Raw genomic sequence first — 56,189 nt, forward strand, 5'->3', positions numbered from 1 at the left:
AATCCGACCCGTTTCGCTGGTGTCAACAGTTGTTCCATACCGTCGGTCAAAGCGATCGGTGATGTGGTCAACGTCAACAGCGTCGCTCCGGCATAGAGCCAGATCAAGCGCAATGTGACCGTCAGACCTTGAATCACCCCTTCCTGGGTGACCTCGAAGGGACCGAGACAGTAAAGAACCTCTCCCGGTGTGCTCAAAAAGTGCATGACGAGGGTAAAAACGATAAAAATCCACAGCGGCTTCAGTCCGCGAAAGATATAATGCCAAGGCAGTTTCGACAACAGGATGATGGCAATGATCGGTACGCCCGCTAAGGAAACGCTCGTCAGGCTCGAGAGTAAAAACAAGGCAATCGTATACAGCAAGGTGATGATCACCTTCGTGCGCGGATCGAGGCGGTGTACCGGCGATTCAAGATGGACGTATTGGCCTAAGGTGATGTCCTTCAGCATGATGCCTGTCCCTCCGGCCCGTTCCTGCTGTTCCGACTCCACTCGTTGTCTTTACCTGCTGGCAGCACACGAAGGATTTCCTCGACAATGGCCTCGTTCTCAAAGATGCCCAAATTCACCGGCCATCCCGCTTCCTGCAGCTGGTGCATCAGTTTCACGGAAAAAGGAATGTCCATACCTAATAGGGTTATTTTCTCCTTCTGGGCAAAGACTTCCTCCGGCCTTCCCTGCAAGGCCACCTTGCCCCGATCGAGGAGAACTAGACGATTCGCCAACCGGGCCACTTCGTCCATGTGATGGCTCACCATGACTACTGTCAGATTCCACTCTCGGTGCAGCCTCCGGATCAACTGGAGCAGTTGTTCCCGTCCTCTCGGATCCAGCCCAGCCGTCGGTTCATCGAGTATCAGTTTTCGAGGGCGCATGGCTAACACACCGGCGAGAGCAACGCGACGCTTCTGGCCGCCGCTCAAATGCAGCGGCGATCGCTGAGCGACCTTCTCCACGTCGAGTCCGACCATATCCATGGCCTGTAGAACCCGTTCCTTCGTCTCGGTTGCCATCAAGCCCAGATTGCGCGGTCCGTAGGCGATATCGTCATAGACCGTTTCTTCAAACAATTGATGTTCCGGGTATTGAAAGACAATGCCGACACGCTCTCTCAGTATTTGAAACTTGGAACGTACTTCCCGGTTCACTTTACCTGCCATAGTGCCTTGGACGACGATCTCATCGACGATTATCGTCCCCGAGGTGGGGGCCAACAGCCCGTTGAGATGCTGTATCAGAGTGGACTTTCCTGACCCGGTCCGTCCGATGATGCCAACCAATTCTCCATCGGCGATCTGCAGATCGATATCGAAGAGGGCCTGGCTCGCCAAAGGGGTATCCGGTTTGTATACGTAATTCAGTTTAGCGATTTCAATCGGCATAGGACTTTCACCAGCTTATCCAAAGTCAGTACATTCGGCTCAATGGGGAGGCCCTTATCCTGCAGGCGTCTAGCGATATTCAAAGCCGGCGGTACGTCTAACCCTGCCTGTGTAAGCAGTTGATTTTTTTTAAATACCTCTACCGGCGAGCCCTCCAAGAGCACACTTCCTTGATCCATGACGATGATCCGGTGAGCCAAGGCCGCTTCATCCATGTCGTGGGTGATGGTAACGACCGTCATGCCCTGATTTTCATGCAGGTGTCGCACCGTCTCGAGCACCTCCCTGCGACTGACAGGATCGAGCATCGATGTGGCTTCATCCAAGACAAGGTATTCGGGACCTAATGCCAATACGCCAGCGATAGCCACCCGTTGCTTCTGTCCACCGGAGAGGTCATGAGGGGGACGAGTGCGCATCCCTTCGAGACCGACATCTTGCAAAGCTCTTTCGACACGTTCCACGATCTCCGCTGGGGCTAATCCTAAATTCTCCGGGCCAAAGGCGATATCTTCCTCAACGGTCGTAGCGACGAGCTGGTTATCGGGATTCTGAAAGACCATGCCTACTGTACGGCGGATATCAAACCAGTTCTCTTTGTCCGACGTGTCAAGTCCGTTGACAGATACACGTCCCTCCTTAGGGACTAAGAGCGCGTTCAAGTGCTTCGCCAAGGTGGACTTCCCTGAGCCATTGGCCCCCAAGATCGCCACCCACTCACCAGGACAAATCGTTAAAGAGACACTCTTTAATGCCGGAATCGGCTGCCCAGAGGGATCCGGATAGCTATAGCTGACATTTTCGACGGTAATCAGAGCCATCCCCCGTTTCTCTAAAACCGTTCTCTCTACAGATAGCCGTAATTAGAAGCCCATAACGAAAGCAACTAGTGCACTCGGCCCGAAAGCACTTATTCCGCTTGTAAAGCCTAGGGGTGCATTGGCGCAGTGAGCGTTTTGGGCGAAACGGCGTCGTGAGCGCAGGTTGTGAAGCGGTTAAGCGCGCTATGGTTCACATGCAGAATAGCCCAGAGGTTTGGCGCGCCCGCGAAACAACCAAGCGAACAGCCGTGGAGCCCTTAGCGAATGGAGCCAGTGCACCCCGGCCCCCAAGCACATAGTCCGCCTTAATACATTAACATTGAGGAACGCTTGTCAACAGTCTAGGGGTGCATTGGCGCAGTGAGCGTTTTGGGCGAAACGGCGTCGTGAGCGCAGGTTGTGAAGCGGTTAAGCGCGCTATGGTTCACATGCAGAACAGCCCAGAGGTTTGGCGCGCCCGCGGAACAACCAAGCGAACAGCCGTGGAGCCCTTAGCGAATGGAGCCAGTGCACCCCGGCCCTCAGCAAGCAGGTTATCGACTTGAAGATTGCGGCGCATAAAAGGAAAGCCAGGAACCCTTGATCCATCGGATCATTGGCCCTGACCTGCTTTCATGCCACAGCGTCGACAGCAACCACAAAGGGGAACTGCACAACCCATATGGCTTATTCCTGACCCTAAAAGGGCCTCAAAAAATCTAGGCTTTAAAAACCGGGAATGCCCCGGTCACGCCTTAAACCAGTTCGACGATGCACATGGGGGCGGCATCGCCACGACGGAAACCGGCTTTCATGACCCGGGTGTATCCGCCTTGCCGGTTGGCATATTTAGGGGCAATCTCACTAAACAGTTGAGTGACGACTCCCTCTTCCTGCAGGTAGGCCAGCGCTTGACGGCGGGCATGCAGGTCACCTTGTTTGCCAAGGGTGATCATTTTGTCCGCGATCCGGCGAAGTTCCTTTGCCTTAGGCTCGGTCGTCGTAATTTTTCCATGCTTGAGCAAGGATGTAGTGATATTACGGAGCAGCGCCCGGCGGTGACCGGTGGGACGGCTGAATTTACGGTAAGGCACGTGTTTCCCTCCTTTGCGGTAGGGTAGTATCAGTCTTCAGACTTACGGAGCGACAAGCCAAGAGCATTGAGTTTGGCGTCCACTTCTTCGAGGGACTTGCGACCCAGATTGCGAACCTTGATCATGTCTTCTTCGGTCTTCAAAGTTAGATCCCGGACCGAGTTGATCCCCGCCCGTTTCAGGCAGTTGTAGGAACGCACCGAAAGATCCAGCTCTTCAATCGTCATATCTAAGACTTTATCTTGCGGACGTTCTTCTTTTTCGACCATGATTTCCACGTTTTCCGTGCTTTCGGTCAAACCGACAAACAGTTTTAGGTGGTCATTCATGATCTTTGCCGATAAACTGATGGCTTCCTCAGGGGTCAAACTCCCATTGGACCACACCTCAAGAATCAGCCGATCGTAGTTGGTAATTTGCCCAACACGGGTGTCTTCGACCCGGTAGTTTACCTTACGGACCGGCGAGAAGTTGGCGTCTACCGGGATGACCCCGATGACATGTTCCGACTTCTTATGTTTGGTCGCTGTCATGTAACCGCGGTCTTTCTCCACAGTCAACTCCATAAACAGGCGACCGCCTTTATCTAAGGTGGCAATGGGCTGATCCGGGTTGAGGATTTCCACATCGGCATCACAGATGATATCTTTCCCTGTGACGACCCCTTCTCCTTCGGCTTCCACACGGATGATCCGAGGTTCGTCGGTATACATCTTGATGGATAAGAGCTTCAGGTTCAGGATGATATCCGTTGTGTCCTCTACCACTCCAGGGATGGTGGAGAACTCGTGAAGAACACCTTCGATCTTCACCGAAGTAACGGCCGCCCCGGGCAGGGAGGACAGAAGGATGCGACGTAGGGAGTTGCCCAGGGTCACCCCGTAACCGCGCTCCAGAGGTTCGACCACAAACTTCCCGTATGTGGCATCTTCACTCCGGTCGACACATTCAATCTTCGGTTTTTCGATTTCCAGCATGAACTGCTGAACCCTCCCTTGGCGAGAATCGGAGAACCCTAATTACTACCGGGAGTACAATTCGACGATGAGGTGTTCTTGGACCGTGGTGTCAATGTCTTCCCGATTGGGTAGAGCGACAACCCGACCGGAAAGGTTGTTGACATCGAGTTCAAGCCAAGCCGGAGGAGTTTTCTGCCCGAGGCTCGCAACAATTTCTTTAAAGAGCGGGGTATCTTTGCTCTTTTCTTTCAGTTGGATCACATCGCCGACCCGCAGTTGGATGGAAGCGATGTTTACTTTGTGTCCGTTCAGGGTAAAGTGGTTGTGCAGAACGAATTGACGAGCTTCGTTCCGGGAGCGGGCAAAGCCGAGTCGGAATACGACGTTGTCGAGACGGCGCTCGAGCAAGCGAAGTAAGTTATGACCGGTAATCCCTTGCTGGCGATCGGCTTTGGAGAAGTACGTCCGGAATTGACCTTCCAGAATACCATAGATGCGGCGAGCTTTTTGTTTTTCTCGCAGCTGCAGACCGTATTCGGAGATCTTTTTCCGTCCTTGACCGTGCTGTCCGGGCGCGTAGGTCCGGCGGTCGACGGCGCACTTTCCGGTGTAGCAGCGATCACCTTTGAGGTATAATTTAGCCCCTTCCCGACGGCACAGGCGGCATACAGGGCCGGTGTATCGAGCCATTCTGCGAATGCACCTCCTAAGTGAGTATTATACGCGGCGGCGTTTGGGCGGCCGGCAACCGTTATGCGGAATGGGAGTGACGTCTTTGATCATGCTGACTTCCAGGCCGGCAGCTTGCAGAGAGCGGATAGCCGCTTCCCGTCCGGAGCCAGGGCCCTTCACTAAGCATTCGACTTCCCGCAGGCCGTGTTCCATGGCTTCTTTGGCAGCCGATTCGGCAGCCATTTGGGCCGCAAATGGGGTGGATTTTCTCGAACCTTTGAATCCGAGAACACCCGCAGATGCCCAGGACAGGGTGTTGCCTGTGGTGTCGGTGATCGTAACGATGGTATTGTTGAAGGTGGACTTGATATGGGCGATGCCCCGGTCCACATGTTTGCGTTCTTTCCGTTTGGTACGGGTTACGCGACGTGCAGCCATTACCTAGCTTCGCCCCCTTACTTCTTCTTCTTACCAGCAACGGTCCGAGCAGGACCTTTACGGGTACGAGCGTTGGTTTTGGTGCGCTGACCACGGACAGGCAGGCCACGACGGTGGCGCAGACCGCGGTAGCAGCCGATTTCCATGAGCCGTTTGATGTTCAGGGAAGTTTCGCGGCGCAGATCCCCTTCGACGGTGATGTTTTTATCGATGTATTCCCGCAGACGGGCTACTTCGTCATCCGTCAAGTCCCGGGTCCGGGTGTCAGGGTTGACACCGGCTGAGGCCAGGATCTGTTGGGCAGTTGGGCGACCAATCCCAAAAATGTAGGTCAGCGCGATTTCAATCCGCTTATCCCGGGGAAGGTCGATGCCGGCGATACGTGCCATATGGGTGAATGCACCTCCCGGTTGTTAACCTTGTTTTTGTTTGTGTTTCGGGTTTTCGCAAATGACCATGACTTTGCCTTTGCGTTTAATGATCTTACATTTGTCGCAGATCGTTTTCACGGAAGGCCGTACTTTCATGTCAATTCCCTCCTCTGGGGGGGCTGTTACTTAAAGCGGTATGTGATTCGTCCCCGCGATAGGTCGTACGGTGAAAGTTCCACCGTCACCCGGTCGCCGGGGAGGATTCGAATAAAGTTCATCCGGATCTTGCCTGATACATGGGCAAGAACTTGGTGCCCGTTTTCCAGCTCTACAGTGAACATGGCATTTGGCAGAGGCTCGACGACTCGGCCCTCAACTTCGATAACGTCCGTCTTGGACATAAGGATTTCCAGCCTCCTTGATTTTACAGACCAACCTCCACCGTCTCCAGCAGTTGGCGAATGGCGCTGTCGACTTGGGTATTGGTAGGAGTTTTACCCTGTTGAAGCATTTCGCCGATTTCCGCGACCACCAACTCGGTCAACTGGAGGTGTTTCACCTTCTTCTTCTTCGGGGTGTCTACTTTACGATAGCGCCCATCTGCAATCAGAAGGTAATCGGGGTCGAGAATCTTCAACACCAGAAAATACCGGTTCTGATCCCTTCCGTTCCGGGAGAGAACCAGTTGGCCCGGAGTGATTTGCCGCGAGGCCATGGATTAAGCTCCACGGGTGCGGGTGAGAATTTCCGGTCCATCATCGGTAATGGCGATGGTATGCTCAAAATGGGCGGACGGTTTCATGTCTTTCGTGACCACCGTCCACTGGTCCTCCTTGGTCTCGACCTCCCAGGTACCGGCATTGACCATCGGTTCGATGGCGAGGGTCATGCCTGCCTGAAGTCTCGGTCCCCGGCCCGCCGGACCGTAATTGGGCACTTGGGGTTCTTCATGCATCTTTTTACCGATGCCGTGCCCGACGAATTGGCGAACAACGGAGAACCGATTATCTTCCACGTATTCTTGAATGGCATGGGAAATATCAAAAAGCCGATTACCGATGCGGGCTTGCTCGATGCCAACGTACAACGACTGGCGCGTTACGTCCAGCAGCCGCTGCAGTTCTGCATCGATTTCACCGACGGGGACGGTAATTGCTGCATCTCCGTGGTAATCATTTACAGACGCACCGACGTCAATACTGATAATATCCCCATTTTCAAGTTTACGTAAACCTGGAATGCCATGGACAACTTGTTCGTTGATGGAAGAGCAAATCGTCGCCGGAAAGCCTTGATATCCTTTAAAGGAAGGCTTTGCCCCTTGTTGACGGATGTAGTCTTCCGCTTTCGCATCTAACTCCGCCGTCGTGACACCCGGCTGCGCTGCTTTTTCCATCTCTTGTAGAGTTTCGGCCACAATCCGCCCGGCGTCCCGCATATAGGCGAGTTCCCGGGCGGTTTTCAAGACGATCATCTAAGCGTCTCTCCCCAGGGCCGCACAGATATCTTGGAATACTGCCGGCATCTCCTGTTCACCATTGATCCGCTTGTACAGGCCTTTGGCCTGATAGTAGTCAATCAGGGGTTGGGTCTGTTTGTTGTACACATCGAGGCGGTTTTCCGCAGTTTCCCGGGAATCATCGCTGCGCTGGTACAACTCTCCGCCGCATTTGTCGCACTTGCTTTCGGCAGCAGGCGGGTTGAAGACCACGTGATAGGTCGCTCCGCACTGGCGGCAGATTCGCCGTCCCGTCAACCGTTCAATCAGTTTTTCATGGCTAACCTGAATGTCGATGATGGCATCCAGATTCATGGTCAGTTGATTGAGGGTTTCATCCAGGGCGTCTGCTTGGGGCACAGTCCGGGGAAATCCGTCCAGAAGGAACCCTTGTTGACAATCATCTTGGGCCAGTCGCTCCCGAACAATTCCAATGGTCACTTCGTCAGGAACCAGTTGACCGGCATCCATGTATGCTTTGGCTTTCTGACCGAGTTCGGTACCGTTTTTAATGGCGGCCCGAAACATGTCACCGGTGGAAATGTGGGGTATGGCAAAATGCTTAACCAACAATTCCGCCTGCGTTCCTTTACCGGCACCTGGCGGTCCCATCAGCAGTACTTTCACGGCTATATCCCTCCATGATACTCCCCAGCCAAGCGGCTAGGGCCAATTTGTACGGGCACGTCCGGAAAGTCTTTTGCGAGGGTACGAAAGATGACGCTCCGGCTTGGGACATGCCCACATTTTATCTTCTATTTCATAAATCCTTGGTAGTTCCGCATCAACATGTTGGATTCCATTTGTTTCATCGTATCCAAGGCAACACCGACAACGATCAGCAACGCTGTACCGCCGAAGTAGATGTTCGATATGCCTGTGAACTTGATGATAAATGTTGGCAGCAGCGAGATGACCGCCAAGAAAAGACCACCAACGAGTGTAATGCGTCCCATGACTTTACCGAAATAATCGGCTGTCGGTTTCCCAGGCCGAATACCCGGTATGAATCCGCCGTACTTCTTCAAGTTGTCGGCCACTTCAACAGGGTTGAAGGTGATCGCCGTGTAGAAGTAGGCGAAGAAGAGAATCAATACTGCATAGAAGACACTATGCAAGAAGGAGCCAAAGGCAAAATAGCTTTGGAACCATTGCCCAATCGGTGATCCGGGGAAGAAAGCAGCAATCGTCGTGGGGAAGGCCAAGATGGAGGAGGCAAAGATGACCGGGATGACCCCTGCCATATTTACACGCATGGGTATGTGCGTGTTCTGCCCACCATAGACTCGACGTCCCACTTGACGCTTCGCATAGTTGACCGGGATCCGCCGCTGACCTTCGTTGATGTAAATGATGCCGGCAATGGTTGCGGCGGCGATGAGCACAAACAACGCAGCGTTCAAGATGTTTGTGGTGCCGACACGAACATATTCGACCATGGTCATGATCCCAGAAGGCAGACGAGATACGATCCCGGCAAAGATGATGAGGGAGATACCGTTGCCAATGCCGTTTTCTGTGATCCGCTCACCGATCCACATGAGGAAGGCCGTGCCTGCCGTCAAGGTGAGGGCGATAAGCAGGTAACTCCAGATACTTGGGTTGGAGACGGCGCCTGTCAGACCGTAGGACAAGCCAATGGCCTGAATAAAGGCGAGGACGATGGTAAAGTAACGGGTGTATTCGGTGATTTTTCTCCGACCGTCTTCCCCTTCTTTGGCCAGTTGTTCCAAACGAGGAATAACGACGGTTAGAAGCTGCATGATAATCGATGCGTTGATGTAAGGTGTGATGCTCATCGCGAAGACGGAGAATTTCCGGAAAGAGCCACCGGAGATTACATCGAAAAACCCGAAGAGCGATCCCGTGTTCATCAACTGCTCAATCGCTGCACGGTTAATGCCTGGCACCGGAATATGGGCGCCGATACGGAAGATGAGGAACATCACCAGCGTATAGGCGATTTTGGTCCGCAGATCCGAGATCTTCCAGGCATTTTGGAGGGTGCCCACGAGTGTGGACATGATTTACATCACCTCAACTTGGCCGCCCGCAGCTTTAATCTTTTCAGCGGCAGCCTCACTCACCCCGTGGAGTTTGACCGTCAGAGCTTTGTCGATCTCTCCGTTGGCCAAGAGCTTTACGCCGTCTTTGATTTTTTTGATGATTTTACATTCAAGCAGCAGTTCCGGTGTGACGACGGTACCAGCATCAAAGACCGCTAGGTCCTGAATGTTGACAACAGCGTATTCTTTTTTGAACGGATAGTTGGAGAATCCGCGCTTAGGAATCCGACGTTGCAACGGTTGCTGGCCGCCTTCAAAACCAGGACGGACACCGCCGCCGGAACGGGCGTTTTGACCTTTATGGCCTTTACCGGCCGTTTTGCCATTGCCCGAACCGATGCCTTGGCCTTTCCGCCAGGGCTTTTGGCGAGAACCCGCTGCAGGTTTCAGTTCATGGAGTTGCAAAGGGTACACCTCCTTGCCTTAGGCTTCCATTTCTTCCACGGTCACCAGGTGCGAAACCGTTTTAATCATGCCGCGGATGGCAGGGGTATCGTCATGGATGACAGTGTTATTGAGCTTTTTCAGTCCCAGGGTGGCCACGGTGAGTTTCTGGTTTTTGGGGTAACCGATGGCACTTTTCACCCAGGTGATTTTCAGTTTGTTCGCCACGGATGCCCCTCCTTAACCAGTAATCTCTTCGACCGTTTTACCACGCAGCTTGGCGACATCTTCAGCTCGTTTCAGACTGCGCAATCCTTCAAAGGTCGCACGGACCATGTTATTGGCGTTGTTTGAACCGAGGGATTTGGTCAGGATGTCATGAATCCCGGCCAATTCCAGCACGGCACGGACAGGGCCGCCGGCGATAACACCGGTACCTTTGGAAGCCGGCTTGAGCAATACCTGTCCGGCACCAAAACGTCCATTGATGGGATGTGGAATCGTCGTTCCAACGATAGGAACTAAGATAAGGTTTTTCTTCGCGTCTTCCACGCCCTTGCGGATCGCTTCAGGCACTTCACCAGCTTTTCCTAATCCGAACCCGACGTGGCCTTTGCCGTCACCGACGACCACCAGGGCACTAAAGGAGAAGCGGCGACCGCCTTTGACCACTTTGGCGACGCGGTTGATATAGACGACTTTTTCGGTAAGTTCCAGTCCAGTCGCGTCTATTCTTGCCATTCTTTTCCCTCCTTTATGCGAAGCTTAGAATTGCAGCCCCGCTTCCCGGGCAGCCTCGGCTAAGGCAGCAACCCGGCCGTGGTAGATGTATCCACCCCGGTCAAAGACCACCTTGTCAATGCCTTTCTCCAGGGCTTTTTTGGCGACGAGTTCGCCGACCTTTTGGGCCCCTTCGATGTTGCCGCCGGAGAGGTTGGCCTCCTTGAACTCGTTATCAAGGCTGGAGGCGGCCACCAGAGTTTGACCGGTGGTATCGTTGATGACTTGCGCGTAGATATGATTCAGACTGCGAAACACGGACAGGCGAGGACGTTCTTGGTTGCCTACAACCCGTCTGCGGATCCGCATATGCTTTTTCTGACGAGCGGCATCGCGGTCAATTCTTTTGATCACTTCGGGCTCACTCCCTTCGACCTGGGGTTAGGGCTATTTTTTGCCTTTTTTACCGCCGGTCTTACCAACTTTGCGACGGATTACTTCGGTATCGTACTTGATACCTTTGCCTTTATAGGGCTCAGGCTCACGTACGGAGCGAATGTTGGCGGCGAGAGCGCCAACCTTTTCTTTATCAATGCCCTTGACGATGATTTTCGTCGGGGCAGGAACTTCAACTTCCAGTCCTTCACCGGGATCGATTTCAACGGGATGGCTGTAACCGACGGTGAGAACCAGTTTTTTGCCTTGTTTGGCGGCCCGGTAACCGACACCGACGAGGTCGAGGTTTTTGCTAAAACCTTGGGTTACCCCTTCGACCATATTGGCGACGAGGGTACGAGAGAGGCCGTGCAGGGCGCGGTGGTTCTTTTCGTCGCTCGGACGAGTCACCTTAATGGTGCTCTCTTCCACCGTAACGGTCATATCTTTATGCAGTTCCCGGCTGAGCTGGCCTTTGGGGCCTTTTACAGCTACGACGTTTCCGTCGATCGTGACGGTAACACCGGCCGGAATCGGCACGGGCTTCCTGCCAATCCGTGACATGGTCACACCTCCTGCTGTGTGTGCTTCGTTAATCCTTGGTTGATTACCAGATGTAGCAGAGAACTTCTCCGCCAAGTCCGGCTTTGCGGGCGTCCTTATCCGTCATGATGCCATGCGAGGTGGAGATGACGGCAGTTCCCAGTCCGCCAAGGACTTTCGGGATTTCTTCTTTCCGGCAGTAGACACGCAGACCCGGTTTGGAGATGCGCTTTACGCCGGTGATGACTTTCTCACGGTTGGGGCCGTATTTGAGGTAAAGGCGCAGCAGGCCTTGTTTATTATCTTCGATGTATTCTACATCTTTGATGAAGCCCTCGTTTTTGAAGATCTCAGCGACGGCGCGTTTGACCTTGGACGAAGGAACTTCTATTTTGTCATGGTAAACCATGTTGGCATTGCGGATGCGAGTCAGAAAATCCGCGATCGGATCAGTCATGACCATTGGGCTGGAACCCCCTTCCGTGTATCTTTACCAACTGGCCTTGGTCACGCCGGGGAGTTCCCCTTTGTAGGCCAGGTTTCGGAAGCAAATCCGGCACATCCCAAATTTCCGCATGTAGCCATGAGGGCGTCCGCAAATCTTGCAACGATTGTGCGCACGAACTGAAAATTTGGGGTCACGGCTTTGTTTCACTTTCATGGATGTCTTTGCCACGAGTTTCCCTCCTGTACTTGCCTTATTCGGCGCGGAATGGCATTCCGATCAGCCGAAGGAATTCACGGGCCTCTTCGTCGGTCTTGGCGGTTGTGACGAAGGTGACGTCCATCCCGCGCAGACGATCGATTTTATCGTACTCAATTTCAGGGAAAATCAGTTGTTCTTTGAGACCCAGGGTGTAGTTCCCACGGCCGTCAAAGGATTTCGGGCTTACGCCGCGGAAATCGCGGACCCGGGGAAGGGATACGCTGACCAGTTTGTCAACGAAGTCAAACATGCGATCCCCACGGAGGGTCACTTTGCAACCGATTTTCATACCTTCCCGAAGCTTGAAGCCGGCGATGGATTTTTTGGCCGTAGTTACAACCGGTTTTTGACCAGTGATCTTGGTCAGGTCGCCGACAGCGGCATCGAGGGCTTTCGGGTTCGCAATCGATTCACCGAGACCCATGTTGATGACCACTTTTTCCAGCTTGGGAATTTGCATGACGTTTTTATATCCAAACTTCTGCATCAAGGCAGCGTTAACGTCGTTTTGGATTTTATCTCTCAGTCGGGCCAAACTGCTGACCTCCTCTCTGACGAGGCTTACTTATCTGTATCAAGTACTTCTCCGCAGATGCGGCAGATGCGTACTTTTTCGCCGTTTTCGAGAAACTTCTTAGCAATCCGAACGGGCCGATCGCATTTGGAGCAGAAGATCATCACGTTGGAGGCATCCAGGGGAGCCTCTTTTTCGATGATGCCGCCTTGCGGGTTGGCTTGAGTCGGTTTGGTATGCCGCTTGACGATGTTGATTTTTTCAACAACGACGCGATGTTTATCAGGAATCACTTGGAGGACTTTGCCCTTTTTCCCAGCGTCTTTACCGCTGATGACTTGGACGAGGTCTCCTTTTTTGACGTGCACTTTCACCTTCGGGTTGGCCACGGTGCATTTCACCTCCGCCCTACAGTACTTCCGGGGCCAGGGAGATAATCTTCATAAAGTCGCGGTCCCGGAGTTCACGGGCTACAGGCCCGAAAATACGGGTGCCCCGTGGGTTCTTTTGATCATTGATGATAACTGCGGCGTTTTCGCTGAAGCGAATGTAGGAGCCGTCAGGCCGTTTGATCGGTTTGCGGGTCCGCACAACCACGGCTTTGACGACATCCCCTTTTTTAACCACGCCGCCGGGCGTTGCTTCTTTAACGGAAGCGATAATGATATCGCCCACGGAAGCATATCTCCGGAAGGAGCCGCCCATTACACGGATGCATAACAACTCTTTCGCGCCAGTGTTGTCACCCACGCGGAGTCGAGTTTCCTGCTGGATCACGAGGATCTCCTCCTATGCCGTGGTCTTACACGATAACTGCTTTCTCTACGATTCGGACGACCCGCCAGCACTTCTCTTTGGACAGGGGACGGGTTTCCATGATCTCTACGATATCGCCCATTTTGCACTCGTTGTTCTCATCATGGGCTTTGAATTTCTTGGTTTGCTTCACGGTTTTGCCGTAGAGCGGGTGTTGGATGCGGCTCTCAACAGCAACGACAACGGTTTTTTCCATTTTGTCGCTGGTGACTTTACCGATACGAGTCTTGCGTTCTGCGCGTTCGGACACTGCATTTACCTCCTTACCAACCACGGCTAGGCCTTAATGGCTTGAAGTTCACGTTGACGGAGGACAGTTTGAGTCCGGGCGATGTTCTTGCGAACTTCGCGAATGCGCATCGGATTCTCCAACTGTTGGGTAGCAAGTTGAAAGCGGAGGCGGAAGAGTTCATCTTTGAAGTCAACAAGCTTCTTGTTGAGTTCTTCCGTGCTCAAATCTTGAAGTTCTTTAGCTTTCATTAGCTTCACCACCCACTTCCTCGCGTTTTACGAACTTGCATTTGATGGGCAGCTTGTGCATTGCCAAGCGAAGGGCTTCCCGAGCGATGTCTTCCGGTACGCCAGCCAGTTCGAACATAATGCGACCAGGCTTGACAACGGCGACCCAGTATTCAGGAGAGCCTTTACCGGAGCCCATCCGTGTTTCCGCCGGTTTCGCCGTAATCGGCTTGTCGGGGAAAATCTTGATCCATACTTTGCCGCCCCGTTTGATGTAACGGGTCATTGCGATACGAGCGGCCTCAATCTGACGGCTGGTGATCCATGCGGGTTCCAGGGCCTGCAGACCGTATTCACCGAAAGCTACGGCATTGCCGCCCTTGGATTTGCCTTTCAGGCGTCCCCGATGGACACGGCGCCATTTCACACGTTTCGGCAGTAGCATGGTCTATTTCCCTCCTTCCGCAGCGGCGTTGGCAGGAGCCCGACGGTCGCCGCGATTCCGGCGGTCACGACGGTCGTGACGTTCGGGACGTTCGGCAGTTTCTGGGGCTTCCGCGGCTTTATTTTTGGCACCAGGCAGAATTTCGCCTTTGTAGATCCACACTTTGACACCGATGATGCCATAGGTGGTTTTTGCTTCGGCAAAACCGTAGTCGATGTCGGCGCGCAGGGTGTGCAAGGGCACTTTCCCTTCGTTATACCATTCGGTACGAGCGATTTCCGCACCGCCCAGACGACCAGAGACCATGATTTTGATCCCTTCGGCGCCGAGGCGCATGGTCCGTCCGACAGACTGCTTCATGGCACGACGGAAAGATACGCGCTTTTCCAATTGGGCAGCCACGTTTTCCGAAACCAGTTGAGCGTCCATTTCGGGTTTTTTGATTTCTGCGATGTTAATATTGACTGCACGACCAGTCATTTTTTCCAACTCTTTGCGCAGGACTTCCACTTCTGCGCCGCCCCGACCGATGACGATACCGGGTTTGGCAGTGTGGATGGTCACTTTTACACGGTTGGCGGCCCGTTCGATTTCGATCCGGGCGATACCGGCAGCGTACAGTTTTTTCTTGACGTACTTCCGGATTTTCAGGTCTTCATGGAGCAGTTCGACGTAGTTCTTTTGAGAGAACCACCGGGCATCCCAGTCTTTAATGACGCCGATCCGAAAACCTTTGGGATTGACCTTTTGACCCACTGGTTATCCCTCCTTTGTGCCGGCGTTAGCTTTCTTAGCGGCAACAGGCTTGGCGGGCTTTTCAGCCACAACGATGGTGATGTGGCTCATCCGTTTTTTGATGACGTCCGCCCGACCTTGCGCGCGGGGGCTGATACGTTTCATGCTGGGACCTTGATCGACGTAGCAGGTTTGTACGTAGAGGTCCGCAACATTCATTTCAAAGTTGTGTTCGGCGTTGGCGACGGCAGATTTCAGCACTTTGCTGACGTCTGCGGCGCTTTTTACCGGTGTGAATTTCAAGATGGCAAATGCGTCAGCGACAGCCTTGCCCCGAATGAGGTCAACCACTTTGCGGACCTTCCGGGGAGAGGTGCGGACGTACTTGGCCACTGCTTGGGCGGTTTTGCTTTCCATTGGCCTTCCTCCTCTTCTCCGTTGGCCTAGCGCAGACGGCTGGATTTCTCCGAACCGGCATGGCCTTTGAAGGTCCGGGTCGGGGCGAATTCACCGAGCTTGTGTCCGACCATGTCTTCGGTCACATAGACGGGGATGTGTTTCCGTCCGTCATGAACTGCGAAGGTATGACCGACAAATTGCGGAAATATGGTCGACCGTCTGGACCAGGTCTTGATGACCTTTTTCTCGCCTTTTTGAGTTAATTCTTCAACCTTTTTCAACAGGTAGCTGTCAGCAAAAGGTCCTTTTTTCAGAGAACGGCTCATGCGCGATCCTCCCTTCTGGTCTCAGGTGTAGTTGTGAAGCCATGAATTGTCTTCACGAACACACCTTACTTACGGCGTTTAACGATGAGTTTATCGGAAGCTTTTTTCTTCTTGCGAGTCTTGCCGCCGATAGCCACTTTACCCCAGGGGGTAACAGGTGCTTTGCGTCCAATCGGTGAACGGCCTTCGCCACCACCATGGGGGTGATCGACGGGGTTCATGACGACACCGCGAACGGTCGGGCGAATGCCCATCCAGCGTTTCCGGCCGGCTTTACCGATGGTGATGTTTTCATGTTCCAGGTGACCCATCTGACCGACGGTAGCACGGCATTCGACGAGCACTTTGCGCATTTCGCCGGAAGGCAAGCGCAATGTGGCGTAGTCGCCTTCTTTGGCCATCAGCTGAGCAGCAGCACCGGCGGAACGGCAGATTTGACCGCCTTTGCCAGGGCGCATTTCGATGTTATGGACCAAAGTACCGACGGGGATGTTTTTCAAAGGCAGGCAGTTGCCTGTTTTGATATCTGCATCAGGACCAGAGACGATGGTGTCGCCCACTTTCAATCCGTTGGGAGCGATAATGTAGCGCTTTTCACCATCGGCATAATGGAGCAGTGCGATACGGCCGGAGCGGTTCGGATCGTATTCGATAGCGGCCACTTTGGCAGGGATGCTGTCTTTGGTCCGCTTGAAATCGATGATCCGGTACATGCGTTTGTGGCCGCCGCCTTGGTGACGAACCGTCAGTTTGCCTTGGTTGTTACGACCGGCATTCTTCTTAAGGGGTTCGACCAAGGACTTCTCCGGTTGGGTCTTGGTGATCTCGTTAAAGTTCGCAACCGTCATCTGGCGGACACCAGGCGAGGTCGGCTTGAACTTTTTAACAGCCATTGGATTTCCCTCCTTCAGTCCGGCCGAGCTTAGACGCCTTCGAAGATTTCGATCTTATCGCCATCGGCCAGCGTGACGATGGCTTTTTTCTTGTCGGAAGTCCGCCCGGCGTATTTGCCCATGCGCTTCGGTTTACCTTTGACGTTCATGGTGCGGACATCGAGGACTTTGACGTTGAAGAGCTTTTCCACCGCATATTTGATCTCGATTTTATTCGAGTTAGGGTCAACGACGAAGGTGTACTTGTTCTCGCCAGCCAAGTCCATGGAACGTTCGGTGATCACCGGTTTTTTCACCACATCATATGGGCTGCGCATTAAGCGAACACCTCCTCCACTTTGGCTACGGCATCCTTGGTGATGACTAATTTGTCATGGTTGAGAATGTCATAGACGTTGATTCCCACTGCTTCGACAGGAGAGACGCCAGGTATGTTGCGGGCAGACTTGAAGATGGTTTCATCGATGTCTGCAGTCACCAACAGGGCCTTGCGTTCCACGTTCAGCTTGTCGAGGATACCTGCCATGGCTTTCGTTTTCGGAGCTTCCATGGCCAGTGTGTCCACAACGATCAGGTTGCCGCTTTTGACCTTGTCCGACAGGGCCGATTTCAGGGCCAGGCGGCGGGCTTTCTTCGGCATGGAAATGGTATAGTCGCGAGGCTGGGGTCCAAAGATGATGGCACCGCCACGCCACAGGGGGGAACGGCTGGTACCGGCACGAGCACGGCCAGTTCCTTTTTGTCTCCAGGGCTTTTTACCGCCCCCGGAGACTTCGCCACGGGACTTGACTTTGTGGGTACCCCGCCGCCAGGCGGCCAGTTGGGTCACCACAGCCTGATGCATCACATGTTCGTTCGGTTCAATACCAAAAATCTCGTCATTCAAGTCGAGTTCGCCGACTTGATTGCCTTCGACGTTATAAACGGCTACTTTCGGCATTTCAGGTCCTCCTTTCTCCGGGGGATGGTTACTTGGCTTTTACGGAACTCTTGATCATGACAAGTCCCCGTTTCGGACCGGGAATCGCACCTTTGATCAAGAGCAAGTTGCGTTCTGCGTCAACGCGAACGACTTGCAGTTTTTGAACGGTAACCCGTTCATGTCCCATACGGCCAGGCATTTTGCGTCCTTTAAAGATCCGAGCCGGTCCTTTTGCACCGGCAGAACCAGGACGACGGTGGTATTTGGAACCGTGGGCCATAGGTCCGCGGTTGAAGTTGTGCCGTTTGATGCCGCCAGCGAAACCTTTACCCTTGGAGGTTCCGACGACGTCAACCAGTTCGCCAGCGGCGAAGAGGTCGGCTTTCAGTTCTTGTCCAACCGTGTATTGATCAATGCTGTCGACCTTGAATTCGCGCAGAGTCCGCACGAGGCGTACGCCTGCTTTTTTCAGGTGACCTTTTTTCGGTTTGTTCAGGAGTTTCTCACGAACGTCACCGAATCCGAGTTGGATGGCTTCGTAGCCGTCCTTCTCCATGGTCTTTTTCGTTACGACGACGCAGGGGCCAGCTTCGATAACAGTTACAGGAACCGCCACCCCATTGTCGGCAAAAACATGCGTCATGCCAATTTTCCGGCCGAGAAGTCCTTTTTTAGGCAACGATGACACCTCCCATCTCTAGACAAGCCATTAGAGTTTAATTTCAATATCCACGCCTGCCGGCAAGTCCAGGCGCATGAGCGCATCGACAGTTTTCGAGTTCGGCTCGAGGATGTCGATGAGGCGCTTGTGGGTGCGCATTTCGAACTGCTCACGCGAGTCCTTGTTGACGTGGGGAGAGCGCAAGATGGTGTAGATGCTCTTCTCCGTCGGCAGCGGAATCGGACCGGACACGGCTGCGCCTGTCCGCTTGGCAGTTTCAACGATCTTTTCGGAAGACTGGTCTAAAATCCGATGATCGAATGCCTTGAGGCGAATCCGAATTTTTTGTTTACCCATTTAGGTAAGTCCCTCCTTTAGTCGCCCGATTAATACGGACCTTCTCCACGAAAATTACCCCAACAACGCCCTCGGGTGTGTCCTATTCAAATGACACAAAGGTAGTAGAGCCCATCTATCCTAGGGTTAGTTGGGCAACCTTTCGCTTCATCGCAAAGCCAACCCACAATATGAAAGTCTATCATCGATCGTTCTAAAATGCAAGGGTTTATAAAATATTTTTAGAGAAAATCGAATTTTAGACGTAAATAAACGACCGGGGCCTGGTGACAGGGTACCCGGTCGTTTTGAGAAGCCTATCGATTACTCGATGATACCGGTGACAACGCCAGCGCCAACGGTCCGGCCGCCTTCGCGGATAGCGAAACGGAGACCTTCTTCGATAGCGATGGTTTTTTGCAGTTCAATAATCATTTTGATGTTGTCGCCAGGCATGCACATTTCAACGCCTTCAGGCAGTTGAACAAAACCGGTGACGTCGGTCGTCCGGAAGTAGAACTGGGGCCGATAGCCGTTGAAGAACGGAGTGTGGCGGCCGCCTTCTTCTTTGGAGAGGACGTACACTTCGGAGGTGAACTTGGTGTGAGGTTTGATGGAACCGGGCTTAGCCAGAACTTGGCCGCGCTCGATGTCCTTACGGTCTACACCGCGGAGCAGGGCGCCGATGTTGTCGCCAGCTTGAGCAAAGTCGAGGAGCTTGCGGAACATTTCAACACCGGTGACAACAGTTTTACGGGTGGCTTCAGCAAGACCGACCAGTTCAACTTCTTCACCGACTTTGATTTGACCCCGTTCAACCCGACCGGTAGCAACGGTACCACGACCGGTGATGGTGAAGACGTCTTCAACAGGCATCAAGAAGGGCTTGTCGGTAGCACGTTCCGGAGTGGGGATGTACTTGTCGACTTCGTCCATCAGAGACCAGACTTTGCCGCACCATTCGCAGGAGCGTTGACCGCAACCGCATTCGAGGGCTTTCAGGCCGGAACCAGCAACAATGGGGATATCGTCGCCAGGGAATTCGTAGGAGGAGAGGAGTTCGCGAACTTCCATCTCGACCAGTTCCATCAGTTCAGCGTCGTCCACCATGTCAGCTTTGTTCAGCCAAACAACGATGTAGGGAACGCCAACCTGACGAGCCAGGAGGATGTGTTCACGAGTTTGGGGCATGGGGCCGTCAGCAGCGGAGACAACCAGGATAGCGCCGTCCATCTGTGCAGCACCGGTGATCATGTTTTTAATGTAGTCAGCGTGACCAGGGCAGTCCACGTGAGCATAGTGGCGGGTTTCGGTTTCGTACTCGACGTGAGCGGTGTTGATGGTAATACCGCGCTCACGTTCTTCCGGAGCAGCATCGATTTCGTCATACTTCTTGAAAGAAGCTCCACCGACTTTGGAGAGAACCAGGGTGATGGCAGCGGTGGTGGTGGTTTTGCCATGGTCAACGTGACCGATGGTACCAATGTTTACGTGCGGCTTAGTGCGCTCAAATTTAGCTTTTGCCATTTTGCACTCATCCTTCCTTTTCAGGATTTCAGTGATGTGGGGTGGCTGAGCCACCCTCTATCTGGCGAAAACCACCCGCAGGCGGTTTAGCCTTGCCGTTTTGCGATAATGCCTTCGGCGATGTTCCGGGGTACTTCTTCGTAATGGCTGATCTGCATGATATACTGACCGCGGCCTTGTGTCCGGGAACGGAGGTCGGTCGCGTAGCCAAACATTTCAGACAGCGGTACAAAGCCCTTTACGATTTGAGTATTGCCCCGGGCTTCCATACCTTCGATGCGGCCACGGCGAGAGTTGATGTCGCCGATGACGTCGCCCATGTATTCTTCAGGAACAGTGACATCCACTTTCATGACAGGTTCAAGGATAACCGGTTTTGCCTTTTGGGCAGCTTCTTTGAAAGCCATGGAACCAGCGATCTTAAAGGCCATTTCAGAGGAGTCCACATCGTGGTAGGAGCCGAATACCAGAGTGACACGGAAGTCGATGGTCGGATATCCTGCGAGGACGCCTGTTAAAGCAGCTTCACGGATACCGTTATCGATCGGGGCGATGTATTCACGAGGAATGACGCCACCGACGATTTTATTGACAAATTCGTAACCTTGACCGGCTTCGAGCGGTTCGATCTCGATAACGGCGTGACCGTATTGACCACGACCACCGGACTGGCGGACGAACTTGCCTTCGGCCTTCGTTTTGCCACGGACGGTTTCTTTGTATGCAACTTGAGGGCGGCCGACGTTCGCGTCCACTTTGAACTCCCGTTGCATCCGGTCTACGATGATCTCCAGGTGAAGTTCACCCATACCGGAGATGATCGTTTGGCCGGTTTCATGATCCGTGTGCATTTTGAAGGTCGGATCTTCTTCCGATAGACGTTGCAGGGCGATACCCATTTTATCTTGGTCTGCTTTCGTCTTAGGCTCAATCGCCACAGAGATAACAGGTTCCGGGAAGTCCATCGATTCAAGGATGATGGGAGATTTTTCGTCACAGAGCGTATCGCCGGTGGTCGTATCTTTTAGACCGACCGCTGCGGCGATGTCGCCGGTGTAGACTTCAGCAATCTCTTCCCGGTGGTTGGCGTGCATTTGAAGAATACGGCCAATCCGTTCCTTTTTACCCTTAGTGGAGTTGAATACATAGGAACCAGCAGCTAATTTACCGGAGTATACCCGGAAGAATGCCAGTTTACCTACGTAAGGGTCAGCCATGATTTTGAAAGCCAGGGCCGAGAAGGGCACGTCGTCTGATACATCGCGATGATCTTCTTCCCCAGAGTCAGGGTTGACCCCTTTCACCGCAGGGATATCGATCGGTGCAGGCAGGTATTCGACGACGGCGTCAAGCAGCGGCTGAACGCCTTTGTTTTTGAAGGAAGAACCGCAAAGAACAGGCGTGAACTTAACAGAGAGAGTCCCTTGGCGCAGGCCGTTACGAATCTCTTCTTCCGTCAACTCTTCCCCTTCGAGGTACTTCATCATCAATTCTTCATCGCTCTCGGCAACGGCTTCTACCATCTTTTCACGGTATTCGTTGGCGATGTCGAGAAGATCTGCAGGGATTTCCGAGACGTCACTGGTTTTACCCAGGTCGTCTACGTAAATCATGGCTTTCATGGTGACCAGGTCGATGATGCCTTTGAACTGATCTTCTGAGCCGATGGGCAGTTGAATCGGTACCGCATTCGCTCCGAGGCGATCCTTGATCATGGATACGCCGCGGAAGAAGTCGGCTCCGGTCCGGTCCATCTTGTTGATATAGGCAATACGGGGTACACCGTATTTGTCAGCTTGTCGCCACACGGTTTCCGACTGAGGTTCTACGCCGCCGACTGAACAGAATACGGCGACGGCCCCGTCCAATACCCGCAGGGAACGTTCGACTTCTACAGTAAAGTCCACGTGGCCGGGCGTATCAATGATGTTAATCCGATGCCCGCGCCATTGGCAGGTGGTTGCCGCAGAGGTGATGGTGATGCCGCGTTCTTGCTCTTGCACCATCCAGTCCATGGTAGCAGCGCCATCATGAACTTCACCAATCTTGTGCACCCTGCCGGTATAAAACAGAATCCGTTCGGTAGTGGTTGTCTTACCGGCATCGATGTGAGCCATGATACCGATGTTACGAGTTTTGTCTAAAGGAAACTGCCTTGGCACGTTCGTTCCCCCTTTCTATAGGACTTCAGGTCCTGGCGGGACGTTATCTTTTCTTACCAGCGATAATGGGCAAAAGCTTTGTTGGCTTCAGCCATTTTATGTGTGTCTTCTTTTTTCTTCACGGCACCGCCGGTGCTGTTGGCGGCATCCATGATTTCGGCAGCCATTTTATCGGTCATGGTCTTGCCAGCCCGTTCACGGGCATATTTGACGAGCCAACGGATGGCCAGGGTCTGACGACGGTCAGGACGAACTTCGATCGGAACCTGGTAGTTGGCACCGCCAACCCGACGAGCTTTCACTTCCAGAAGCGGCATGATGTTTTTCATTGCGGCTTCAAGGACTTCCATCGGGTTTTTGTTGGTTTTTTGTTGAATTACGTCGAAAGCGCCATACAGGATTTGCTCCGCAGTGCTTTTCTTCCCATCAAACATAACCTGATTGGCCAGTTTGGTGACCAATTTCGATTTGTAGATAGGATCGGGGAGCACTTCGCGCCTTGCGACAGAACCTCTACGCGGCATTCAGTTTTCCCCCTCTTACTTTTTACCTTTAGCTGCGGTGGCAGCACCTTTTTTGGGACGTTTCGTTCCATATTTCGAACGGGCCTGGTTGCGGTTTTGGGTACCGGCTGTATCCAGAGCGCCACGAACGATGTGATAACGGACACCCGGAAGGTCTTTTACCCGACCACCGCGGACCAGAACAACGGAGTGTTCTTGAAGGTTGTGCCCGATACCGGGAATATAGGCGGTGACTTCCACCCCGTTGGTTAAACGGACCCGGGCTACTTTACGAAGAGCAGAGTTCGGCTTCTTCGGCGTCGTGGTGTAAACACGGGTGCAAACCCCGCGTTTTTGGGGGCACTCTTTTAACGCCGGTGCAGTCGATTTCTCTACGAGAACTTCTCTGCCTTTCCGAACGAGCTGGCTGATTGTCGGCATGAACATGCACCTCCTTCCCGGAATTCTTACAACTCACCCATGCGTATCGTCAGTGAAGAAATTTGTCTTATTCAGCCATGATGGCAGCAGAGGCACAACCGACTTTGATATGACAAGCCTGGCCTAGAGCCTCCATCGTATCTACATTGACGACAGGGATCGCTTTTTCTTCACAAAGCTTCATTAAAGGATTTATCACATAAGGGTCAGCATCGACGGCAACAAACACCTGCTTTGCTTGCCCTTTCTCTACGGCCTTCAGGGTTTGCTTGGTCCCGACGGTTCGCTGCCGTGCCGATTTCAAGCGCTCTAAAGGCATAGTTATCCTCCTTTAACGAATCACACACTAGCATATAGTATCACTTCTGAGTGGGCGTGTCAACAAAAAACCTGTTAACATCGCTTTTGTACAAGCATGGGGGAAGAACTTCTCATTTAGGCAATCATGAGTGTATCGGTTGTTGCTGCTCACCTTAAAAGCAAGCGGCGAACAACCAATACACCCTAATTCTTAATGCTAGAGTCACCTTTTGCGCGCTCACGACACACTCAGAAGCTGCCAATGGAGCTATTAGGCAGGATATTCGTCCGTTTCCACTTCGTCGTTTTCCAACAAGTCTTCCTCACCGGTGACAACTTGAATATTGCGGTAGCGAGACATGCCCGTACCGGCCGGGATCAGTTTGCCGATGATGACGTTTTCCTTGAGACCGAGCAGCGGATCGACTTTGCCTTTGATGGCCGCTTCCGTCAACACCCGCGTGGTCTCTTGGAAGGACGCCGCGGAGAGGAACGAGTCCGTCGCCAAAGAGGCTTTGGTGATCCCCAGCAGGATCGGCCGAGCCGTCGCGGGCTCTTTGCCGACCTCGATAGCTTTGACGTTTTCCGCTTCGAAATCGGCGATGTCGATGAGTCCGCCGGGCAGCAGTTCTGTATCGCCCGATTCCTCCACTTTGACTTTGCGCATCATCTGACGGACCATGACTTCAATGTGTTTATCATTGATGTCGACGCCTTGCAGACGGTACACGCGCTGGACTTCCCGCAGCAAGTACGTTTGCACGCCTTGAATACCGCGCACCCGCAGCATGTCGTGGGGGTTGACAGAGCCCTCGGTCATCTCCGTACCGGCCGGTACCCGTTGCCCGTCTTCCACTTTTAAGCGGGAATTGTACGGAATCCCGTAATGATGGGTTTCTCCGTCATCCGATTGGATATCGATGTCTTTTCGTCCTTTGTTATCGACGATTTTGACGATACCGTCCGTTTCGGCGATGATGGCTAAGCCTTTCGGTTTCCGGGCTTCGAAAAGTTCTTCAACCCGTGGCAAACCTTGCGTGATGTCATCACCGGCAACACCGCCGGTGTGGAAGGTACGCATCGTCAGCTGGGTTCCCGGTTCACCGATAGACTGAGCGGCGATGATACCGACGGCTTCACCGATCTCAACGGTGCGTCCCGTCGCCAAGTTGCGTCCATAACATTTCCGACAGACACCGTAACGGGTTTTACAGGTGAGGACAGAGCGAATATATACAGAATTGTGGGGGAGTTTTTCCTGTTTGATCAGTTGTTCAATCCGGTCAGCCTGATCTTGAGACATTTCTTCGCCGATCTGGGCCAGTTGTTCACCGGTCTCGGGATCGATGATGTCTTCCATCGCATAACGACCGGCTAAGCGGTCTGATAGGCGTTCGATCACTTGCTTGCCGTCGACGATCGCCTCGACAGGAATACCCTCATGGGTGCCACAATCGACTTCCCGGACGATGACGTCTTGAGATACGTCGACGAGACGGCGAGTCAGATATCCCGAGTCAGCCGTCCGCAAGGCCGTATCGGCGAGACCTTTCCGGGCGCCGTGGGTGGAGATGAAGTATTCCAACACGGTGAGTCCTTCCCGGAAGTTCGCTTTAATGGGCAAGTCGATGATTCGACCGGAGGGGTCGGCCATCAAACCGCGCATCCCGGCGAGCTGTCGGATCTGCTGGATGTTACCGCGAGCACCAGAGGTCGCCATCATGTAGACGGGATTGAATTTGCTCAACGTGTTGAGCAGCGCCTGGGTTACATCATCGGTCGTCCGGTTCCAGATGTCGATGACTTTCTGGTACCGTTCTTCTTCGGTGATCAAACCGCGGCGATACTGTCCTTCGACTCTCTCCACGTTGGCTTCGGCCTCTTTGAGGAGCCGTTTCTTTTCTTCAGGCACGTCGACGTCGGTGATGCCGACGGTGACCCCGGCCCGTGTCGAGTACTGATAGCCGAGCTTTTTGATGCCGTCGAGCATCTTGGCCGTCTCGCCGATGCCCAACTTGTCGTAACAACGGGCCACGATGACACCCAGTTGCTTCTTGCCGACGACTTCGTTGACATAGCCGACTCGAGGCGGGATGACGTTATTGAAGATGATCCGGCCCACAGTTGTGGTAAAGCGGTCCCGTTCATCGACAGTCCGCGCTTCCGGCTTTGCGTATTCCAGGGCTTCCCGGATACGATCGTTGAGGCGGATGCGGATTTTCGCTTGCAGATGGACCGATTTAGACTCATACGCAGCGATCGCTTCATCCACGGAAGCAAAGACCATGCCTTCGCCCCGGGCGCCTTCCCGTTCTAACGTCAGGTAGTAGGAACCGATAACCATGTCCTGCGTCGGGGTGACGACAGGGCGGCCGTCTTTCGGGTTCAGGATGTTTTGAGCTGACAGCATCAGGTTTCGCGCTTCTGCCTGGGCTTCCGCCGACAGAGGGACGTGAACGGCCATCTGGTCACCGTCGAAGTCGGCGTTATAGGCCGTACAGACGAGGGGGTGAATCTGCAGCGCTCGACCTTCGACGAGGACCGGCTCGAAGGCTTGAATGCCCAAACGGTGCAAGGTTGGGGCACGGTTCAAGAGAACGGGATGCTCGGCGATGACGTCCTCCAGGACATCCCAGACTTCATTCTTGACGCGCTCCACCATCCGTTTGGCACTCTTGATATTATGGGCATGGCCGTCTTCGACCAGCTTCTTCATGACAAAAGGCTTGAATAATTCCAACGCCATTTCTTTTGGCAAGCCGCACTGGTGGAGATTCAAGTCAGGACCAACGACGATAACGGAACGACCGGAGTAGTCGACCCGTTTCCCCAGCAGGTTCTGACGGAAACGTCCTTGCTTTCCTTTGAGCATGTCGGACAGGGACTTTAATGGGCGGTTCCCCGGTCCGGTGACAGGTCGGCCGCGCCGTCCGTTATCGATGAGCGCATCAACCGCTTCTTGCAGCATCCGCTTTTCGTTGCGGACGATGATATCAGGGGCGCCCAAATCGAGAAGGCGCTTCAAGCGGTTGTTCCGGTTGATCACGCGCCGGTACAGGTCGTTTAAGTCCGATGTGGCAAAACGGCCGCCATCGAGCTGAACCATCGGGCGCAGTTCCGGTGGGATGACAGGCACTACATCCATGATCATCCAATCAGGGCGGTTGCCGGAGTTTTTGAAGGCTTCGACCACTTCCAGGCGGCGTATAGCCCGTACCTTGCGCTGGCCGGTCACTTCTTTCAGTTCCTGGCGTAGCTCTTCACAGAGCTGGTCCAGGTCCATCTCACTGAGCAGATTTTTGATCGCTTCGGCGCCCATACCGGCTTTGAAACGGCTGCCGTATTTTTCCCGGTGTTCCCGGTACTCCGTTTCCGTCAGCAGTTGTTTCTTCATCAGCGGTGTGTCACCGGCATCGATGACGATGTAGGCGACAAAATAGAGCACCTTTTCCAGAGACCGTGGGGACATGTCTAAAAGCAGCCCCATGCGGCTGGGAATACCTTTGAAATACCAAATGTGAGACACCGGTGCAGCCAGATCAATATGACCGAGCCGTTCGCGGCGTACTTTCGAACGGGTTACTTCAACACCGCAGCGATCACAGACGATACCTTTGTAACGGACCCGTTTATACTTGCCGCAATGACATTCCCAGTCCCGGGTCGGCCCGAAAATCCGTTCACAGAACAGGCCGTCCCGTTCCGGTTTGAGAGTCCGGTAGTTGATCGTCTCCGGTTTTTTAACTTCTCCACTCGACCATTGCTTGATCAGCTCCGGTGAGGCCAGACCGATACGCATACGGTCAAAATTATTGACGTCGAGCAACGGTTTCTCTCCCTTCCGGTTCGTCACCCGTGGGCTTACTCTTCCTCCAACTCATCCAAGGCGTCTTGCAGGAAGCCAGCCGCAAAATCCAAGTCTTCCTCGTCGTCCGATTCCTCAGCGACCGGACTAGGTACGTTGTCAGCCTCTGGTCTCTCTTCACCTTGAATGTCGATGCCCAGTTCTTTGGCTGTCTCCGCTACGTCTTCTTCCACTTCTTTGATCTCGATCTCCCGCTCGTCTTCAGACAGGATTTTCACATCCAACCCGAGGCTCTGCAGTTCTTTGATCAAGACCTTGAAGGATTCAGGCACTCCCGGTTCGGGGATGTTTTCACCCTTCACGATGGCTTCGTACGTTTTCACCCGACCGACCACGTCGTCAGACTTGACCGTGAGGATTTCTTGCAGGGTATAGGCGGCACCATAGGCTTCCAAGGCCCAAACTTCCATCTCACCGAAACGCTGTCCGCCGAACTGGGCTTTACCGCCGAGAGGCTGCTGCGTGACCAGCGAGTAGGGACCGGTGGAACGGGCATGGATCTTGTCGTCGACAAGGTGAGCCAGTTTCAACACATACATGTATCCGACCGTAATGGGGTTATCGAAAGGCTCCCCTGTACGACCGTCAAAAAGAATGGTTTTGCCCAGCGGAATGGACGGGAAGATCTCCCGCATGTGTTCGGTCCGCGCATCGGACATGGCCGTTTCAGCCAATTCCGGCAGACGGGCTTGCGTCAGGAATTCGTAAATATCTTCTTCGGTGGCCCCATCGAAAACGGGAGTGGCAACACGGATGCCTCGTTCTCCACTGGGCTCGCCGTCGGCCAGCAAGCCACGATCGATGTTTTTCGAAGCCCAGCCGAGGTGGCACTCCAGGACCTGCCCGATGTTCATCCGGGAAGGAACCCCAAGCGGGTTTAAGACGATCTCGACCGGTGTGCCATCGGGGAGATAGGGCATCTCGGCTTCAGCCATGATGCGGGAGATAACCCCTTTGTTTCCGTGTCGACCGGCCATCTTGTCGCCTTGGGAAATCTTCCGTTTTTGGGCGATGTAGCAGCGCACCAGTTGGTTGACCCCAGGTGCCAGTTCATCACCGTTTTCCCGGGAGAATACTTTCACGTCGACAATCTTACCGGCTTCGCCGTGAGGAACACGTAAGGACGTATCGCGGACTTCGCGAGCTTTTTCACCGAAGATGGCCCGCAAGAGCCTCTCTTCTGCCGTCAGTTCCGTTTCGCCTTTGGGCGTCACTTTACCGACGAGGATATCGCCCGGCCGCACTTCGGCACCGACGCGGATAATCCCGCGATCGTCCAAGTCTTTGAGGACTTCTTCACCGACGTTCGGAATGTCACGGGTGATTTCTTCCGGCCCGAGCTTGGTATCACGAGAATCGCACTCATACTCTTCGATATGAATAGAAGTAAAGTAATCTTCTCTGACGAGCTTTTCGTTGACCAAGATGGCGTCTTCGTAGTTGTACCCTTCCCAGGTCATGAAGGCAACGAGTACGTTACGGCCGAGGGCTAGTTCGCCCTGGTCCGTGGAAGGTCCGTCGGCGATGATGTCGCCGGCTTCCACCCGCTGTCCTTTGTGACAGATGGGCTTCTGGTTGATGCATGTGCCTTGGTTGGAACGTAAAAACTTGAGCAGCTTATGCTGTTCCAGCGTACCGTCGTCGGAGCGGATGATGATTTCGTCACCACTCACCCGTTCAATGACACCGGGTTTTTTGGCAATGGCTACGACGCCAGAATCTTTCGCTGCTTTGTATTCCATACCGGTACCCACATAGGGCGCATCGGTGCGCAGCAAGGGCACGGCCTGACGTTGCATGTTGGCGCCCATGAGGGCCCGGTTCGCGTCGTCGTGTTCCAAGAAGGGAATCAATGCCGTGGCGATCGATACAACCTGTTTTGGCGACACGTCCATATAGTCAACCATTTCCATGGGGACCACGAGGATGTCATGACCATGGCGGGCGTTGACCTTTTTTTGAATGAAGCGTCCTTCTTCATCCAAAGGCGCGTTCGCCTGAGCGACGATGAACTTATCTTCTTCGTCAGCGGTCAGGTAATCGATCTGCTCGGTCACTGCGCCTCGTTCTTTATCGACCTTCCGGTAGGGAGTTTCGATGAAGCCGAATTCATTGATCCGCGCAAAGGTGGACAAGGAGCCGATCAGGCCGATGTTCGGACCTTCCGGCGTCTCAATGGGGCACATCCGTCCGTAGTGGGAGTGGTGAACGTCCCGCACTTCGAAACCGGCCCGTTCCCGAGAAAGACCGCCGGGACCGAGAGCCGAGAGACGGCGTTTGTGAGTCAGTTCAGCAAGGGGGTTCGTCTGATCCATAAACTGCGAGAGCTGTGAAGATCCGAAGAATTCCTTGATCGCCGCCACAACAGGACGAATATTGATGAGCACCTGCGGAGTGATCACTTCTACATCTTGAATGGTCATCCGTTCCCGGACGACCCGTTCCATCCGAGACAGGCCGATGCGGAACTGGTTTTGCAGCAATTCGCCGACAGAACGTAAGCGCCGGTTGCCCAAGTGATCGATATCATCGGCATGGCCTTCGCCCTGCATCAGCTTGAGCATTTCACGGACAGTGGCGATGATATCATCTTTGGTGAGATGGCGAATCTCTTTTTCTATTTGCAAGCCGAGGCGTTTATTGATTTTATAACGGCCCACTTTGGCCAGATCATATCGTTTCGGGTCAAAGAACAGCGTATCCAGCAAGGAACGGGCGCTGTCCACCGTGGGCGGTTCGCCAGGTCGGAGTCGCTTGTAGATCTCGACGAGCGCTTCTTCGGTATTTTCCGTGTTGTCCCGCTCTAAGGTGATGCGGATGCGCTCGTCACCGTCGAAGAGCTCATGAACTTGCACGTTGTTCGAATAGCCCAGCGCCCGGATCAAGACGGTGGCCGGCAGCTTCCGAGTCCGGTCGATACGCACATAGACGTTGTCATTCGCGTCAGACTCAAACTCCAGCCAAGCACCGCGGTTGGGGATCATGGTCGCCCCATAGACCTTCTTGCCGCTCGTCGGGTCCGTCGTTTCGTTAAAATAGACACCAGGCGAACGGACCAATTGGCTGACGATTACCCGCTCGGCACCATTGATGATGAAGGTGCCTTTTTCGGTCATCAGTGGGAAGTCGCCCATGAAAACTTCCTGTTCCTTGACCTCGCCCGTCTCTTTATTGATCAGACGGACTTTGACGCGAAGCGGAGCGGCGAAAGTGACATCCCGCTCTTTACACTCTTCCACGCTATACTTGGGTTCCCCCAGGGAATAGTCGATGAACTCCAGGATCAGGTTTCCGGTGAAGTCCTGAATGGGCGAGATATCGCGAAACATCTCGCGCAAGCCCTCGTCAAGAAACCAGCGATACGAATTTTGTTGGATTTCTATCAGGTTGGGCATGTCCATGACTTCCTGGATGCGGGCGAAGCTCCAACGCTCTCGTGGCCCACATTGCACAGGATATACCATCCGTATTCACCTCTTGATTCGTGATAGCAAAACAAAAGAAACACCAGCGAGAGGGTCTAGTCCCTACCCTCTAGTCGAACTGGGTTTCTTCTTTAACATGCGGCAACAGACTCCCTCCCCGGCGAGTCCCAATCGGCATACCCTTAGGTTCCCCCTCATATCCGGGTATTCTAACCTGTCAACCATTAAAATATTCCAAATTATGTACTTGCTGTTGGGAAAGGTCGCCCAAATCACAAGTACGATCGCAAGATATAATTTTAGCACAAGAGGTACCATTTGTCAACCAAGGGAAAGCTTTGGCGAGGTAAAAAAAGCAGGACGGTTGGGTCCGCCCTGCTTTTCCTGTTTGTCTATGATGCTAAAATTACTTAACTTCGACGGAAGCGCCGGCTTCTTCAAGTTTCTTCTTGATGCTTTCGGCTTCTTCTTTAGCGATTTTTTCTTTAACGGCTTTGGGAGCGCCATCGACGAGGTCTTTGGCTTCTTTCAGTCCGAGGCCGGTGATTTCACGAACGACTTTGATGACGTTAACTTTTTTGTCGCCAGCGGCTTTGAGGATAACGTCGAATTCGGTTTGCTCTTCAGCAGCAGGAGCAGCAGCAGCAGCAACAGGCATAGCAGCCATAGCTACAGGGGCAGCGGCGCTTACGCCAAATTCTTCTTCGAAAGCTTTGACCAGTTCGGCCAGTTCGAGGACGGTCAGGCCTTTGACCGCTTCGATGATTTCAGCGATTTTACTCATGGTAATGAATTCCTCCATTTGATAATATCAAAATTTTTATGAACTATGTTGACGGTAACCCGTCAGGCAGCTAGGCGATTTCTTTTTGCTTGCGCAGGTCTTCCAAGGCGTAACCCAGCTTGCGAATCGGACCTTGGAGCACGTTGACCAGGCCGACCAAGGGACCTTGAATTCCGGCCAGGACTTGAGCCAGCAGAACTTCCCGCGAAGGAAGATCGGCCAGGGCTTTGACTCCATTGGCATCGATGACTTTGCCGTCAACGACACCGCCTTTTACGGCGAAGTTTTTGTTTTTCGTGGTTTTGGCGAACTCAGTCAGGACTTTGGCCGGAGCAACAGCATCGGTCAATCCGAAGGCAATTGCGGTGGGGCCAGCCAGATATACATCCAGTCCTTGAATTCCCAGTTCAGCAGCAGCGATGCTTGTCAGTGTGTTTTTGCAGACTTTGAAGTCAACACCAGCTTCGCGGCATTTGTTACGCAGATCCGTAGCTTCTTTCACTGTCATGCCCCGGAAGTCGACCAGTACACAAGACTGGGCTTGACCGAGTTTTTCTTTGATTTCCACCAAGGACTCTGCTTTCACAGCTTTTGTGGTCATACGGGCTATTTCACCCCCTTTTTCGGGAAAAGCGGAAAAGCCTCCGCTTTCAACAGCAGAGGCTTCGACATGACAAATCAATCCCAACTGAGAAATAGAATATCTCTCACCGGTTTATCTCGGTCAAATCACCTCGGCAGGCGCTTGCGCCTTAAGCCGTAAGATTACGGCACCTGCTGTCTACAGCGAATCTTTTCAATTTCAAATTATCAGCACTATCTATCCTAATCAGTAGTCATCCACTTGTCAAGTTTAAAAACTACTGAGCTTGTACGGCATGGGGTTTGAGCGGGTTGATCCGCACACCAGGGCTCATGGTGGAAGACAAGGTAATGCTCTTGATGTACTGGCCTTTGGCAGCAGCCGGTTTCGCTTTGATCAGGGTGTCGAGCAGCACCTGATAGTTTTCCAGCAATTTCTCCGCATCAAAGGAAGCCTTTCCAATGGGAGCATGGATGATACCCGTCTTGTCAACGCGGTACTCGATCTTACCGGCTTTGATCTCTTGAATGGCGCGAGCCACGTCAAAAGTAACGGTGCCGGTTTTCGGGTTGGGCATAAGGCCTTTGGGACCGAGCACACGACCCAGTTTACCGACCATACCCATGACATCAGGAGTCGCGACGGCTACGTCGAAATCAAACCAGCCGCCTTGAATCTTTTCGACGAGGTCTTCCGCACCGACAAAATCAGCGCCAGCAGCCTCAGCTTCTTTGGCTTTGTCGCCTTTGGCGAAGACAGCCACTTTGCGGGTTTTACCGGTACCGTGGGGAAGGACAACAGCGCCGCGGATCATTTGATCGGCATGGCGGGGGTCAACACCCAGACGGAAAGCGGCTTCGATGGTTTCGTCAAACTTGGCCGTAGCCATTTTCTTGACGACTTCCACTGCTTCCGGAGCTTCTACAACCGTATCCCGGTCCACCATTTTGGCGTTTTCCAGGTACTTCTTACCGTGTTTTGGCATGATTTTTCCTCCTTGTGGTTATGGCGGATCCTAATGGCTCCTCCCACAATCTTTTCGACGGACCGACAGTGCGCTTAGATGATTTCGATACCCATGCTGCGAGCAGTGCCCTCAACCATGCGCATCGCTGCTTCTACGCTAGCTGCGTTCAGGTCTTTCATTTTCAGTTCAGCGATTTCTTTGACTTTGTCTTTCGATACTTTACCCACTTTTTTCTTGTTGGGGGTACCGGAAGCTGTCTCAACACCGGCGGCTTTTTTCAGCAGAACTGCTGCCGGAGGAGTCTTCGTGACAAAAGTGAAAGAACGGTCTTCGTAAACGGTGATCTCAACGGGAATGATCAGGCCTGCTTGGGAGGCCGTAGCTTCGTTGTACTGTTTACAGAAGGCCATAATATTAACCCCGTGCTGACCGAGAGCCGGACCAACTGGGGGAGCAGGGTTAGCTTTACCTGCAGGACATTGCAGTTTTACGACTGCGACAACTTTTTTTGCCATTGTATAATGCCACCTCCTTAACTTGATCTGTAGTAGTTTTATTGATTATGATAATTTTTCAACCTGTGCAAAATCAAGTTCCACAGGGGTTTCCCTGCCGAACATGGAAACAAGCACTTTTAGCTTGCCTTTTTCCGGTTGAATATCTTCGATAATCCCAATAAAATCTTGAAAGGGACCGGAGATGACGCGTACATTCTGCTTGACTTCAAAGTCGTGGCGTGTTTTCGCGTCTTCGAGACCCATCGATTTTAAGATGTAGGCCATCTCACCGGGTTGCAAGGGGATCGGCTTCGTTCCGGGGCCGACAAACCCTGTTACCCCTGGTGTATTCCGCACTACATACCAGGAATCATCGGTCATAATCATCTCAACGAGGACATAACCTGGAAATACTTTGCGCTTGGTGACTTTGCGCTTGCCGTTTTTGATCTCGACTTCATCTTCCATGGGAACAAGGATGCGAAAGATCTTGTCCTCCATGTTCATCGATTCTACCCGGCGTTCCAGGTTGGCTTTCACTTTGTTCTCGTAGCCGGAGTAGGTGTGTATTACATACCACTGTTTGTCCATGCTACTTGATCAACTGCCCTAAGGCGAGTCCCAATGCTTCATCCACCAAGAAAATCACGACACCGACGATGACGACAGATGCGATAACTACCCCGGTGTATGAGATTACCTGCTGGCGGGTAGGCCAATGAACTTTTTTCAGTTCATTTGCAACACCCTTGGCAAAGTCCTGGGATCGAGCCGACGAACTTTGAGCCGCTGCCGGCTTCTTGGCAGGTTCCTTGGTCGAGGCTCCTTTTGTCACCTTTTCGCTTTTCTCGACCTTTTCAGGCTTCTCCAGTTTCTTTGTTTCGCCCACAGGAACTCCCTTCCTTTTGACCGATTACCATCAAGGGCACCGCGGTCAACATATCGTCATCCACGGTCTGACTCTTGAGGGACAAAAACACCGTCAGAAGGTCTGTACTGCTTCAGTTAAGTAAAAACTACTTCGTTTCTTTATGAACCGTTTGGCTTTTGCACCACTTGCAGTATTTCTTCAGTTCAATCCGATCGGGATCGTTCTTTTTGTTTTTGTTGGTCATGTAATTACGGCGCTTGCATTCGGTGCAGGCCAGAGCAACTCCGACACGCATCTGCGACACCTCCCCTGCTTGATTAACAAAACCACCCAGTCGGGTGGTCCGAATTTACCCATTACCCAAATTACTTTAGCATAAGCAAATACGGAAGTCAACAACGTTCCCTGGTGCTTCTGCAACTTCCTGATTATGGGCGGAGAGGTATTCCTACACATTATGTCCCGGTTCCCCCGGAGATATAAGGGCAGCAGAAAAAAAACCACCCTGTACAGGGTGGTTTTACTTCGTCACATCGACGATTTCTTTGCTTAAAAAGCGAACGTCACGGTTCGGACTTTTTTCCTTAGCTCCGTTCGCCGCAGCGGCTCGTTCTTCATCGCGGTTTTCGAGGTACTTTTCCAGTTTGCGTTTGACCCGCTGCAGTGCATTATCGATGGATTTGACATGCCGCTTCAGATCGACAGCGATCTCCTGGTATGACTTGCCCTCCAGGTAAGACATCAAAACTTTCCATTCGAGCGAACTTAAGATTTCACCCATTTTTTCTTCAATATCATCAAACTCTTCCCGGCTGATGATCAATTCTTCGGGGTCAGTGATTTTCGTTCCCGAGATGACATCAAGCAGGGTGCGATCGGAATCTTCGTCGTATATGGGCTTATTCAGCGATACATAGGAGTTCAGGGGTATGTGCTTTTGCCGTGTCGCCGTCTTGATGGCCGTGATGATTTGACGAGTGATGCACAGTTCGGCAAAGGCGCGAAACGAAGAAAGTTTATCACACCGGAAGTCTCGAATCGCTTTGTAGAGTCCGATCATGCCTTCCTGGATGATATCTTCCCGGTCAGCCCCGATTAAAAAGTAGGAACGGGCTTTGGCACGAACGAAGTTCTTATATTTATTGATCAAGTATTCCAGGGCTTCTTCGTCGCCCTCTTTGGCCAGTTCTACGACTTCTTCGTCCACGAGTTGCTCAAAGTCGTCCAACAATTCTCTCTGGGCATTCACACTCACGCCTATCGCCCCCACCTATAGAGTTTCCCCGTAATATCACCGGTTGGTGTGAAGCCCTGTCCCACCTGGAACGGGTTGTCCCTTCGGAACATCCTCATTATACCCGAAGGAGTTTTTGACCGTCAAGGACTCGCCCCGGATCTAGCCACTTTTAGGACAAAAGACCCCGTCGCATCCGTTCCAGCTTCTGCCGAACATCTTCACTGATGCGGCTGTCTAAACTATTGTCCCCTTTGCTGTTCTCCGCCGCCGAGTCGGTCATTCGCCGCCGCTCACGGGTAGCTGTTTCCACTTGATGATATAGTTCTCGAACAGGCAAACGGCAGGCGCCTCTTCCTAAGGCCATGAACTGTTCCACGGCGTCACCCGTCGCCACCCATATGTTGGCTCTTTTGAGTCGCCCCAGCACTCGCTCTATGTACCGATCGGCCGTTTCATCCTCCCGGGTATAGACGACCTGAATCCCGGGCCTTTGTTCGACCCGTTCTACCCCTCCTTTGACGAGGTGGGCGTCAAAAACGATGATCACTTCCATCCCTTTTAACGCCCCATACTCGGCCAATGCATCGATCAAACGGTCGCGGGCGTGTTCAAAATTATGGGTACGCAGGCCGGCCAGGTTCGGCCATGCGTTGAGGGCGTTGTACCCGTCCACGATCAGGATGTCTTTCATAGAGCTATGCCCCTTATTGGGGAGTGCCGGTGCTCACCTGTTTCTGGCGTACCCGTTCGTACATCAGCAATGCCCCAGCCACGGAAGCGTTGAGAGAGCCCACCTGACCGCCCATGGGGATGGAGACCAGGAAGTCGCATGTATCGGCGAGCAGGCGGCTGATGCCTTTTCCCTCACTGCCGACGATCAATCCGATGGGTCCAGAGAAGTCCTGCATATAGAAGGGTTGGGGAGCCGATCCGTCACTGCCGACGATCCACAGACCGGCTTTCTTCAATTGGTCCACCGTCTGCACGAGGTTCGTCACCCGAGCGATAGACACATGTTCAACAGCGCCAGCGGACGCTTTGGCCACGGTGCTCGTAATCGGAACACCGCGCCGCTTCGGAATAATGACGCCGTGTACACCGGCGCTTTCCGCCGTCCTTAGCAGGGCGCCTACATTATGGGGATCTTCCAATCCGTCGAGGATCAAGATGAAAGGCGCTTCGCCGTTGGCTTTGGCCTTTTCCAGCATATCCTCAACGTCCACATATTTGATGGGAGCTACATGGGCGATTACACCCTGGTGATGACGAGCTTCCCGATCCAAAACAAGCCGTTCCACTTCGACGATAGGGATCTTCCGCTCTCGGGCGAGGGCGATGATCTCCCGGATGGAGCCTTCTCGCGTCCCTTTAGCGACGACGAGCTTGTTGATAGCACGGCCCGACTTCAATGCTTCCAATATGGGTTGCCGTCCGGCTAGCAGATCCTCCCGTTCTTCCACAGGAGGGAACTTCTTGTCTCCGTCTCTATTCATTCTACTTCGGTCCCACTTTCTTCATGCCCAGAGATTTTAATTTCCCGCAAGACATGGCCCCTTCCGGGCAAATTCCCTTCACCTCACAGGGAGCTCCAGCGCCGGCGAAGAGCCTCGGTGCCACCCGTCGGACTTCTTCGAGCATTTTTTCGGCCACCTGGCGAATCTCCCACTGGGCCCGCCGGCAGAGCCGGTGCTCGAAAAAATTGTATAAGCTACGCGTGTTGAAGGTGCATACGATGGCGGTCGTGCAGGCATTGGGCAGCACATAGCGGGCATCTTCCGGCGGGACGAGCGCCGTCAGTTCGGCGTAGGCGTCGGCGATCGTCTGCATCAGCCGGTCAAACTTGTCCCGCGCTTCCGGTTGCCGGGCGACGGACGGGGGCATGACGTAGTCAAAGTCATTTTCTCGAACATAGCGCTGTGACCGTTGGCTGTAACTGGCGATGCGGTGCCGGACCAACTGGTGGCTCATGGCACGGGAAATACCGCTGACCGAGAAGGTGAAACTGGCATGCTCTAGCGGCGACAGATGACCCATTGCCACTAGTTTGTCCAGTAAGGCCAACGCTCTTGCTTCGTTCATGCCTTCAAGCAGCGCCTGGGGATCATCGGGCGAGTAGCAGAGCCGGGCCGCCGCGGCAACGGTTCGCTCCGGTTCTGGGGTATGGGCGATGAGGCTGACTTCCATAAATTAATTGCTCCGTCCAAGTTGGTTTTCGTTGGTCGCTAAACCACTATTTATAATGCAAACTATTGTGCCTAACCGTGGGGGTGCATTGACTCCGCTCGCTAAGAGCTACGCGGCTGTTCGCTGAGTTGCTCCGCTAGCGCGCCAAAACCTCTGGGCATTTCTGCATGTGAACCGTGACGCGCTAAACCGCTTCGCAACCTGCGCTCACGACGCCGCTTCGCTCAAAACGCTCGCTCTGTCAACGCACCCCTAGGTTGTTCTATCTAGTTGCGTTTTTAGAGTTTGAGTTAAGCCATAACTATAGAAAATTAAACAAATTACGTCTTAACTAAATATTACCATTGACCAGGCACTTTTGCCACACTTATTGCCGATTATTCCCGAGCCGAGACTCGAAATATGTCTGGAGCAGTTCGAGCTTGTCCGGGCAGGTGAGGGTCCAGTAGCCGATCAAACACTCAAAGCCAGTGGCCAGTCGATAGGTGGCCACGTCGGTCGATTTGGGACAGCGGTTGGAGTTGGCGTTGCGGCCACGACGGACCCATTCCATCTCTTCTTCGGACAGTTGGGGCTCCAGCCAGCGCAGTAGTTCGACTTGGGAAGGAGCCCGGACGAGCTCAACAGCGAGCCGGTGCAGATCTTTGACTTTGACGAGGCCAGCGTCGATGAGAAAGCGGCGCACCCATAGCTCATAGGCGGCATCACCTAAGTAGGCCAGCGCCAAAGGAGAGGGTAGTTCAGCGGGGAGACGGTTTGTCCAGTCTTTATGGATGCCGCTCAACTTCAGCCCTTCTTCCAACGGGCCCCTTGGGGCGTGTCTTCGATGATGATCGCCAGCTCTTTTAAGCCGTCTCGAATCTTGTCGGCTGTGGCCCAGTCTTTTTTCTTGCGAGCTTCAGCACGAAGGCTGATCAACAAGTCCATCAGTCCGTCGACGAGGGAGTCATCGGCTGCTTCTGCCGTCTCTGACAGTTCAATTCCCATCACGCCGGATAGTTGATCAAACGTTTCCGCCACATGGCGGAGCAGTTGAAGATCCTCGGCCCCCAGGCCTTCCCCGCCGTGGAGAAAAGCGTTCGTCTCCCGGGCTAAGTCAAAGAGCAGCGATAGGGCGAGAGCCGTGTTGAAATCGTCGTCCATAGCTTCTCGGAAATCATTTTTCGTCTTTGTCCACTGGTCGGCCAGTTTCTCCCGCTGCGCTGCGGGACGATTATTGCCGCTTTGGCGAGCCGAGTCTTTCAGCGCCTCTTCCAGCAGGCGACGGCCCGTGCGCAAGCGTTGCAGGCCTTTTTGAGCGGCTTCGAGTTTGGTATCGTCAAAATCCAGGGGGCTGCGGTAATGGGTCGAGAGCAGGTAGAAACGAACCACGTCGCCGGAGAATTTTTTTAGGATTTGGCGAAGGGTGAAAAAGTTCCCTAAGGACTTGGACATCTTTTCCTGGTTGACGGTGATGAAGCCGTTGTGCAGCCAGTAGCGGGCCATCGGTGCGGTACTGGTGCAAGCTTCTGATTGAGCGATTTCGTTTTCGTGGTGGGGGAAGATGAGATCCTGCCCGCCGCCATGGATGTCGAAGGTGTCACCCAAATACTTCTGCGACATGGCCGAGCACTCGATATGCCAGCCGGGACGGCCTTTGCCCCAGGGACTGTCCCAGGAAGGTTCGCCAGGCTTCACTTTTTTCCAAAGGGCGAAATCCATGGGATGGCGTTTGCGTTCGTCCACTTCCACGCGGGCACCGGCCTGCATATCTTCTTGGGAACGGCCGGACAGCTTCCCATAGTCTTTGAAACTAGGGATGGAGAAGTAGACATCGCCTTCCATTTCATAGGCATGACCTTTTTCCTCGAGCCTGCGAATCATGGCGATGATATCGCCCATATGGGTGCTCACCTTGGGGTGAACCGTAGCCGGCCGCACGTTCAGTGCTTTGGCGTCTTGAAAATACTCTTCCACGAAGCGGGCTGCCAGTTGTATCGGATCTTCCCCGACCTCATTGGCCCGATTGATGATCTTGTCATCGATATCGGTAAAGTTTTGAATATAGTCGACTTCATACCCTGTATACTCCAGGTAGCGGCGAACCGTATCGAAAACGACTAGGGGCCGGGCATTGCCTAGGTGGATATAATCGTAGGTCGTCGGTCCGCACACATACATGCCGACCTTGCCCGCTTTAAGCGGAACAAACGTTTCTTTCTCCCGCTTCAACGTGTTGTACACTTTGAGAGTCACTCGTATTTCCCTCCAATTGAGCGATGCGTTCCTCCAGATGGGAGATCTTCCGCTGCATACAGAAGAGCATCTCCGCAACTGGGTCAGGCAGATGATTATGGTCTAGATCGATAGGGTTGCGGTCTTTCACGTTGACACCGTCACGGATGACGATTCGTCCCGGCACACCGACGACAGTGCAGTTCGGCGGGACCGGTTTGAGCACGACTGAACCGGCACCGATTTTCACATTGTCACCGATGGTCATGGAGCCCAAAACCTTGGCGCCCGACGATACGACCACGTTGTTGCCGATGGTGGGGTGGCGCTTGCCTTTTTCCTTCCCCGTTCCACCTAAGGTCACGCCTTGATAGATGGTGACATTATCGCCCACTTCCGCCGTCTCCCCAATGACGACACCGGTGCCGTGATCGATGAACAGCCCTTCTCCGATCTTCGCACCGGGGTGAATCTCGATACCCGTGACAAAGCGGCTAACCTGCGAGATGAACCGGGCCAATACAGGCCATTTTTTCTTATAGAGCCAGTGTGCGACGCGGTGGATTAAAATCGCGTGAAATCCCGGATAACAGAGGATGACCTCCCATACGGATTTTACTGCGGGATCTCGCTCAAATACCACCTGAATGTCTCTGCGGATACGACCCAGCATGTGTCAGTCCCCCCTGTCAATCTTGAAAAATATAAAAACCCTCCACCTCTGTCTTAGGACAGAGGCGAAGGGTCTTTCGCGGTTCCACTCTGCTTGACGCACAAGCGCCAACTCGTCCGGCGCGCCCCGTTACAGGCGTTCCGAAGGCGGATAACGGGGCCAATCCGGCCGGATTTACACATGGTCGTCACCATGGTTCAATCGGGCGATTCCCGGGCGCACAGACACCGCTGTTCACCCCGGTCGCTTCCAGCCAACGGCGACCTTCTCTGGTGGGGATCTACGATGGTTCCTCCCGATCTTCATCGGTATCTTTGTTCAGTTATCTCGATTATGGCCTATTATACGTTTTTTCCGAAAGCGGTGTCAATGTGACTTGTCACAGCGACAAGTCCAACTGGGCCGCCGAATGGCGAACCCGGGCGACGACCGATTCCCGGCCGAGCGCGGCAATGATGTAGTTGAGATCAGGACCATGCTGTTGGCCCGTCAAAGCGATACGAATGGGCATAAAGACTTTCTTTCCGCCTTGCTTCGTCTCCTTGGTGACTTCCTTCAGCAGCGCTTTTACCGAATCAGGCTCAATCGCCCGGCCATCGGTGATTTTCTGCAAAAAGGCGTTCAACACCAGAGGTACCTGCTCTTCTGCCAAGACCGCCTTGGCTTCATCGCTCTCGAAGGTCACTTCATCCCCGAAGAAGAGCGGAGCAAAATCGGCGACTTGCGCCATGTAGGATATTTTCTCCTGAACGGCCTGCATCATCCACCGGACTTTTTGCTTCTGCCCATCATCAAGCGCCTCCGCCAGATAACCCGCTTCCCGAAGGTGCGGCAGAGCTAATTCGATCAAGCGGTCGATCTCTGCTTTGCGGATGTAGACGCCATTGATGTAGTTTAGTTTATCCGAATCAAAGACAGCGGGGTTTTTCGCCACCCGGTCGAGGGAAAAGCGGCTGATCAACTCATCCAAGGTGAAGATCTCTTCTTCCCCTTCCGGAGACCACCCTAGCAGCACGAGGAAGTTCACCAGTGCCTCAGGAAGATACCCTTGAGACTGGTAAGCCACGACGGAGGTGGAACCGTGGCGCTTGCTCATCTTGGTGCGGTCTTTGCCGAGGATCAACGATACATGGGCGAATTTCGGACGGGACAATCCCAGCGCATCATAAATTAAAAGCTGCCGAGGTGTATTGGAGAGATGCTCCTCGCCCCGGATAACATGGGTGATATCCATCGATGCATCGTCGAGGACGACGGCGAAGTTATAGGTCGGAATACCGTCCGACTTGACGATGATAAAGTCACCGATACCGGCACAGTCGAAGCTGACTTGACCGCGTACCAGGTCATCGACGGTGACAGCACCTTCATCAGGCACTCGGAAACGAATGACGGGCTTCCGTCCTTCCGCTTGATAGCGGGCTTCATCTTCCGGGCTGAGGCAGCGGCAATTACCAGCGTAGCGAGGCATCTCCCCTTTATCGATAAACGCCTGCCGCTGGGCTTCCAGTTCTTCTTCCGAACAATAGCAGCGATACGCTTGTCCCGATGCCAGCAGCTTCTCGGCCGCCTCTGTGTAGATGGAAAGACGTTCCGTCTGCCGGTATGGGGCATGAGGTCCGCCGACGCGGATGCCTTCATCCCAGGTGATGCCGAGCCACTCTAAAGAGTCAAGAATGTTCTTCTCGCTCTCTAGGCTCGAGCGTTCTAGGTCGGTATCTTCAATCCGGACGATGAACTGTCCGCCAAAGCGGCGAGCCAGCAAAAAGTTAAACAGGGCTGAACGGGCACCGCCGATATGCAGCGGACCTGTGGGGCTGGGGGCGAAACGAACGCGGACGTTTTGCACGAGGTCATGCTCCTTTTCTCTGTTTATGTAAAAACTCGTCCACAGAACAAGCGAAAGTACCTAGTTTTTGACTACGGTAGCCACGGCATAAGTTGCGATCCCTTCACCGGTGCCGGTAAAACCAAGCCCCTCTGTCGTGGTAGCTTTCACATTGATCCGATCCACCGGGATACCTAAAGCCTGACTGATCTTTTGTTGCATGGCCGGAATGAACGGCGCCAGCTTGGGGCGCTGAGCCACGATGGTCGCATCGATGTTGACGACGGTCCAGCCCCGCTCTTTGAGCTTACCATCGACGGCTTCTAAAAGCAGGATGCTGGAAATCCCTTTGTAGGTCGGATCGTTATCGGGGAAATGACGGCCGATATCGCCCATGGAGGCGGCGCCAAGCAGGGCATCCTTGATCGCATGGAGTAGCACATCGGCATCGGAGTGACCGAGCAGCCCTTTTTCATAGGGCACGTCGACACCACCGAGGATGAGTTTCCGTCCTTCTACCAGCTTATGCACATCATATCCCATACCGGTACACACCCGAAGCAGCCATTGCAGCGGATCCGATGAAAGCTCCATCGCCCGTTCCTGGGCTGCCGCAGCTTCGCCAACCGCAGCGTCCGATTGCTTTTGCCTCCGCTTGATGATGGCTTCCGCCAGCACCATGTCTTCGGGCGTGGTCAACTTGACGTTTTCGTACTCCCCTTCGACGAGATAGACGGGATAGCCGGCCATCTCCATGACCATGGCATCATCGGTGGGAATGCCGCGATAGCCCCGGGAACGAGACTCCTTTAGATGGTCATAAGCATGAAGGAGATCTTTTACGGCGAAGACTTGCGGTGTTTGGACAGCGTACATACCGGAACGTTCCGGTGTTTCGATCACTTTGCCGTCGGCTGATACTTTTTTGATCGTATCCTTGACCGGCACAGCGACGACAGCGGATCGGCAAGCCGCTACCTTTTGGATACATCTGGTAAGCAAGGCGGGCGTGAAAAGGGGCCGTGCGCCATCATGCACGGCCACCCATTTACATGCTTTCTCACCCAAAGCTTTAAGCCCTTGCTGTACCGAATCCATTCGCTCTTCGCCGCCCTCGACGACCCGGATGCGTTCCGCCCAGCCGTTCCCTTCCACCAACCCCTGCATGTAGGCTATGTCCTCTCGGCTGGTCACCAAGAGGATCGGCTGAAAGTGAGCCGGATGGTTCACAAAACCCTGCAGCGTCCACCAGATGATCGGTTTGCCTGCCAAGGGTAAGAGAACTTTGTTCTTGTCGGCACCCATGCGCTTGCCGCGCCCGGCGGCGACGATAATGGCTGCACAGCACCCATTAGACAATTGCATTCACCTCATTCAAGGTCGGAGAAGGCGAAGACGTGGTCGCCTTTTTTCCATCACCAGCTTTGGGTTTGGCAAAGATCATACGGCCTGCCGCCGTTTGCAGCACCGACGTCACCAAGACGGTAATCATCTGACCGATAAAGCGTTTGCCACCATCGACGACGATCATCGTGCCGTCATCCAGGTAGGCTACACCTTGGCCTAATTCCTTCCCATCCTTGATCACCTGTACGGTCATCTCTTCGCCCGGCAGAACGACCGGCTTGACGGCGTTGGCCAATTCGTTGATATTGAGAACCTTGACCCCCTGCAGTTCGGCCACTTTGTTTAAGTTATAATCGTTCGTGACGATCTGTCCGCCCACTTCCCGGCAGAGCCGGACCAGTTTGGAGTCGACTTCGGCCAAGTCATCATAGTCGCGCTGGTCAATCTGGACGACGACATCCAATTCCTTGCGGATCTTATTGAGTATATCCAAGCCCCGCCGACCGCGGTTGCGTTTCAGCAAATCTGACGAATCGGCAATATGCTGCAATTCCTCGAGCACAAAGGCCGGAATGACCAACGTACCGTCAATAAAACCGCTTTTGCAGATATCGGCAATCCGTCCGTCGATGATGACGCTCGTATCAAGGACCTTGAGAGAGGGGTTTTTCGGGGGATCCCCTTTCGGTTGGCTTCGTTCCTTCCCACCGAGCCGGGGAATGACACTCAATACTTCCTCACGCTTTTTGACACCGACACGCATACCGACATATCCTAAGATAGCCGCCACAAAAATGGAGATATAACGACCCAAACCAGGAATCTCAGAAATGGGAGACACCAACAGGTTGGCAATGAAAAGGCCAACGATAAGTCCAAAGGCCCCGCCGATCAATTCTTGCGTGGGAGTTCGTTGCAGTCTGTTTTCCAACCAACCGGTCAGAACGACGACTCGCTTCATCAATGGGGGGGCAATAAAAAAGCCAAACAAACCGGGAAGCATCGTAACTATGGCCAAGAAGGAATGCTTCGCTGGGTAAGAGGAAAGGTCAAAAACGCGGTTCGCCCCGGAAATTAACGAATACCCAAAGGAAAAGCCTGCAGCGGCAAAAGCCAGCGCAATGGCGTATCTCATGATATTCCTAAGCATCCAATCACCTCCTTTTCTAATATTTTTGCTAAGTTTCATTAACATTATACGGGAAAAACATATGTCCTGGCAAGAAGATGGGTTTTTTTAGAACTTTTTTCGTTAAATTTCCTTAAACAATGTAAAAAGCCCGCATGACCTGTCTATTTTAGGCCAGTACCCGGGCCAAAAGATCTTCAATCTGCGCCGGTTGAGAGTCGAAGGCCAGGACGAGCTCACTGATCAGGATCTGTTTCGCATTTTCCAGCATTCGCCGTTCACCGGTGGACAAGCCTTTATCTTGGTTGCGGTGAACCAGGTTGCGTACTACCTCAGCGACTGCCAAGATGTCGCCACTCTTCATTTTATCGAGATTGGCCCGGTAGCGGTGATGCCAGTTGTTCGAGGCGGTGCTTCGTTTCTGCTGCAAGACTTCCATCACCTGGGAGATCCCCTCTTCGTCAGCCACCTGCCGCAACCCGATATCGTCGGTATTGCCGATGGGGACCATGATCCGCATATCGCCGATGGAAAGCTTCATCACGTAATACTTCCGTTTCTTGCCTAGGACCTCTTTCTCTTCAATCGCCTCGATGACACCTGCACCGTGCATGGGATAGACCACTTTATCGCCGATGGAAAACACGGGATCCCTCCTTTGCCATCAAACCCAAAATTCGAATTTTATCCGACATTAGGTTGGCTTAAGTGCCATCTTTCCCCATCCCCCTTTGATTGACAATCGCTGGCGGACCCCGCTATAATGGGGGCAAACATCCGGTTGGGAAAGGACGGGAGCATTGGAGCATGAAAGACTTGGCGTGCGAACAGTTTCAGGATACGGTATCCCAATTTTTAATCCGTCATCAAAGTATCTTGGACATACTCTCCAAGTCTCAGGAATCCAATGCCCGGGTAAACCGGGCGGTCGTAAAAGCCGTGACCAATTGCGGCTGTGTGAAGATAAAAGCGGAAAAGCATGATATTCCACCTGAGGCTACCCTTGCAGATCTGAAAACCCTGTTGAGCACTCATTTGGAAGGCGAACTTTGCCCCAACTGCCGCGATATCATCGTCGGTGAGATGGGAAAATCGCTCTTCTATATGACAGCCCTATGCCATAGCTTAGGTTTAAACTTGTCAGATGTACTGCAACAGGAAAACGAGAAGGTATCCACGTTAAGAGTATTCAATTTCACTTGACCTCATGACTTGCACGCGGTCGGCTCATTGCCGGTCGCTTTTTTATTGCCTTTTTAGGGCTTTAGGGAAATCGAATGAAGTGACTGGCACCCGCGCAAACTGAAACCATCATACTGCCCAAGGAAGGGATTTAGCTTGCAAACAGACCAGTCATCATCAGGCAACCAACCGGGCATTCCCATAGGGGCTGCACCCGTCATGATCTATCCCCCCATGACGGATCCGGCCTATTGGGCAAAGCCGTCACCACCGACAGGCTTTCAAAGCTCTGCCCCATCGTCATCCCAACAAAGGCAACCGCAGAATCAAGGGCAGAGTCATCAAGGTCAACAAGGGAGCGGCAACCGGCAGCAGAATTCTGGACCGAATTCAAGGCAAGGCTCAAGTCAAAAGCAGAATGCCAAACAAAAGGACAATCCCCAAGGACAAAGTCAAGGACAAGGGCAACCGGATTCGGAAAACAACTCCGGTGGAAACCAAAATCAACAGAACGCTTCCCAGGACGGGGGACAACAGCAACAGGGGCAATTGGGAGCGACGGCACCTCCCGGCTATTACGGCTATCCCTACATGCGACCAGCTTCGCCCTATCCCTCTTATCCACCACCGATGTACGGCGCACCGCCAGCCATGCTTCCGCAAGTCAACCTGGCCGTTCCGCCGATGACAGACAAGGACTTATTGCTCATCGTTGACCTGATGGCTCATGAAATGAACGTCGCTAAAAAGAGCCGTTCCTTCGCTCAGACCTGTGGCAACAGTCAAGTCAAATCGGCACTGGAGAGAATCAGCCAGATGCACCAGCGCCATTGTAAGATGCTGCTTCAGCACTGCCAATCGGGCGGGATTCCGACAACCATGTGGTCATAAAGGAGGCACTCACAATGGCCGGCGCCATGAAAATGCGCAAAACCGCCCGGCAGCAAGGCGGCCGCGACAACCCATCGCCGTCGAATCAAGATGGTCAACCTTCTGGCGGTAACCAGCAGGATTCGTCAAGTTTTCTGAGTGATCAAGAGATGCTCTGGGACATCATCAATACGGAAAAACATTTGGCCCATATGTACAACGTAGCCGCCTTGGAAGCGGGCCAAGTGACACTCTATCAGGACCTGATGGTCTGTTTGAATGAAACGCAAGCCAGCCAGCGCGAACTCTTTCATATCATGCTGCAACAGGGCTGGTATCACCTGCACCCCGCCGACAGTTGGCAGCTTCAACAGGTTTATCAACAGTTTCACGGCATGATGGAGCAACTTTCATCGCCCTCACCATCGGGCTCCGAGTCGTCCGGCGGCGGTTCAAACAGCGGAGCAAATAATAACGGAGGCGACTCTGCCGGGAGCAACAGCTGAACTATAAATGCCCGTCCAGCAACACCTGCTCCCGCATCCGGCGAAGGCCTTCCCTGATCGCCCGCGCCCGCACCTCACCGATCCCTTCCACTTCATCGAGTTCTTCGATGGTCGCGCGGTTGATGTTCTGCAAGCTGCCAAAGGTGGCTACGAGGTTTTCCACGACCGCATAGGGAAGACGGGGAATTTGGGACAGGATCCGGTAGCCCCGGGGGGAAATAGACATATCGAGTACGCCTAAGCCGCTTCCGTAGCCTAAAATCTTGGCGATGGGGATCAAATCGGGCGTATCATGACAAGAATGGCGAATTTCCTCCCGGATTTGGCTAACGGCACGGTTTTCCGTGGTCCGGTAATCTTCAATGACCATCCGTCCCCGTTCTTCTACATTGTCCACCAGTTCAGCCAACTGCATGCTGACGAGCCGGCCTTCGTTACCCAGTTCGCAGATGTACTGCTGCATCTCCAAGTACATACGGGAGAACATCTCGATCCGCTGTAGGATTTTCGCCACATCGAAAACAGTCACCAACTCTTGAAACTCCAGTGCCGTCAGCGTGACGAGCGCTTTGTCGATGACCACCTTGTATTTTTCTAAAGTCTGCAGACCTTGATTGGCTTTCGTCAAAATCGTGGCGATGTCCCGCAAGCTGTAGCGGATCATCCCCTGATAGATCGTAATGATTCCCCGGCGCTGCGAGATGGAGATGACGATTTCTCCTGTCTGGCGGGCCACCCGCTCGGCTGTCCGGTGGCGAATGCCCGTTTCACTCGAGGGAATCGACGCATCCGGCACGAGTTGCGTGTTGGCGTATAAGATCCGGGTAGCGTCATGATTGAGGACGATGGCCCCGTCCATCTTGGCAAGTTCATAGAGAGCCGCCGATGAGTAAGGGCAGTTGATCAAAAATCCTCCTTCGACGAGATCCAGCACCTGAGGGCTGTCACCGATGACGATGAGCCCCCCTGTCTTCGCCCGCAGGATGTTCTCCATCCCCTCCCGCAGGGGCGTGCCGGGTGCAAGAAACCGCAAGGCTCGAAATAATTTTTCATCGGTTTCTTTAACCATCTTTATCCTCCCAACACGGCAGCAAGGGCTTCATCGACCGTCTCTACCGCGATCACTTCCATACCCGTTTCTTCTCTCAAGTATTTCCTGTTTTGTTTCGGACAAACACACCGGGAAAAGCCTAATTTGACCGATTCATTGATTCGTTTTTCCAGATGAGTGACAGCCCGCACCTCTCCGGTCAAACCGACTTCTCCGATGACGACCACTTCCGGGTCGGCGGGCCGGTTGCGCCAACTGGAGGCGATGGCCGTCACCACCGCCAAGTCAGAGGCCGGCTCAGCCAGCTTCAACCCGCCCGCTACATTCACATAGATATCCTGTTGACCTAAGTGAAGTCCCACTTTTTTATCCAACACGGCCGCCAAGAGCACGGTCCGGTTGTAATCCATCCCTGTGGCCATGCGGCGAGGCTGGCCGAAGGTGGTTGGCGTCACGAGGGCCTGCACCTCGACGAGGACGGGGCGAGTCCCCTCCATACAAGGAACGACGACAGAACCGGACACCCCTTGGGTCCGTTCGGCCAGGAAAAAGGCCGACGGGTTCGGCACTTCTACCATGCCTTGACCGAGCATCTCGAAGATCCCCAGTTCGTTCGTGGAGCCAAAGCGGTTTTTCACCCCCCGCAGCACCCGGTAAAGGTAGTGTCGCTCCCCTTCCAGGTAGAGGACGGCGTCCACCATATGTTCCAACAGGCGGGGACCGGCGATGGCGCCGTCTTTGGTCACATGACCAACCAGAGTCATCGCCACCGGCAAATCCTTGGCCAATCGGAGCAGTTGGCCCGTACACTCCCGAACCTGAGCCACATTCCCGGGAGCTGAACCGATTTCATCCCAGTACATGGTCTGAATCGAATCGATGATCACCCAAACCGGTTTGCACTCCCGGATCGAATCACAAATCGTCTGGATGTTTGTCTCTGCCAGGAGGTAGAGTTCCACCCCTTGCACCCCGAGCCGGGCGGCTCGAAGCTTGATCTGCTGCACCGATTCTTCGCCGGACACGTATAGGACCCTGCCGCCGTTGTCGGCGATTTTCTGGGCCGCCTGCAACAACAGCGTCGATTTTCCGATCCCCGGATCACCGGCCAGCAGTGTTAAGGAACCGGCCACGAGCCCTCCGCCGAGGACCCGATCCAATTCGGAGATGCCCGTCGATAACCGGATGTTCTCTGTGACCTCTGCTTTATCCACATGAACCACAGCACCGTTGGCCGCAGCGCCATATCGCTGGCTCAGCGCACCATCGCCGCTCGACTTCGCTATCCGCTCTTCCACTAAGCTGTTCCAAGCACCACAGCCAGAACAGCGCCCCATCCACTTTAACGACTCTTGACCACATTCGCTGCAAAAGAATCGCGTTTTGGCTTTTGCCATGGACAACGTACCTTTCCTACAAAGATGATGATTCTTCCGCGCAAATACATCGGAGTTAAATCTAATTTCGGGAATTCTCCGTCAATACCTGCTCTCTGATCAAAAAAAGAGGTTACAGTCCTATCGTTCTCAGGACGTAACCTCTTCTTTCATTTGAAAAGTTTATTTGGACTTCAAGGTAATCTTTCCGTCGACAGCATCGACAACGACCCGATCGCCCGCTTTAAAGTCGCCTCGCAGCATGCCTTCGGAGAACTGATCTTCCACGAGCCGCTGAATAGAGCGACGCAAGGGGCGGGCGCCAAAATTCTCGTCGTAGCCTTCTTTGGCGAGGAATTCTTCGGCCCCATCGGTCACTTCCATGGAAATCCCTGTCTCCATGAGGCGCTTGTTCAGTTCCTTCAGCATCAGGCTGACGATCTTGCGAATGTCTTCCGTCGACAAGGTATGGAAGACGATGGTCTCGTCGATCCGGTTGAGGAATTCGGGGCGGAAGCTTTTCTTCAACTCCTCCATCACGCGGGATTTCATGCCCTCATATTGAGCTTCCCGAGCCTTGATCCCTTCCGCATCGCCTGTCTTGAAGCCCATAACGCCGGAGCGCTTGATCGTCGATGCGCCTACGTTCGAGGTCATGATGATCACCGTGTTGCGGAAGTCTACCGTCCGGCCTTTCGTATCAGTGAGACGACCGTCTTCCAGCACTTGCAGCAGAATGTTAAAGACTTCCGGATGGGCTTTTTCGATCTCATCGAGCAGGATCACACAGTAAGGCTTGCGGCGGACGGCCTCGGTCAACTGGCCGCCTTCATCGTGGCCGATGTATCCGGGCGGGGCTCCCACGAGACGGGAGACGGTGTGTTTCTCCATGTACTCAGACATGTCGATGCGAATCATGGCGTCTTCCTGCCCAAAGAGTGCCTCCGCCAAGGCTCTCGCCAGCTCCGTCTTCCCAACACCAGTGGGCCCCAAGAAGATGAAGGAACCGATGGGGCGCTTGGGGTCTTTGAGTCCCGCCCGGGCTCGCCGTACAGCCCGGGACACAGCCGCTACAGCTTCCTGCTGACCGATGACCCGTTGGTGGAGCACTTCCTCGAGCTTTAACAAGCGGGCGCTCTCATCTTCGGCCAGCTTTTTCACGGGGATGCCGGTCCAACTGGCGATGATATGGGCGATATCCTCTTCACTGACGACCGAATTGGCGATGCCTCGCTTTTGGCTCCAGGCGTCCTTCTCTTTTTCCAACTGGTCTTTCATCTGCATCTCTTGATCCCGGAAGGCCGCCGCTTTTTCAAACTCTTGAGACAGAACGGCTGCTTCTTTTTCCTTGCGCACCTCTTCCAGCTTCGCTTCTAATTCCTTCAAATCTGGCGGTGCTGTATAAGCCTGCAGACGGACGCGAGAAGCGGCCTCATCAATGAGGTCGATCGCTTTATCGGGCAGGTGCCGGTCCGAGATGTAACGGTCCGATAACTTGACAGCAGTCGCGATCGCCTCATCGGTGATTTTCACCCGGTGATGAGCTTCGTAGCGATCACGCAGCCCATGAAGGATGGCGATCGCTTCTTCCACTTTCGGTTCGCCGACGGTGATCGGTTGGAAGCGGCGCTCCAGCGCCGGATCGCGCTCAATATGCTTGCGGTACTCATCAAGGGTCGTTGCACCGATGCACTGCAGTTCACCTCGAGCCAAAGCAGGCTTCAGGATGTTGGCGGCGTCAATGGCGCCTTCGGCAGCACCAGCGCCGATGAGGGTATGCAGTTCATCGATGAACAAGACGATATTCCCGGCTTGGCGAATCTCATCCATCACCTTTTTCAGCCGTTCTTCGAACTCACCGCGGTATTTCGAGCCAGCTACCACAGAGGACAAGTCCAGCGTCACGACCCGTTTGCCGACGAGCGTTTCGGGCACTTTTCCTTCCACAATCCGTTGGGCCAAACCCTCGGCGATGGCCGTTTTCCCAACACCCGGTTCGCCGATTAAGACAGGGTTATTTTTGGTCCGGCGAGATAAGATCTGGACGACCCGCTCGATTTCCGGTTCCCTTCCGATGACCGGGTCTAACTTGCCGTCCCGGGCCGAGACGGTCAGGTCACGGCCAAACTCATTCAGCGTCGGCGTGTTCTGCCCCATATCGGCCGTCGAACCACCGCCGGATACACCGGAATGGACTGGTCCGCCTCCGAGCAGAACCATGACCTGCTTGCGCACTTTATCCAGGTTCAAGCCGAGGTCGGTGAGCACTCGCGCGGCCACACCTTCGCCTTCGCGGATGAGGCCGAGTAGGATGTGTTCGGTACCTACATAGTTGACCCCTTGGCGGCGGCCTTCATCATTGGCCAGTTCCAAGGCTCTTTTGGCGCGCGGTGTAAAGCCGATTTCCGCCGGTACACCGTCACCCTCTCCGACCAGTTTGATCACTTGCTGCCGGACCTGTTCTAAGTCAATATTTAAGCTCATCAACGCTTTCGCCGCGATGCCTTCCCCTTCCCGGATGAGACCGAGCAACAAGTGCTCTGTTCCCACAGCGGGATGTTTTAAGGCATGGGCCTCCTCTTTGGCCAAGAGGAGAACTTTTTGCGCTTTTTCGGTAAAACGTCCTAACATGCTTAGTCCTCCTCTACTCTTCCATCCGGAAGCGCTCCCGGATCAGGGAGGCTCGTTGCACATCCCGCTCGAAAGCGCTCAACTCTCGCCCAGCCATCTTCTGCAGGAAGGCAGGCCGTGTCAGGACGAGCATTTCATTCAACACTCGTGGCGATATTCCTTTGATGATCCCCAGATCGATGCCTAACCGTACGTTCGAAAGCAAGGTCATGGCTTCGTTGGTCGTCATGATGCGAGCATGGGCCAGTGTGCCAAAGGCGCGGCAGACGCGATCTTCCAGCTGGTCCTTCGTTTCCTTCAGTAGAACTTGGCGGGCCATCCGTTCATGGTCGATCAACTGCGTTGCGATGACCATGAGGTTGGAGATGATCTCTTCTTCGGAGCGTCCCAGGGTTACCTGGTTGGAGATCTGAAAGAGATTGCCCGTCGCTTCGGTACCTTCTCCATAAAGGCCCCGGACGGTCATCCCCAGTTGAGAGAGGGAAGCGAGCGCCCGAGTCGCTTGGTTGGTCAGCACCAGCGCCGGCAGGTGCATCATCACCGATGCCCGCAGGCCCGTACCGACATTGGTCGGACAGGCGGTGAGATAGCCGAGTTTTTCGTCAAAGGCGAAATCGAGCTTCGATTCGAGCACATCGTCAATGCGACTGGCTAGAGCCCAGGCCTCTTCCAACTGTAGGCCCGGGAAGATGCACTGGACCCGCAGATGGTCTTCTTCGTTGATCAACACCGATACGGCCTCGTCAGGGCTCAACACCAGGCCCTTGCCTCGCGTTTCCTCGGCGTGCTGCGGGCTGATCAGGTGTTTATCGACGAGAACGGCCCGATCTAAGGGATTTAAATCTTGCAGATCGACCGAGACCAACCCAGCGGAAGCCTGTTGAACCTGGGGATCATTGATAGCTTGCTCTACTTCACGGACGACGCCTTGCAACTGTTCTTCTTTGGCCCCATGGGGAAAGGGCACGGCACAGAGGTTGCGGGCGAGGCGTACCCGGGAACTGATGACGATATCTGATTCTTTTCCGGTGCCCTCCATCCATTTGGTCCGGGCTTGATTGACAAAACGCTCTTGCATCAGGCACACCCCCTATTCCGACAACTCTTTTTCCAGGTCCCGAATCCGGTCCCGGACGCGAGCGGCCTGCTCAAATTCTTCCAAGGCCACATGCTGCTGCAGCTTTGCCCGAAGCTGTTGAATTTCTCGCTGCACGCGAATCGTGCCGCCGGTGCGCTGGGGCACTTTGCCCGTGTGACGGTTGGACCCTTGAACACGCCGGAGAAGCGGCTCCATCTTATCCTTAAACTGAATAAAGCAATGGTTGCAACCGAGTCGTCCGGTCTGGCTGATCTGGTTGTAGGTAGCGCCGCAGTTCTCACATTTTTCTGGCGGCGCAAAGCCGAAATTCACCTGTTTGGCCTGCTGTTGATGGGCGTCAAAGCCGAGCAGTCCCGCTAGGAATTTGTTGATCGGAAAGTCATCGTCAAAGGCCATGCTCCACTCTTTATGCTGCGCCCGAGCACATTCTTCGCATAAATTGACTTCTGATTTTTCCCCGTTGATGATCTTCGTCAGATGAACCGTAGCCGGTCGTTTTTTGCATTCATCGCAATACACCGGAAAGCCCCCTTTACCCCAGTATAGGGTCATTCAATTTCACTCAGTCGTCGGCTGACTCTTTTTCCTGATCTTGCCGCATGAGATTATAGAGCATGGCTTTCACCAACCGGGCTCGCAGCGCGTCCCGTTGGGGATAGGCTCCCTGCAACACATCCCGTTGGACGGCGGCCTGCATCAGTAGTCCCTCTCGTGCCGTCAGCATCTGGTCATCGACTAGGCGGGAGATGAACCGTTTCGCCTGATCTTCTGAAATCAAATCGCCTAGTTGTGTCGATAAAAAATCCCATAGATCGTCACCCTCTTCGATCGACAGTTTGACGATGCGAACGAAACCGCCGCCGCCACGGCGGCTCTCGATGACATATCCCTGTTCCGTGGCGAAGCGGGTCGTCAACACATAGTTGATCTGCGACGGAACACAGCCGAAAAGAGCGGCCAACTGCTGCCGTTGAACCTCGATGGCGCTCTCCCGACTCTGCTCCAGCAGTTCTTTAATGTAACGTTCGATCTGGTCGGCTAGATTGGCCATGTTGTCTCACCACCGCTATGGTTTTTTGTGCTACATCACAAGCCGTCCCTCGTGGACATCAAAGCGAATCGTCCCGCCATTCGATACGGTCCCGGCGATGAGCGCCCGGGCAACCGGGGTCTCCACATGACGCTGCAAATACCGCTTCAAGGGCCGGGCACCGTAAACGGGATCGAAGCCTTCCCGGGCGATCTGCTCTTTCGCCGCCTCGGTCAGTTCCAGGCGGATAAATCGCTGTTGCAACCGTTCTTGCAGTTCAGACGTCATTATATCGATAATCGCCGTGATCTCCTTGAGTGTGAGCGGCTTGAAGAGGACCACATCGTCCACACGGTTCAAAAACTCCGGCCGGAAATGGCTCCGCAAACTGCGCATCACCTGGTCGCGAGCGGTCGGACGGATCTCGCCATCGTCGGTCACCCCATCCAGCAAATACTGCGATCCGATATTGGAGGTCATGATGATCACCGTGTTCTTAAAGTCCACCGTCCGTCCCTGAGCGTCCGTCACCCGGCCGTCATCGAGGATCTGCAGCAGCACGTTAAACACGTCGGGGTGTGCTTTTTCAATCTCATCGAAGAGAATGACTGAATAAGGTTTGCGCCGGACCGCTTCGGTCAGTTGTCCGCCTTCCTCATACCCCACATATCCCGGCGGGGCACCGATGAGCCGGGCTACCGTTTGCTTTTCCATGTACTCGGACATATCGATCCGGATCATGTTCTCTTCACTGTCAAAAAGCGCCCGGGCCAGCGTCTTGGCCAGTTCCGTCTTCCCGACACCAGTCGGGCCGAGGAAGATGAAAGAACCGATCGGGCGGCGGGGATCCTTGATGCCTGCTCGAGCCCGGAGAACGGCATCTGTCACTAAGTCGACAGCTTCCTCTTGACCGATGACCCGTTCATGAAGGATGTCGCTCAACCGGAGTAATTTTTCCCGTTCCCCTTCCACTAATCGCGTGACCGGGATCCCGGTCCAACGGGCGACGATATCGGCGATCTCTTCTTCGGTCACTTCTTCCCGCAGCAGCCGGTTTTCACCGGACTTCCGGGCCAGTTCGGCTTCTTCTTGTTGCAGTTGCTGCTCTAGCTGCGGCAGCCGGCCGTATTTGAGTTCGGCCAGCCGGTTGAGGTCATAATGGTATCCCCGCTCTGCCTCGTCGACATCGCGGCGGACTTTATCGATCTCTTCGCGCAAGGACTGCACCTTGCGGATCGCTTCTTTTTCCAAGTCCCAACGGGCACGCATCTGGTCTTCTTTTTCCTTGAGATCGGCCAGTTCTTTGCGCAGCGCCTCCAACCGTTCGAGAC

70 protein-coding genes and 1 other annotated feature (2 of these 71 cut by a window edge) are annotated in these 56,189 nt (G+C 53.8%); of the genes, 3 read left to right on the forward strand and 67 right to left on the reverse strand.

The window, feature by feature from the left end:
* The 60 genes from GJ688_RS10700 to GJ688_RS11000 all read right to left on the reverse strand — a co-directional run.
* A protein-coding gene (locus GJ688_RS10700; protein WP_155476615.1) for an energy-coupling factor transporter transmembrane component T family protein crosses the window boundary here: on the reverse strand, positions 1-452 show its 5' portion. Its footprint begins 340 nt before the window's first position; 452 of the gene's 792 nt are visible here — the first part of the coding sequence; its start codon is at positions 450-452; its stop codon lies beyond the left edge, outside the window.
* A complete protein-coding gene (locus GJ688_RS10705; protein WP_155476551.1) occupies positions 446-1,384 on the reverse strand; it encodes an energy-coupling factor transporter ATPase in 939 nt (312 codons plus the stop codon). The genes GJ688_RS10700 and GJ688_RS10705 overlap by 7 nt, the downstream gene beginning before the upstream one ends.
* On the reverse strand, positions 1,360-2,205 hold the full coding sequence (locus tag GJ688_RS10710) for an energy-coupling factor transporter ATPase (protein WP_155476552.1): 846 nt from the start codon (positions 2,203-2,205) through the stop codon (positions 1,360-1,362). Before GJ688_RS10710 ends, GJ688_RS10705 begins: the two co-directional genes overlap by 25 nt.
* A gap of 734 nt (positions 2,206-2,939) precedes the next feature.
* On the reverse strand, positions 2,940-3,278 hold the full coding sequence (rplQ, locus tag GJ688_RS10715) for a 50S ribosomal protein L17 (protein ID WP_170291873.1): 339 nt from the start codon (positions 3,276-3,278) through the stop codon (positions 2,940-2,942).
* Positions 3,279-3,307: 29 nt separating this feature from the next.
* A complete protein-coding gene (locus GJ688_RS10720) occupies positions 3,308-4,255 on the reverse strand; it encodes a DNA-directed RNA polymerase subunit alpha (protein ID WP_155476554.1) in 948 nt (315 codons plus the stop codon).
* Between the two features lie 45 nt (positions 4,256-4,300).
* Positions 4,301-4,927, reverse strand: a complete 627-nt coding sequence (rpsD, locus tag GJ688_RS10725; RefSeq protein WP_155476555.1) for a 30S ribosomal protein S4 — start codon at positions 4,925-4,927, stop codon at positions 4,301-4,303.
* Between the two features lie 27 nt (positions 4,928-4,954).
* Positions 4,955-5,347 (reverse strand): 30S ribosomal protein S11, encoded by a 393-nt coding sequence (gene rpsK / locus GJ688_RS10730; protein WP_155476556.1) that lies wholly within the window; start codon positions 5,345-5,347, stop codon positions 4,955-4,957.
* 17 nt (positions 5,348-5,364) lie between these two features.
* On the reverse strand, positions 5,365-5,736 hold the full coding sequence (gene rpsM, locus GJ688_RS10735; RefSeq protein ID WP_155476557.1) for a 30S ribosomal protein S13: 372 nt from the start codon (positions 5,734-5,736) through the stop codon (positions 5,365-5,367).
* 24 nt (positions 5,737-5,760) lie between these two features.
* Positions 5,761-5,874, reverse strand: a complete 114-nt coding sequence (rpmJ, locus tag GJ688_RS10740; RefSeq protein WP_012282496.1) for a 50S ribosomal protein L36 — start codon at positions 5,872-5,874, stop codon at positions 5,761-5,763.
* 26 nt (positions 5,875-5,900) lie between these two features.
* Entirely contained in the window at positions 5,901-6,119 is a 219-nt protein-coding gene (gene infA / locus GJ688_RS10745; RefSeq protein ID WP_155476558.1) for a translation initiation factor IF-1, read from the reverse strand.
* 23 nt (positions 6,120-6,142) lie between these two features.
* Positions 6,143-6,433, reverse strand: a complete 291-nt coding sequence (locus tag GJ688_RS10750) for a KOW domain-containing RNA-binding protein (RefSeq protein ID WP_155476559.1) — start codon at positions 6,431-6,433, stop codon at positions 6,143-6,145.
* Between the two features lie 3 nt (positions 6,434-6,436).
* Positions 6,437-7,192, reverse strand: coding sequence for a type I methionyl aminopeptidase (gene map, locus GJ688_RS10755; protein WP_155476560.1), 756 nt, complete (start codon positions 7,190-7,192; stop codon positions 6,437-6,439).
* Complete coding sequence (locus GJ688_RS10760; protein WP_170291874.1) at positions 7,193-7,843, reverse strand: adenylate kinase; 651 nt, start codon at positions 7,841-7,843, stop codon at positions 7,193-7,195.
* Positions 7,844-7,971: 128 nt separating this feature from the next.
* The gene (secY, locus tag GJ688_RS10765) at positions 7,972-9,240 is read right to left on the reverse strand and encodes a preprotein translocase subunit SecY (RefSeq protein WP_155476561.1); all 1,269 of its coding nucleotides are present in this window, start codon (positions 9,238-9,240) and stop codon (positions 7,972-7,974) included.
* A 3-nt stretch (positions 9,241-9,243) separates the two neighbouring features.
* Complete coding sequence (rplO, locus tag GJ688_RS10770; RefSeq protein WP_155476562.1) at positions 9,244-9,687, reverse strand: 50S ribosomal protein L15; 444 nt, start codon at positions 9,685-9,687, stop codon at positions 9,244-9,246.
* A gap of 18 nt (positions 9,688-9,705) precedes the next feature.
* Positions 9,706-9,894: a 50S ribosomal protein L30 gene (gene rpmD, locus GJ688_RS10775; protein ID WP_170291875.1), complete on the reverse strand. Its 189-nt coding sequence runs from the start codon at positions 9,892-9,894 to the stop codon at positions 9,706-9,708.
* Between the two features lie 12 nt (positions 9,895-9,906).
* Positions 9,907-10,407: a 30S ribosomal protein S5 gene (rpsE, locus tag GJ688_RS10780; protein ID WP_155476563.1), complete on the reverse strand. Its 501-nt coding sequence runs from the start codon at positions 10,405-10,407 to the stop codon at positions 9,907-9,909.
* Positions 10,408-10,431: 24 nt separating this feature from the next.
* Complete coding sequence (gene rplR / locus GJ688_RS10785; RefSeq protein WP_170291876.1) at positions 10,432-10,800, reverse strand: 50S ribosomal protein L18; 369 nt, start codon at positions 10,798-10,800, stop codon at positions 10,432-10,434.
* A 33-nt stretch (positions 10,801-10,833) separates the two neighbouring features.
* Entirely contained in the window at positions 10,834-11,385 is a 552-nt protein-coding gene (rplF, locus tag GJ688_RS10790) for a 50S ribosomal protein L6 (RefSeq protein ID WP_155476564.1), read from the reverse strand.
* Positions 11,386-11,428: 43 nt separating this feature from the next.
* Positions 11,429-11,827 (reverse strand): 30S ribosomal protein S8, encoded by a 399-nt coding sequence (gene rpsH / locus GJ688_RS10795; RefSeq protein WP_170291877.1) that lies wholly within the window; start codon positions 11,825-11,827, stop codon positions 11,429-11,431.
* Between the two features lie 27 nt (positions 11,828-11,854).
* Positions 11,855-12,040, reverse strand: coding sequence for a type Z 30S ribosomal protein S14 (locus GJ688_RS10800; RefSeq protein ID WP_170291878.1), 186 nt, complete (start codon positions 12,038-12,040; stop codon positions 11,855-11,857).
* A gap of 22 nt (positions 12,041-12,062) precedes the next feature.
* The gene (gene rplE / locus GJ688_RS10805) at positions 12,063-12,605 is read right to left on the reverse strand and encodes a 50S ribosomal protein L5 (protein WP_155476566.1); all 543 of its coding nucleotides are present in this window, start codon (positions 12,603-12,605) and stop codon (positions 12,063-12,065) included.
* Between the two features lie 26 nt (positions 12,606-12,631).
* Positions 12,632-12,973, reverse strand: coding sequence for a 50S ribosomal protein L24 (gene rplX / locus GJ688_RS10810; RefSeq protein WP_328597354.1), 342 nt, complete (start codon positions 12,971-12,973; stop codon positions 12,632-12,634).
* 19 nt (positions 12,974-12,992) lie between these two features.
* Positions 12,993-13,361 (reverse strand): 50S ribosomal protein L14, encoded by a 369-nt coding sequence (gene rplN / locus GJ688_RS10815; RefSeq protein ID WP_170291879.1) that lies wholly within the window; start codon positions 13,359-13,361, stop codon positions 12,993-12,995.
* A gap of 25 nt (positions 13,362-13,386) precedes the next feature.
* On the reverse strand, positions 13,387-13,650 hold the full coding sequence (gene rpsQ / locus GJ688_RS10820) for a 30S ribosomal protein S17 (RefSeq protein WP_170291880.1): 264 nt from the start codon (positions 13,648-13,650) through the stop codon (positions 13,387-13,389).
* Between the two features lie 26 nt (positions 13,651-13,676).
* Entirely contained in the window at positions 13,677-13,880 is a 204-nt protein-coding gene (rpmC, locus tag GJ688_RS10825) for a 50S ribosomal protein L29 (protein ID WP_155476567.1), read from the reverse strand.
* Complete coding sequence (rplP, locus tag GJ688_RS10830; protein WP_155476568.1) at positions 13,870-14,304, reverse strand: 50S ribosomal protein L16; 435 nt, start codon at positions 14,302-14,304, stop codon at positions 13,870-13,872. The genes rpmC and rplP overlap by 11 nt, the downstream gene beginning before the upstream one ends.
* Positions 14,305-14,307: 3 nt before the next feature.
* Positions 14,308-15,060, reverse strand: a complete 753-nt coding sequence (rpsC, locus tag GJ688_RS10835) for a 30S ribosomal protein S3 (RefSeq protein ID WP_170291881.1) — start codon at positions 15,058-15,060, stop codon at positions 14,308-14,310.
* A gap of 3 nt (positions 15,061-15,063) precedes the next feature.
* Complete coding sequence (gene rplV, locus GJ688_RS10840; protein ID WP_155476569.1) at positions 15,064-15,456, reverse strand: 50S ribosomal protein L22; 393 nt, start codon at positions 15,454-15,456, stop codon at positions 15,064-15,066.
* 26 nt (positions 15,457-15,482) lie between these two features.
* Positions 15,483-15,764, reverse strand: coding sequence for a 30S ribosomal protein S19 (gene rpsS, locus GJ688_RS10845; protein WP_155476570.1), 282 nt, complete (start codon positions 15,762-15,764; stop codon positions 15,483-15,485).
* 65 nt (positions 15,765-15,829) lie between these two features.
* Positions 15,830-16,657, reverse strand: a complete 828-nt coding sequence (gene rplB / locus GJ688_RS10850; RefSeq protein ID WP_155476571.1) for a 50S ribosomal protein L2 — start codon at positions 16,655-16,657, stop codon at positions 15,830-15,832.
* Between the two features lie 29 nt (positions 16,658-16,686).
* Positions 16,687-16,974 carry a 50S ribosomal protein L23 gene (rplW, locus tag GJ688_RS10855; protein ID WP_155476572.1) on the reverse strand — a complete coding sequence of 96 codons (288 nt, stop codon included), beginning with the start codon at positions 16,972-16,974 and terminating at the stop codon, positions 16,687-16,689.
* A complete protein-coding gene (rplD, locus tag GJ688_RS10860) occupies positions 16,974-17,597 on the reverse strand; it encodes a 50S ribosomal protein L4 (RefSeq protein WP_155476573.1) in 624 nt (207 codons plus the stop codon). Before rplD ends, rplW begins: the two co-directional genes overlap by 1 nt.
* A gap of 28 nt (positions 17,598-17,625) precedes the next feature.
* Entirely contained in the window at positions 17,626-18,258 is a 633-nt protein-coding gene (gene rplC / locus GJ688_RS10865; protein WP_155476574.1) for a 50S ribosomal protein L3, read from the reverse strand.
* Between the two features lie 30 nt (positions 18,259-18,288).
* Positions 18,289-18,597 (reverse strand): 30S ribosomal protein S10, encoded by a 309-nt coding sequence (rpsJ, locus tag GJ688_RS10870; RefSeq protein ID WP_155476575.1) that lies wholly within the window; start codon positions 18,595-18,597, stop codon positions 18,289-18,291.
* A gap of 303 nt (positions 18,598-18,900) precedes the next feature.
* Entirely contained in the window at positions 18,901-20,103 is a 1,203-nt protein-coding gene (gene tuf / locus GJ688_RS10875) for an elongation factor Tu (protein WP_155476576.1), read from the reverse strand.
* A gap of 86 nt (positions 20,104-20,189) precedes the next feature.
* On the reverse strand, positions 20,190-22,265 hold the full coding sequence (gene fusA, locus GJ688_RS10880; protein WP_170291882.1) for an elongation factor G: 2,076 nt from the start codon (positions 22,263-22,265) through the stop codon (positions 20,190-20,192).
* Positions 22,266-22,318: 53 nt separating this feature from the next.
* Complete coding sequence (gene rpsG / locus GJ688_RS10885; RefSeq protein ID WP_155476577.1) at positions 22,319-22,789, reverse strand: 30S ribosomal protein S7; 471 nt, start codon at positions 22,787-22,789, stop codon at positions 22,319-22,321.
* Positions 22,790-22,804: 15 nt separating this feature from the next.
* Positions 22,805-23,209: a 30S ribosomal protein S12 gene (gene rpsL / locus GJ688_RS10890; RefSeq protein ID WP_155476578.1), complete on the reverse strand. Its 405-nt coding sequence runs from the start codon at positions 23,207-23,209 to the stop codon at positions 22,805-22,807.
* A 67-nt stretch (positions 23,210-23,276) separates the two neighbouring features.
* On the reverse strand, positions 23,277-23,528 hold the full coding sequence (locus tag GJ688_RS10895; RefSeq protein WP_155476579.1) for a L7Ae/L30e/S12e/Gadd45 family ribosomal protein: 252 nt from the start codon (positions 23,526-23,528) through the stop codon (positions 23,277-23,279).
* 252 nt (positions 23,529-23,780) lie between these two features.
* Positions 23,781-27,335 carry a DNA-directed RNA polymerase subunit beta' gene (rpoC, locus tag GJ688_RS10900; protein ID WP_155476622.1) on the reverse strand — a complete coding sequence of 1,185 codons (3,555 nt, stop codon included), beginning with the start codon at positions 27,333-27,335 and terminating at the stop codon, positions 23,781-23,783.
* A 35-nt stretch (positions 27,336-27,370) separates the two neighbouring features.
* Positions 27,371-30,838, reverse strand: a complete 3,468-nt coding sequence (rpoB, locus tag GJ688_RS10905; RefSeq protein WP_155476580.1) for a DNA-directed RNA polymerase subunit beta — start codon at positions 30,836-30,838, stop codon at positions 27,371-27,373.
* Between the two features lie 367 nt (positions 30,839-31,205).
* The gene (gene rplL, locus GJ688_RS10910) at positions 31,206-31,583 is read right to left on the reverse strand and encodes a 50S ribosomal protein L7/L12 (RefSeq protein WP_155476581.1); all 378 of its coding nucleotides are present in this window, start codon (positions 31,581-31,583) and stop codon (positions 31,206-31,208) included.
* A gap of 70 nt (positions 31,584-31,653) precedes the next feature.
* Positions 31,654-32,184, reverse strand: coding sequence for a 50S ribosomal protein L10 (gene rplJ, locus GJ688_RS10915; protein ID WP_155476582.1), 531 nt, complete (start codon positions 32,182-32,184; stop codon positions 31,654-31,656).
* Positions 32,185-32,208: 24 nt separating this feature from the next.
* Positions 32,209-32,388 (reverse strand) — a sequence feature (ribosomal protein L10 leader region).
* Between the two features lie 55 nt (positions 32,389-32,443).
* Positions 32,444-33,151, reverse strand: a complete 708-nt coding sequence (rplA, locus tag GJ688_RS10920) for a 50S ribosomal protein L1 (RefSeq protein ID WP_155476583.1) — start codon at positions 33,149-33,151, stop codon at positions 32,444-32,446.
* Positions 33,152-33,225: 74 nt separating this feature from the next.
* Positions 33,226-33,648 (reverse strand): 50S ribosomal protein L11, encoded by a 423-nt coding sequence (gene rplK / locus GJ688_RS10925; protein ID WP_155476584.1) that lies wholly within the window; start codon positions 33,646-33,648, stop codon positions 33,226-33,228.
* A 45-nt stretch (positions 33,649-33,693) separates the two neighbouring features.
* Positions 33,694-34,221, reverse strand: coding sequence for a transcription termination/antitermination protein NusG (gene nusG, locus GJ688_RS10930; protein WP_155476585.1), 528 nt, complete (start codon positions 34,219-34,221; stop codon positions 33,694-33,696).
* Position 34,222: 1 nt separating this feature from the next.
* Positions 34,223-34,519 (reverse strand): preprotein translocase subunit SecE, encoded by a 297-nt coding sequence (gene secE / locus GJ688_RS21030; protein ID WP_328597355.1) that lies wholly within the window; start codon positions 34,517-34,519, stop codon positions 34,223-34,225.
* A gap of 127 nt (positions 34,520-34,646) precedes the next feature.
* Positions 34,647-34,796, reverse strand: a complete 150-nt coding sequence (rpmG, locus tag GJ688_RS10940) for a 50S ribosomal protein L33 (protein ID WP_155476586.1) — start codon at positions 34,794-34,796, stop codon at positions 34,647-34,649.
* 225 nt (positions 34,797-35,021) lie between these two features.
* A complete protein-coding gene (sigH, locus tag GJ688_RS10945; RefSeq protein WP_328597356.1) occupies positions 35,022-35,756 on the reverse strand; it encodes an RNA polymerase sporulation sigma factor SigH in 735 nt (244 codons plus the stop codon).
* A 151-nt stretch (positions 35,757-35,907) separates the two neighbouring features.
* Positions 35,908-36,429 (reverse strand): NYN domain-containing protein, encoded by a 522-nt coding sequence (locus GJ688_RS10950; RefSeq protein ID WP_155476587.1) that lies wholly within the window; start codon positions 36,427-36,429, stop codon positions 35,908-35,910.
* Positions 36,430-36,442: 13 nt separating this feature from the next.
* Complete coding sequence (rlmB, locus tag GJ688_RS10955) at positions 36,443-37,231, reverse strand: 23S rRNA (guanosine(2251)-2'-O)-methyltransferase RlmB (protein WP_155476588.1); 789 nt, start codon at positions 37,229-37,231, stop codon at positions 36,443-36,445.
* Between the two features lies 1 nt (position 37,232).
* Positions 37,233-37,922, reverse strand: a complete 690-nt coding sequence (thyX, locus tag GJ688_RS10960) for an FAD-dependent thymidylate synthase (RefSeq protein WP_155476589.1) — start codon at positions 37,920-37,922, stop codon at positions 37,233-37,235.
* Between the two features lie 367 nt (positions 37,923-38,289).
* Positions 38,290-38,706: a Mini-ribonuclease 3 gene (locus tag GJ688_RS10965; protein WP_155476590.1), complete on the reverse strand. Its 417-nt coding sequence runs from the start codon at positions 38,704-38,706 to the stop codon at positions 38,290-38,292.
* Between the two features lie 2 nt (positions 38,707-38,708).
* On the reverse strand, positions 38,709-40,157 hold the full coding sequence (gene cysS, locus GJ688_RS10970) for a cysteine--tRNA ligase (RefSeq protein ID WP_170291884.1): 1,449 nt from the start codon (positions 40,155-40,157) through the stop codon (positions 38,709-38,711).
* On the reverse strand, positions 40,099-40,809 hold the full coding sequence (cysE, locus tag GJ688_RS10975; protein ID WP_170291885.1) for a serine O-acetyltransferase: 711 nt from the start codon (positions 40,807-40,809) through the stop codon (positions 40,099-40,101). Before cysE ends, cysS begins: the two co-directional genes overlap by 59 nt.
* Before the next feature lie 379 nt (positions 40,810-41,188).
* Positions 41,189-42,658 carry a glutamate--tRNA ligase gene (gene gltX / locus GJ688_RS10985; protein ID WP_328597357.1) on the reverse strand — a complete coding sequence of 490 codons (1,470 nt, stop codon included), beginning with the start codon at positions 42,656-42,658 and terminating at the stop codon, positions 41,189-41,191.
* 60 nt (positions 42,659-42,718) lie between these two features.
* Positions 42,719-43,996 (reverse strand): 2-C-methyl-D-erythritol 4-phosphate cytidylyltransferase, encoded by a 1,278-nt coding sequence (ispD, locus tag GJ688_RS21340; protein WP_328597358.1) that lies wholly within the window; start codon positions 43,994-43,996, stop codon positions 42,719-42,721.
* Complete coding sequence (locus GJ688_RS10995) at positions 43,989-45,134, reverse strand: PIN/TRAM domain-containing protein (protein WP_155476595.1); 1,146 nt, start codon at positions 45,132-45,134, stop codon at positions 43,989-43,991. The genes ispD and GJ688_RS10995 overlap by 8 nt, the downstream gene beginning before the upstream one ends.
* Before the next feature lie 148 nt (positions 45,135-45,282).
* Positions 45,283-45,759 carry a CarD family transcriptional regulator gene (locus GJ688_RS11000; protein ID WP_170291886.1) on the reverse strand — a complete coding sequence of 159 codons (477 nt, stop codon included), beginning with the start codon at positions 45,757-45,759 and terminating at the stop codon, positions 45,283-45,285.
* Positions 45,760-45,920: 161 nt separating this feature from the next.
* Between GJ688_RS11000 and GJ688_RS11005 the strand changes: the two genes are divergently transcribed.
* From GJ688_RS11005 to GJ688_RS11015, 3 genes are all read left to right on the forward strand, one after another.
* Positions 45,921-46,316 (forward strand): nucleoside triphosphate pyrophosphohydrolase family protein, encoded by a 396-nt coding sequence (locus GJ688_RS11005; protein WP_155476596.1) that lies wholly within the window; start codon positions 45,921-45,923, stop codon positions 46,314-46,316.
* Between the two features lie 135 nt (positions 46,317-46,451).
* Positions 46,452-47,186, forward strand: a complete 735-nt coding sequence (locus GJ688_RS11010) for a hypothetical protein (protein WP_155476597.1) — start codon at positions 46,452-46,454, stop codon at positions 47,184-47,186.
* A gap of 14 nt (positions 47,187-47,200) precedes the next feature.
* On the forward strand, positions 47,201-47,671 hold the full coding sequence (locus GJ688_RS11015) for a spore coat protein (RefSeq protein WP_155476598.1): 471 nt from the start codon (positions 47,201-47,203) through the stop codon (positions 47,669-47,671).
* Position 47,672: 1 nt separating this feature from the next.
* Here the strand turns inward: GJ688_RS11015 and disA are convergent, their stop codons facing one another.
* From disA to clpB, 7 genes are all read right to left on the reverse strand, one after another.
* Entirely contained in the window at positions 47,673-48,740 is a 1,068-nt protein-coding gene (disA, locus tag GJ688_RS11020) for a DNA integrity scanning diadenylate cyclase DisA (protein WP_155476599.1), read from the reverse strand.
* Between the two features lie 2 nt (positions 48,741-48,742).
* Positions 48,743-50,119, reverse strand: a complete 1,377-nt coding sequence (gene radA, locus GJ688_RS11025) for a DNA repair protein RadA (RefSeq protein WP_155476600.1) — start codon at positions 50,117-50,119, stop codon at positions 48,743-48,745.
* Between the two features lie 162 nt (positions 50,120-50,281).
* Positions 50,282-52,729 (reverse strand): ATP-dependent Clp protease ATP-binding subunit, encoded by a 2,448-nt coding sequence (locus tag GJ688_RS11030; RefSeq protein ID WP_155476601.1) that lies wholly within the window; start codon positions 52,727-52,729, stop codon positions 50,282-50,284.
* A gap of 13 nt (positions 52,730-52,742) precedes the next feature.
* Complete coding sequence (locus GJ688_RS11035) at positions 52,743-53,807, reverse strand: protein arginine kinase (protein WP_155476602.1); 1,065 nt, start codon at positions 53,805-53,807, stop codon at positions 52,743-52,745.
* 12 nt (positions 53,808-53,819) lie between these two features.
* A complete protein-coding gene (locus GJ688_RS11040; RefSeq protein WP_170291887.1) occupies positions 53,820-54,347 on the reverse strand; it encodes a UvrB/UvrC motif-containing protein in 528 nt (175 codons plus the stop codon).
* A gap of 43 nt (positions 54,348-54,390) precedes the next feature.
* On the reverse strand, positions 54,391-54,879 hold the full coding sequence (locus GJ688_RS11045; protein ID WP_155476604.1) for a CtsR family transcriptional regulator: 489 nt from the start codon (positions 54,877-54,879) through the stop codon (positions 54,391-54,393).
* 30 nt (positions 54,880-54,909) lie between these two features.
* Positions 54,910-56,189, reverse strand: partial view of an ATP-dependent chaperone ClpB gene (gene clpB, locus GJ688_RS11050; protein ID WP_155476605.1) — the end only. Its footprint extends 1,324 nt past the window's final position; only the last 1,280 of its 2,604 coding nucleotides appear in the window; its start codon lies beyond the right edge, outside the window — the gene reads right to left on this strand; the stop codon is at positions 54,910-54,912.

Source organism: Heliobacterium mobile, from assembly GCF_009720735.1.
Taxonomy (GTDB): domain Bacteria; phylum Bacillota; class Desulfitobacteriia; order Heliobacteriales; family Heliobacteriaceae; genus Heliobacterium; species Heliobacterium mobile.

Coding starts and splice junctions, on each gene's coding strand:
- rplL (WP_155476581.1), bottom strand. CDS start 31,583: ATGAGTAAAATCGCTGAAATCATCGAAGCGGTCAAAGGCCTGACCGTC.
- radA (WP_155476600.1), bottom strand. CDS start 50,119: ATGGCAAAAGCCAAAACGCGATTCTTTTGCAGCGAATGTGGTCAAGAG.
- infA (WP_155476558.1), bottom strand. CDS start 6,119: ATGTCCAAGACGGACGTTATCGAAGTTGAGGGCCGAGTCGTCGAGCCT.
- GJ688_RS10950 (WP_155476587.1), bottom strand. CDS start 36,429: ATGAAAGACATCCTGATCGTGGACGGGTACAACGCCCTCAACGCATGG.
- secY (WP_155476561.1), bottom strand. CDS start 9,240: ATGTCCACACTCGTGGGCACCCTCCAAAATGCCTGGAAGATCTCGGAT.
- GJ688_RS10720 (WP_155476554.1), bottom strand. CDS start 4,255: ATGCTGGAAATCGAAAAACCGAAGATTGAATGTGTCGACCGGAGTGAA.
- rplD (WP_155476573.1), bottom strand. CDS start 17,597: ATGCCGAAAGTAGCCGTTTATAACGTCGAAGGCAATCAAGTCGGCGAA.
- GJ688_RS10995 (WP_155476595.1), bottom strand. CDS start 45,134: ATGCTTAGGAATATCATGAGATACGCCATTGCGCTGGCTTTTGCCGCT.
- rpsK (WP_155476556.1), bottom strand. CDS start 5,347: ATGGCTGCACGTCGCGTAACCCGTACCAAACGGAAAGAACGCAAACAT.
- rplB (WP_155476571.1), bottom strand. CDS start 16,657: ATGGCTGTTAAAAAGTTCAAGCCGACCTCGCCTGGTGTCCGCCAGATG.
- cysE (WP_170291885.1), bottom strand. CDS start 40,809: ATGCTGGGTCGTATCCGCAGAGACATTCAGGTGGTATTTGAGCGAGAT.
- rplA (WP_155476583.1), bottom strand. CDS start 33,151: ATGCCAAAACACGGTAAGAAGTACCTGGAAAACGCCAAAATGGTGGAC.
- rplV (WP_155476569.1), bottom strand. CDS start 15,456: ATGGAAAGCAAAACCGCCCAAGCAGTGGCCAAGTACGTCCGCACCTCT.
- rpsL (WP_155476578.1), bottom strand. CDS start 23,209: ATGCCGACAATCAGCCAGCTCGTTCGGAAAGGCAGAGAAGTTCTCGTA.
- rlmB (WP_155476588.1), bottom strand. CDS start 37,231: ATGAATAGAGACGGAGACAAGAAGTTCCCTCCTGTGGAAGAACGGGAG.
- rpsD (WP_155476555.1), bottom strand. CDS start 4,927: ATGGCTCGATACACCGGCCCTGTATGCCGCCTGTGCCGTCGGGAAGGG.
- rpmJ (WP_012282496.1), bottom strand. CDS start 5,874: ATGAAAGTACGGCCTTCCGTGAAAACGATCTGCGACAAATGTAAGATC.
- GJ688_RS10710 (WP_155476552.1), bottom strand. CDS start 2,205: ATGGCTCTGATTACCGTCGAAAATGTCAGCTATAGCTATCCGGATCCC.
- tuf (WP_155476576.1), bottom strand. CDS start 20,103: ATGGCAAAAGCTAAATTTGAGCGCACTAAGCCGCACGTAAACATTGGT.
- GJ688_RS10750 (WP_155476559.1), bottom strand. CDS start 6,433: ATGGCCTCGCGGCAAATCACTCCGGGCCAACTGGTTCTCTCCCGGAAC.
- rpsJ (WP_155476575.1), bottom strand. CDS start 18,597: ATGGGTAAACAAAAAATTCGGATTCGCCTCAAGGCATTCGATCATCGG.
- GJ688_RS11005 (WP_155476596.1), top strand. CDS start 45,921: ATGAAAGACTTGGCGTGCGAACAGTTTCAGGATACGGTATCCCAATTT.
- rplW (WP_155476572.1), bottom strand. CDS start 16,974: ATGCGCAGCCCATATGATGTGGTGAAAAAACCGGTGATCACCGAACGT.
- rplP (WP_155476568.1), bottom strand. CDS start 14,304: ATGCTACTGCCGAAACGTGTGAAATGGCGCCGTGTCCATCGGGGACGC.
- nusG (WP_155476585.1), bottom strand. CDS start 34,221: ATGGACAAACAGTGGTATGTAATACACACCTACTCCGGCTACGAGAAC.
- GJ688_RS11035 (WP_155476602.1), bottom strand. CDS start 53,807: ATGCAAGAGCGTTTTGTCAATCAAGCCCGGACCAAATGGATGGAGGGC.
- rpmG (WP_155476586.1), bottom strand. CDS start 34,796: ATGCGTGTCGGAGTTGCTCTGGCCTGCACCGAATGCAAGCGCCGTAAT.
- rplF (WP_155476564.1), bottom strand. CDS start 11,385: ATGTCACGGATTGGCAGGAAGCCCGTGCCGATTCCGGCCGGTGTTACC.
- rpsH (WP_170291877.1), bottom strand. CDS start 11,827: ATGGTCATGACTGATCCGATCGCGGATTTTCTGACTCGCATCCGCAAT.
- thyX (WP_155476589.1), bottom strand. CDS start 37,922: ATGGAAGTCAGCCTCATCGCCCATACCCCAGAACCGGAGCGAACCGTT.
- rpsE (WP_155476563.1), bottom strand. CDS start 10,407: ATGGCAAGAATAGACGCGACTGGACTGGAACTTACCGAAAAAGTCGTC.
- disA (WP_155476599.1), bottom strand. CDS start 48,740: ATGGTTAAAGAAACCGATGAAAAATTATTTCGAGCCTTGCGGTTTCTT.
- rpmC (WP_155476567.1), bottom strand. CDS start 13,880: ATGAAAGCTAAAGAACTTCAAGATTTGAGCACGGAAGAACTCAACAAG.
- GJ688_RS11030 (WP_155476601.1), bottom strand. CDS start 52,729: ATGTTAGGACGTTTTACCGAAAAAGCGCAAAAAGTTCTCCTCTTGGCC.
- rpsS (WP_155476570.1), bottom strand. CDS start 15,764: ATGAGCCGTTCTCTGAAAAAAGGACCTTTTGCTGACAGCTACCTGTTG.
- rpsM (WP_155476557.1), bottom strand. CDS start 5,736: ATGGCACGTATCGCCGGCATCGACCTTCCCCGGGATAAGCGGATTGAA.
- rplJ (WP_155476582.1), bottom strand. CDS start 32,184: ATGACCACAAAAGCTGTGAAAGCAGAGTCCTTGGTGGAAATCAAAGAA.
- rplK (WP_155476584.1), bottom strand. CDS start 33,648: ATGGCAAAAAAAGTTGTCGCAGTCGTAAAACTGCAATGTCCTGCAGGT.
- rpoB (WP_155476580.1), bottom strand. CDS start 30,838: ATGGTATATCCTGTGCAATGTGGGCCACGAGAGCGTTGGAGCTTCGCC.
- map (WP_155476560.1), bottom strand. CDS start 7,192: ATGATCGTCTTGAAAACCGCCCGGGAACTCGCCTATATGCGGGACGCC.
- rpsG (WP_155476577.1), bottom strand. CDS start 22,789: ATGCCGCGTAGAGGTTCTGTCGCAAGGCGCGAAGTGCTCCCCGATCCT.
- GJ688_RS11015 (WP_155476598.1), top strand. CDS start 47,201: ATGGCCGGCGCCATGAAAATGCGCAAAACCGCCCGGCAGCAAGGCGGC.
- GJ688_RS10895 (WP_155476579.1), bottom strand. CDS start 23,528: ATGCCTTTAGAGCGCTTGAAATCGGCACGGCAGCGAACCGTCGGGACC.
- GJ688_RS10705 (WP_155476551.1), bottom strand. CDS start 1,384: ATGCCGATTGAAATCGCTAAACTGAATTACGTATACAAACCGGATACC.
- GJ688_RS11045 (WP_155476604.1), bottom strand. CDS start 54,879: ATGGCCAATCTAGCCGACCAGATCGAACGTTACATTAAAGAACTGCTG.